44 protein-coding genes (1 of these 44 running past the window's edge) are annotated in these 57,671 nt (G+C 49.7%); 32 read left to right on the forward strand and 12 right to left on the reverse strand.

What is annotated here, in order from left to right:
- Positions 1–87 precede the first annotated feature (87 nt).
- Together NGM62_RS01160 and NGM62_RS01165 are read left to right on the forward strand one after the other, a co-directional pair.
- The gene (locus NGM62_RS01160) at positions 88–1,860 is read left to right on the forward strand and encodes an aminopeptidase P family protein (RefSeq protein ID WP_262245334.1); all 1,773 of its coding nucleotides are present in this window, start codon (positions 88–90) and stop codon (positions 1,858–1,860) included.
- 19 nt (positions 1,861–1,879) lie between these two features.
- Positions 1,880–2,047 carry a hypothetical protein gene (locus tag NGM62_RS01165; protein WP_262245336.1) on the forward strand — a complete coding sequence of 56 codons (168 nt, stop codon included), beginning with the start codon at positions 1,880–1,882 and terminating at the stop codon, positions 2,045–2,047.
- A gap of 163 nt (positions 2,048–2,210) precedes the next feature.
- Here the strand turns inward: NGM62_RS01165 and NGM62_RS01170 are convergent, their stop codons facing one another.
- The 4 genes from NGM62_RS01170 to NGM62_RS01185 form a co-directional block, all read right to left on the reverse strand.
- Positions 2,211–3,794: a M81 family metallopeptidase gene (locus tag NGM62_RS01170; RefSeq protein ID WP_262245338.1), complete on the reverse strand. Its 1,584-nt coding sequence runs from the start codon at positions 3,792–3,794 to the stop codon at positions 2,211–2,213.
- Between the two features lie 93 nt (positions 3,795–3,887).
- Positions 3,888–5,456: a SusD/RagB family nutrient-binding outer membrane lipoprotein gene (locus tag NGM62_RS01175; RefSeq protein WP_262245340.1), complete on the reverse strand. Its 1,569-nt coding sequence runs from the start codon at positions 5,454–5,456 to the stop codon at positions 3,888–3,890.
- Between the two features lie 75 nt (positions 5,457–5,531).
- Positions 5,532–8,831 (reverse strand): SusC/RagA family TonB-linked outer membrane protein, encoded by a 3,300-nt coding sequence (locus NGM62_RS01180; RefSeq protein ID WP_262245341.1) that lies wholly within the window; start codon positions 8,829–8,831, stop codon positions 5,532–5,534.
- A gap of 102 nt (positions 8,832–8,933) precedes the next feature.
- A complete protein-coding gene (locus NGM62_RS01185) occupies positions 8,934–10,079 on the reverse strand; it encodes an ROK family protein (protein WP_262245342.1) in 1,146 nt (381 codons plus the stop codon).
- A gap of 341 nt (positions 10,080–10,420) precedes the next feature.
- Here NGM62_RS01185 and NGM62_RS01190 point away from each other — a divergent pair, with 341 nt between their 5' ends.
- Complete coding sequence (locus NGM62_RS01190; protein WP_262245344.1) at positions 10,421–11,182, forward strand: class I SAM-dependent methyltransferase; 762 nt, start codon at positions 10,421–10,423, stop codon at positions 11,180–11,182.
- Positions 11,183–11,207: 25 nt separating this feature from the next.
- Positions 11,208–12,419, forward strand: coding sequence for an acyltransferase family protein (locus NGM62_RS01195; protein ID WP_262245346.1), 1,212 nt, complete (start codon positions 11,208–11,210; stop codon positions 12,417–12,419).
- An 892-nt stretch (positions 12,420–13,311) separates the two neighbouring features.
- Here NGM62_RS01195 and NGM62_RS01200 read toward each other — a convergent pair.
- The 3 genes from NGM62_RS01200 to NGM62_RS01210 all read right to left on the reverse strand — a co-directional run bounded on the left by NGM62_RS01200 (position 13,312) and on the right by NGM62_RS01210 (position 17,432).
- Positions 13,312–13,542 carry a hypothetical protein gene (locus tag NGM62_RS01200; protein WP_262245348.1) on the reverse strand — a complete coding sequence of 77 codons (231 nt, stop codon included), beginning with the start codon at positions 13,540–13,542 and terminating at the stop codon, positions 13,312–13,314.
- A 1,967-nt stretch (positions 13,543–15,509) separates the two neighbouring features.
- A complete protein-coding gene (locus NGM62_RS01205) occupies positions 15,510–16,604 on the reverse strand; it encodes a hypothetical protein (protein ID WP_262245350.1) in 1,095 nt (364 codons plus the stop codon).
- 3 nt (positions 16,605–16,607) lie between these two features.
- Complete coding sequence (locus tag NGM62_RS01210) at positions 16,608–17,432, reverse strand: sigma factor-like helix-turn-helix DNA-binding protein (RefSeq protein WP_262245352.1); 825 nt, start codon at positions 17,430–17,432, stop codon at positions 16,608–16,610.
- Positions 17,433–17,744: 312 nt separating this feature from the next.
- Here NGM62_RS01210 and NGM62_RS01215 point away from each other — a divergent pair, with 312 nt between their 5' ends.
- The 3 genes from NGM62_RS01215 to pnp all read left to right on the forward strand — a co-directional run bounded on the left by NGM62_RS01215 (position 17,745) and on the right by pnp (position 20,876).
- Positions 17,745–17,969: a helix-turn-helix domain-containing protein gene (locus NGM62_RS01215; RefSeq protein ID WP_262245354.1), complete on the forward strand. Its 225-nt coding sequence runs from the start codon at positions 17,745–17,747 to the stop codon at positions 17,967–17,969.
- A gap of 236 nt (positions 17,970–18,205) precedes the next feature.
- Positions 18,206–18,484 (forward strand): 30S ribosomal protein S15, encoded by a 279-nt coding sequence (gene rpsO, locus NGM62_RS01220; RefSeq protein ID WP_262245356.1) that lies wholly within the window; start codon positions 18,206–18,208, stop codon positions 18,482–18,484.
- A gap of 253 nt (positions 18,485–18,737) precedes the next feature.
- Positions 18,738–20,876, forward strand: a complete 2,139-nt coding sequence (gene pnp / locus NGM62_RS01225) for a polyribonucleotide nucleotidyltransferase (RefSeq protein ID WP_262245359.1) — start codon at positions 18,738–18,740, stop codon at positions 20,874–20,876.
- A gap of 139 nt (positions 20,877–21,015) precedes the next feature.
- Here pnp and NGM62_RS01230 read toward each other — a convergent pair whose 3' ends face one another.
- Positions 21,016–23,253 carry a GH92 family glycosyl hydrolase gene (locus tag NGM62_RS01230; RefSeq protein ID WP_262245361.1) on the reverse strand — a complete coding sequence of 746 codons (2,238 nt, stop codon included), beginning with the start codon at positions 23,251–23,253 and terminating at the stop codon, positions 21,016–21,018.
- Between the two features lie 147 nt (positions 23,254–23,400).
- On the opposite strand from NGM62_RS01230, the gene NGM62_RS01235 reads away from it, so the two are divergent.
- Positions 23,401–24,408 carry a LacI family DNA-binding transcriptional regulator gene (locus NGM62_RS01235; protein WP_262245362.1) on the forward strand — a complete coding sequence of 336 codons (1,008 nt, stop codon included), beginning with the start codon at positions 23,401–23,403 and terminating at the stop codon, positions 24,406–24,408.
- 114 nt (positions 24,409–24,522) lie between these two features.
- On the opposite strand, the gene NGM62_RS01240 is transcribed toward NGM62_RS01235, so the two are convergent.
- The 3 genes from NGM62_RS01240 to NGM62_RS01255 all read right to left on the reverse strand — a co-directional run bounded on the left by NGM62_RS01240 (position 24,523) and on the right by NGM62_RS01255 (position 29,358).
- A complete protein-coding gene (locus NGM62_RS01240) occupies positions 24,523–26,631 on the reverse strand; it encodes a T9SS type B sorting domain-containing protein (RefSeq protein WP_262245364.1) in 2,109 nt (702 codons plus the stop codon).
- Positions 26,632–26,649: 18 nt separating this feature from the next.
- Positions 26,650–28,563, reverse strand: coding sequence for an exosporium glycoprotein BclB-related protein (locus tag NGM62_RS22105; protein WP_315975843.1), 1,914 nt, complete (start codon positions 28,561–28,563; stop codon positions 26,650–26,652).
- Positions 28,564–28,860: 297 nt separating this feature from the next.
- Positions 28,861–29,358, reverse strand: a complete 498-nt coding sequence (locus NGM62_RS01255; protein ID WP_262245366.1) for a methionine-R-sulfoxide reductase — start codon at positions 29,356–29,358, stop codon at positions 28,861–28,863.
- 413 nt (positions 29,359–29,771) lie between these two features.
- Between NGM62_RS01255 and NGM62_RS01260 the strand changes: the two genes are divergently transcribed.
- The 16 genes from NGM62_RS01260 (at position 29,772) to NGM62_RS01335 (ending at position 47,016) form a co-directional block, all read left to right on the forward strand.
- A complete protein-coding gene (locus NGM62_RS01260; protein WP_262245368.1) occupies positions 29,772–31,067 on the forward strand; it encodes a cytochrome c3 family protein in 1,296 nt (431 codons plus the stop codon).
- A gap of 49 nt (positions 31,068–31,116) precedes the next feature.
- Positions 31,117–34,131: a TAT-variant-translocated molybdopterin oxidoreductase gene (locus NGM62_RS01265; protein ID WP_262245370.1), complete on the forward strand. Its 3,015-nt coding sequence runs from the start codon at positions 31,117–31,119 to the stop codon at positions 34,129–34,131.
- A 21-nt stretch (positions 34,132–34,152) separates the two neighbouring features.
- Positions 34,153–35,634, forward strand: a complete 1,482-nt coding sequence (gene nrfD / locus NGM62_RS01270; RefSeq protein ID WP_262245372.1) for an NrfD/PsrC family molybdoenzyme membrane anchor subunit — start codon at positions 34,153–34,155, stop codon at positions 35,632–35,634.
- A gap of 4 nt (positions 35,635–35,638) precedes the next feature.
- Entirely contained in the window at positions 35,639–36,175 is a 537-nt protein-coding gene (locus NGM62_RS01275) for a DUF3341 domain-containing protein (RefSeq protein ID WP_262245373.1), read from the forward strand.
- Complete coding sequence (locus NGM62_RS01280; RefSeq protein ID WP_315975844.1) at positions 36,168–36,791, forward strand: c-type cytochrome; 624 nt, start codon at positions 36,168–36,170, stop codon at positions 36,789–36,791. The genes NGM62_RS01275 and NGM62_RS01280 overlap by 8 nt, the downstream gene beginning before the upstream one ends.
- Positions 36,792–36,811: 20 nt before the next feature.
- The gene (locus tag NGM62_RS01285) at positions 36,812–38,047 is read left to right on the forward strand and encodes a quinol:cytochrome C oxidoreductase (protein ID WP_262245375.1); all 1,236 of its coding nucleotides are present in this window, start codon (positions 36,812–36,814) and stop codon (positions 38,045–38,047) included.
- A 70-nt stretch (positions 38,048–38,117) separates the two neighbouring features.
- Positions 38,118–39,467 carry a cytochrome c oxidase subunit II gene (locus NGM62_RS01290; protein WP_262245377.1) on the forward strand — a complete coding sequence of 450 codons (1,350 nt, stop codon included), beginning with the start codon at positions 38,118–38,120 and terminating at the stop codon, positions 39,465–39,467.
- Between the two features lie 33 nt (positions 39,468–39,500).
- Positions 39,501–41,393 carry a cytochrome c oxidase subunit I gene (locus NGM62_RS01295; protein ID WP_262245378.1) on the forward strand — a complete coding sequence of 631 codons (1,893 nt, stop codon included), beginning with the start codon at positions 39,501–39,503 and terminating at the stop codon, positions 41,391–41,393.
- A 6-nt stretch (positions 41,394–41,399) separates the two neighbouring features.
- Positions 41,400–42,458: a COX15/CtaA family protein gene (locus tag NGM62_RS01300; RefSeq protein ID WP_262245380.1), complete on the forward strand. Its 1,059-nt coding sequence runs from the start codon at positions 41,400–41,402 to the stop codon at positions 42,456–42,458.
- Positions 42,459–42,479: 21 nt separating this feature from the next.
- Complete coding sequence (cyoE, locus tag NGM62_RS01305) at positions 42,480–43,469, forward strand: heme o synthase (RefSeq protein WP_262245382.1); 990 nt, start codon at positions 42,480–42,482, stop codon at positions 43,467–43,469.
- 5 nt (positions 43,470–43,474) lie between these two features.
- A complete protein-coding gene (locus NGM62_RS01310; protein ID WP_262245383.1) occupies positions 43,475–44,056 on the forward strand; it encodes a cytochrome c oxidase subunit 3 in 582 nt (193 codons plus the stop codon).
- Between the two features lie 9 nt (positions 44,057–44,065).
- Positions 44,066–44,794, forward strand: coding sequence for a cytochrome c oxidase subunit 3 (locus NGM62_RS01315; protein WP_262245384.1), 729 nt, complete (start codon positions 44,066–44,068; stop codon positions 44,792–44,794).
- Between the two features lie 24 nt (positions 44,795–44,818).
- Positions 44,819–45,202 carry a cytochrome C oxidase subunit IV family protein gene (locus NGM62_RS01320; RefSeq protein ID WP_262245385.1) on the forward strand — a complete coding sequence of 128 codons (384 nt, stop codon included), beginning with the start codon at positions 44,819–44,821 and terminating at the stop codon, positions 45,200–45,202.
- Between the two features lie 35 nt (positions 45,203–45,237).
- Positions 45,238–45,909, forward strand: coding sequence for an SCO family protein (locus tag NGM62_RS01325; RefSeq protein ID WP_262245386.1), 672 nt, complete (start codon positions 45,238–45,240; stop codon positions 45,907–45,909).
- 102 nt (positions 45,910–46,011) lie between these two features.
- A complete protein-coding gene (locus NGM62_RS01330; RefSeq protein ID WP_262245387.1) occupies positions 46,012–46,542 on the forward strand; it encodes a DUF420 domain-containing protein in 531 nt (176 codons plus the stop codon).
- 18 nt (positions 46,543–46,560) lie between these two features.
- On the forward strand, positions 46,561–47,016 hold the full coding sequence (locus NGM62_RS01335) for an ABC transporter ATPase (protein WP_262245388.1): 456 nt from the start codon (positions 46,561–46,563) through the stop codon (positions 47,014–47,016).
- 3 nt (positions 47,017–47,019) lie between these two features.
- Here the strand turns inward: NGM62_RS01335 and mtgA are convergent, their stop codons facing one another.
- Positions 47,020–47,721 carry a monofunctional biosynthetic peptidoglycan transglycosylase gene (gene mtgA / locus NGM62_RS01340; RefSeq protein ID WP_262245389.1) on the reverse strand — a complete coding sequence of 234 codons (702 nt, stop codon included), beginning with the start codon at positions 47,719–47,721 and terminating at the stop codon, positions 47,020–47,022.
- A 188-nt stretch (positions 47,722–47,909) separates the two neighbouring features.
- Here mtgA and mutS point away from each other — a divergent pair, with 188 nt between their 5' ends.
- The 8 genes from mutS to NGM62_RS01380 form a co-directional block, all read left to right on the forward strand.
- Entirely contained in the window at positions 47,910–50,519 is a 2,610-nt protein-coding gene (gene mutS / locus NGM62_RS01345) for a DNA mismatch repair protein MutS (protein ID WP_262245390.1), read from the forward strand.
- Positions 50,516–50,722 carry a hypothetical protein gene (locus NGM62_RS01350; RefSeq protein WP_262245391.1) on the forward strand — a complete coding sequence of 69 codons (207 nt, stop codon included), beginning with the start codon at positions 50,516–50,518 and terminating at the stop codon, positions 50,720–50,722. Before mutS ends, NGM62_RS01350 begins: the two co-directional genes overlap by 4 nt.
- A 61-nt stretch (positions 50,723–50,783) precedes the next feature.
- Positions 50,784–52,130: a dihydroorotase gene (locus NGM62_RS01355; RefSeq protein ID WP_262245392.1), complete on the forward strand. Its 1,347-nt coding sequence runs from the start codon at positions 50,784–50,786 to the stop codon at positions 52,128–52,130.
- A gap of 16 nt (positions 52,131–52,146) precedes the next feature.
- Positions 52,147–53,163, forward strand: coding sequence for a S66 peptidase family protein (locus tag NGM62_RS01360; protein ID WP_262245393.1), 1,017 nt, complete (start codon positions 52,147–52,149; stop codon positions 53,161–53,163).
- A gap of 12 nt (positions 53,164–53,175) precedes the next feature.
- Positions 53,176–54,651 carry a M14 family zinc carboxypeptidase gene (locus NGM62_RS01365; RefSeq protein ID WP_262245394.1) on the forward strand — a complete coding sequence of 492 codons (1,476 nt, stop codon included), beginning with the start codon at positions 53,176–53,178 and terminating at the stop codon, positions 54,649–54,651.
- 166 nt (positions 54,652–54,817) lie between these two features.
- Complete coding sequence (locus tag NGM62_RS01370; protein ID WP_262245395.1) at positions 54,818–55,789, forward strand: DUF6807 domain-containing protein; 972 nt, start codon at positions 54,818–54,820, stop codon at positions 55,787–55,789.
- Between the two features lie 42 nt (positions 55,790–55,831).
- The gene (locus tag NGM62_RS01375; protein WP_262245396.1) at positions 55,832–56,677 is read left to right on the forward strand and encodes a ThuA domain-containing protein; all 846 of its coding nucleotides are present in this window, start codon (positions 55,832–55,834) and stop codon (positions 56,675–56,677) included.
- A 31-nt stretch (positions 56,678–56,708) separates the two neighbouring features.
- Positions 56,709–57,671: the 5' portion of a Gfo/Idh/MocA family protein gene (locus tag NGM62_RS01380; RefSeq protein WP_262245397.1), read on the forward strand. It continues 456 nt past the right edge of the window; only the first 963 of its 1,419 coding nucleotides appear in the window; its start codon is at positions 56,709–56,711; the stop codon falls past the right edge of the window.

A 57,671-nucleotide genomic window follows, 5' to 3' on the forward strand; every position in this document is an offset into this window, starting at 1 on the left:
TGGTTGATCAGCTAATTTAGCCATACAAATCGTCATAGAACCGTATTTTTTGATATTTTGTAACTTGCCACCATCAAAGTAAAGTAAATGACCTACGGAGAAAAGCTGGCTGCAATCCGCGGCCTGATGAAAGAAAAGCACATCGACGCCTACTTGATCCCCTCATCTGACCCGCATGTCAGTGAATATCTGCCAGATCGTTATAAATGCATCGCTTGGGCATCGGGTTTCACGGGTTCGGCCGGTACTTTAGCCATAACCCAATCGTTTGCCGGTCTTTGGACCGATTCCCGGTATTTCGTTCAAGCTCGCGAGCAGCTGGCGGGGAGTGGCTATGAGTTGGTAGAGTTAACTGTTCAACATGCGGCAGAGTATGCCGACTGGTTAGCGGAAAACTTACCCCGGGGTACTATTGTGGCTTTCGATGGGTGGTTAATGTCTGCTGCATTGGCTGCCGCAGTTCAGCAACGATTGCTTGTTGCTGGGATAGAAGTAATAAACGATATAGACCTGCTAACTCCGATCTGGCATAGTCGCCCCGCGTTACCCCAAAATCCGGTATATTTACTTGAAGAAACCATCACCGGTGAAACGACTGCTTCTAAGCTTGCGAGGGTGCGTGTGGAAATAACGAAGAGCCATGTCGATGCCCACCTCATCTCGTCGCTGGACGATATCGCTTGGTTACTGAATATGAGGGGTAGCGATGTTGTTTGTAACCCCGTGGCATTGGCATTCCTGCTGGTTACGCCGGCTGATGCGATATTATTTGTCGATCAGGTAAAGCTATCGCCAAGGGAACGTGCTGAGCTTCTTGCAGGGGGAGTTGAAATAGCCGATTATGCAGCGGTAGAAGGTTACCTGCGGCGTTTATCCGGTAAGACATTTCTGCTCGACCCCAGGCGCACCTGCAGCCATGTGTATGACATATTGCTGCCCAATGTGCGGGAGTCGAGTAACCCCACCACACGCTTCAAGGCGGTGAAGAATGATGTGGAGATAGCCCATATTCGCGAAACAATGGTGAAAGACGGGGTGGCACTCACACGCTTTTTCAAATGGTTGGAAGAGACCATGGGTAAGGAAGAAACTGTTACGGAACTATCTATTGCTGAACGGTTGAGGCAATTCCGATCCGAGCAGAGTGGTTTCGTAGGCGAAAGCTTCGATACCATTGCCGGATACCGCGCCCATGGTGCACTGCCGCATTATAAAGCCACCACTGCCAGCGACAGCGAATTGCAACCTAATGGTTTGTTGTTGATTGATTCAGGAGGACAGTACCGAACCGGTACGACCGATATTACCCGCGTGGTATCGTTGGGTAATTGCACTGCTGAGGAACGGGTAGACTACACGCTTGTGCTCAAAGCGATGATTGAGGGGTGCACTGCGGTTTTCCCCCGTGGAACCCGGGGCTATCAGATTGATGCTATCACGCGGAAACCTCTTTGGGATGAGTTGCGCAATTACGGCCACGGCACGGGCCATGGCGTGGGCTTTTTCCTCAATGTGCATGAAGGGCCGCATACATTCAACGGGGCGGCTGTGGATGTGCCGGTGGAGCTAGGGATGGTGACGTCCATTGAGCCAGGTTTATACCGTGAGGGTGTTTATGGTATCCGTATCGAGAACCTGGTACTGAGTGTCGGCCATGCCGACACGTCGTTCGGATCCTTTGTGGCGTTTGAAACACTGACTATCTGCTATATCGATACGCAGTTGGTGGATAGATCCCTGCTCGATACGAAGCATGTAACATGGTTGAATGCATACCATGAAATGGTTTATCGCCGCTTGGAACCTTATCTTACGGCGGAGGAGCAATTGTGGTTAGCGAAAAAAACAAAGGCTATTTAGTTTCAGGTTAGCCCAAAAAATGGAAGAGCCGGTTACCGGGCGGCAACCAGCTTCTTCCTACCTATTAAAACAAACCAAAATCTTTGGTGGCCTGATGGCCGATATGTATCTTTACTTTATAAAAACAGTAGCTTTTGCAGATGCTAAATCATTCCATCTACGGCCTGCCACTGCTGCAAACATATAATTAAAATTCAATTTCTCATAGTTAAAAAATGTTAAAATGTTTATTTTTTCATTTTATGACTTGTCATTTGAACCAACTGGTTTGAAGCATCATCGGCATATTTCAGTCTTTTTGTTTTGCTAATTCTATTTAGCATGCTGAGGTAGACAGTTTATCCAGTAATTTATTTTTCCGGCCTATATTTATGCGATAGGGGGATAAATCGTGCAGATAAATCAGGATCTGCCATGTCTTTGTCAAACGGATACATGGGACGGTTTATGCGTTTATAGGGCAGTCCTATCAAATTCTGGTCTACACCGCCGACAGTAAGTGCCATGACCCAGTCGCCGCGCATGTCGTAAAGTTCAGGTACGAGGTAGCCGATTTTCACCATTAGGATATCGGCTTCCCGAGGGGTGAGGTCGAGGTCCGTAAAATCTTTTTCATAGTGATAAGGCTTACGTTTTTTGGTGACGATAATATAGTTGTTATCGATTTTTACGACGACTTCCACTTCGGCATCGCGATCGCCCGATTTGATAGCATGTACGATGCCTTTCAGCCGCAACGGGGGTGCAAATCGGTTATCTACGAGAGCGCCCACCATCCCGTCCACGGGGTTTCCTACGCCGGCCTGCAAAGCTTTTTCTATCAGGTCGGGCCCCGGAAGTGACGCATAGATAAAGGTGGGCCCATCTGCTGCTTTAAACGCCTTGTGCGCAAGTACGTCCATCAGTGTTTTGGTTACGTCCCCCGCACCGCCCGCCGTAGGGTTGTCGCCCATGTCGCTGATGATAAAGGGTTTTTTGTCGCTATTTGTGGCCATATCCAAAGCGTTTTCCAAGGTCGTCGTAGGTGCCACGAAGTCGAAGTCGTGGCGTGACTGCCAGAATTTTTCAGCCAGTTCTTCGGCCGTTTCTTTGACTTTGATACTATCATCGCCGACAGCCATGACATATCCGTGGTTGCGCGGTTCATCGGCCCACGGATATCCCATCCAAATGGCGGCATCTACCACACCTTCCTGCGCAGCAGCCGGTTCTACGGCAGCATAGAGGCTTTTCCCGGGTTCAATACGCGTGCTGGTCTGTTCGCCGGGCAGAAGGATAGGGATGGGGACCCATGCCTTGTAGGCAGGTTTTCCGGTACCCGCTATCAACCTATCCACCAGGTTTTGCGCGGCCCGTTGTTTGGTCTCCATGGCATCTTCATGAGGTGCCAGGCGGTAGCAGGTAATCAGGTCCGAGTATGCAGCAAGTGGTTCCGTGACATGACCGTGTAAATCCATACTGGTCGAAATAACCGTTTGGGGTCCCACCACTTCGCGTATCCGTGTGATGAGATTGCCCTCGGCATCGTCGAGGCCGACGACGCTCATGGCGCCATGAATATCAAGAAACAGGCCGTCATACGGTGTATGCCTCTTTAGCGAGTCCAGCATCTCGCTTACCAATGCCTCGTATGCTTCAGGGGTAACAGCGCCACCGGGGATTGCTTTTCCGGTAAGTGTGGGCACCCATTCGGCGGCATCGCGGAGTGCGGAGCCTTCGTGGAAAAACGGATAATAGTCAAATATTTCAGCGCCCCTCCTGGGGTGGAAGGCCGCCGCATCGGTAGTGGCTGGTGAGAAGGTGCTCGATTCGATGGCGAGCCCGGCAATGGCAATCTTGGGTTTTTTAGATTTATTGCCTGTATTTTGGCAGCCTACCCATGCCGAGGCCATGATGGCTGCAAAAATCAATCGGATGGCGGTGTTCGTTTTCATCTATGATATAATTGAGTTTGTTGACTCCGTGCTGTAAAAAGAAAAGCCACCCACTGGCGGAGTGGCTTTTCTAATCGCATGTTTGGGCAAGTATCAATTAACGTCCCAGAAGAGTTTCGTGTTTACGTTATCATTTGCTTGGACAGCTTGGTAATTCGCACCGTTATAGGTAGGTTCAGACGTAGGCAGATTCCATTTTACAGGTACTGTTTTCTGCATGTCAGAAGCGTCTACCCGGAATTCAAAAGTTGGAAAGTCCAAACGTCTATTCTCCGCCCATGATTCGAGGGGCTGTATGATGTTAAAATGCAACCATTTTTGAGTGGCAATGAGTTGGATGATGTCTGTGCCCCACCCAATGTTGGAGATATAGGCGTTTATCGCAGCTGTGGTAGGCGCATCGGCAGCAGCAGTTGTGTTGTCGTTACTAACCGCTCTGATGTCTTGGACAAGTTGGATGGACTCTTTGATGCCTGTTTCAAACGTGTTCTTTGCGTTCGTGGTATTCCCATTCCTAGCATAGTATTCCGATAGGAGGAAATTGACCTCTGAAGCCGTGATGATAATGCCCGGGAAGTATTGATTCCTAGAATACGTAGACCGGTTATAGATGGAAATTACACCATCATTAATCAACGCGGACTGCACCGTATTTGTTAGTGATTGATCGAGCCCTTCAAATTCACCTTCAGCTTCAGCTCCCGGCTCGAAAATAAACGGAAGCCTAGGGTCCTCATTGGTTAACATGTGGTCAATCATCACTTTACCTGCGATGTTGGCATTCCAGCTTTCTATACCGTCGCGCAGTCCGTTGGAGTTAATACCTGTTTCATGGCTGAATATATCGATTTGGATATTGTCTTCATTCGTTAAAACCAACGGATTCGCAGACGGGTTGTTGACGATATCTGCTAGTTCCTGTTGCGCACGAGCAGAAAAGGAGGAAGCGTCAGATACCCGGGTCAGCATGCGTAACCTTAATGAGTTACAATATTTTTTCCACGAATCCAAGTCTCCATTGTTGATAAGGTCTTGGGTTGAGAAGCTGTTTTGGATAGTGGAAGGGATGGTTAACGAATTCAGCTCCGTGCTGATTGCTTTCAGGTCATCCAACATCGTGTTATAGATGTCTTCTGCACTGTCGTATGCAGGGTAGGAAACCGTGTAGTCTCCACCGTTTGCATTCAATGTGCCCGCCTCCGTCCAGGGGATATCACCGTGGAGGTCGATAATCTGCTGGGTTTGGTCGTAGAAGAAAATCTTGGCAGCTAAGTAAAAAATACGTTTTTCTTGCTGTTCTTCCACGGGGGCATTATTATACACGTTCTCGAGTTCCCTGAATTGCGCTAGACCACTATAATAGGTTCCCCATCGGTCGGAAATTGCCGCAGCACCTGGCGAGAGTTGGTTCGCTTCATTTACCCAGCCAGTAGCCTGGACGTAACGAATAGCGGTTGTGCGCAGGATGACGAAATAATTCCAATAACTGGGGACAACAAGTTCGCGATAGGAATAGAGCATTCCGGCAAATTGTTTGTCTATGGTAACTTCCGTTACTTTCGAGGGGTCGCGATAAAACTCATCAAAGGAGGATTTTTTACACGACGTAATGATAATAGAAGAGACTGTGAATAGTCCTAATATGATAAGATACTTTTTCATTTTATTGTTTTTTCTATGTGAGCTATGAGACTTGCATGAATGAGTCCAATCATGTAGGTCTCTTTTTGCTATTTCTTAGAAACTTGCGCGTAACATGGCACCAAATGTTCGGGTAGCGGGGCTCGTGCCTGCATTGGAAACCTGGTTAATCCAATTTGATCCGCCGGTCATCTGTTCTGGGTCGAGATCCTTTATAGAGCGATAAAGGAAAAAGAGGTTCCGTCCGAATATAGACAATTGCAGATTTTCGGCTCCTAATTTTGCAGCTATCGACCTAGGCAAACGATACCCTAACGACAGTTCACGCATTTTGATGTAGTTATTTTTTTGTACATATAGTTCGTAGCGAGAATACGAATACTGTGGTCCCCCCCAGTTATAGGTGTTCGCATAATACGACACTTGTGATATGATATTTGTATTGGTAGTGCCGTCGGATAGTACACCATCCATCAACATGCCGTCGTGAAAGACTTTTTCGCCATTCGGACCGGAGGTGCCCGTGAAAGCGACACCTTTACCGTTAGCATCGACATAATAACTGATGCCGCCGTGGGCCTCATCCATATAATTAAGGCTTTCTTCGGTTAAACCGCGGCTGGTCATCCAGTTTATGCCGGTCGGCATCACATGGCCACCCCATCGGAAGTCGATTAACGCGTCCAATGTGAGGTTCTTGTATGTGAATGTGTTGATAAAACCACCAACTACTTTCGGCATCGCATTCCCGGCTTTAATCCAAGAATCCGCATCTAATTGATAGAGCCCGTTGTCCATCACAATTTTCCTGCCCTGTTCGTCGGTTGCAACGGGGTGAACCATGATATCCCCCATAGGCTCACCCACTTTTGATATCAATTGTGCTGCGGCGCCGTCATAGTCCCGATGGAGTAACTCGCTTGCCCCGCCGGGTAATTCTTCAACGATATTGCGGTTCATGGCGAAGTTCAAGATCGAGTTCCATTGGAAGTCGCTGGTGCTTACGGGTGTGCCATTAATCACGAACTCCCAGCCTTTGTTACGTAGCGTGCCCACATTGGCCAGGATAGACGAAGCTCCGGTAGAGATGGGCAGGGTATAGTTGAGGATTTGATCCTTGATTTGCCCGTTGTAATAGTTGATTTCAAGGCCCAAGCGATAATTAAGCAAACGTGCCTCTAACCCAAATTCGACTTCTCGTTTGGTTTCCGGTTTTATGGTCTCATTGCCAAAGGAAGAGGTAGGCACATTGGTATAAAGCACGGCAGTGCCGGTGCCCTGGTTACCGAGTGTACTTTGTGAATAGCTCAAAGCACTTTGATAAATCGTTGGGTAATTACCCACAATACCCCAGGATCCCCGTACCTTGACTTGGTCGAAGGCCGAAGGGAGCGTAAATGCATCAGACAGGATTAAGCTGGAGTTGACGGAAGGGTATACCACTACGTTGTTATCCGGGTGCATCGTCGAGATGCGCTCGCGCCGCACGGTACCTTCCACAAACCAGAAATCCTTCACATTGGCGCGGAGCATGCCGAAGACGGCGTCGCGGAGCATATTGCGGCGATAGTTATAACGAGAGTTGAACGATGTTAAGTTTACTGAAGCGTTCAAGTCGAACCAATCGCGTACACTAAGGCCGCCGTTGGTTTCCCGTTGGGAGTAGGCTTCCTCGTTTTTCGTAGCTGTATAGCCCGCCATGGCACCCATTTTCAGATCTGGAGTAATCTGTTTTTCGTATGTGGCGAGCAGGTCCGCATAGTACACGCTGCCGTTCATCTGGCCTAGGCCGAAATAGCCACTATTGCCATACGCCAACGGGATTCTGTTCGGTTCCTTGTCATCCGTTTTCATTGCGGTAAGGTCTGCCGAGAAACGGCCACGTACCGATAAGTCGGATGTGATTTGCCATGTATTGGTGAATGAGCCTATAAGACGATTGGAAAATTCGTTGTATTGTTTAGCCTTCACATGCCACATATAATCAAGTACATCACCCCGGTAACCATTATAAATGATATTTTCTTCGGGGGTTAAACTCTGGTCAGTTCCGGTAACGAACCGGTAGCCGAGGCTTGTTTGATACTTGTTGATATACCATTCGGGATTGTCAAATGTAGAAATCATCCCCGTAAAGTTGTTGATAAGCCTGTCTGTCAAAAACGGGCGATTGTACGTGTGCTGATTCACGAAGTTAACCATCACGTCTGTCGTGAACTTTTCTCCCAACTGGAATGTGCTGTTGAAATTGGCAATATTCCGTTTATTGTATGAGTCAAGCGACGTCATCTGGTTATCTTGGCGTGTCACAGAAAAACGCGTATTGGAATTATCGGATGCGTGGCTCAGCGCAACATTCAGGATCGTATTGTTGGGGTTGTTGAAAAACTTGCTATATGCATTTTGTGCTTCATATGGCCTTATTTGACCATCCCAAGAGAGAATGGGCTCGCCATCGAATTTAGGGCCGAAATTCAGGCTGGTATTGGCCGGAGCCCTCGTTTCAGTGATGCCGTCACCATCTAAGTCGTAATAGAAAAACATATCGTCCGATTGTCCGATGTCGGCGTATGAAGGGTCGTATCCGGCACCTCTTACATCTTGGAAACGAGGCAGGTAAGCAATTTTATCATTGGTGTATGTTGCGTTGAAGTCAATGGAGAACTGCTTGCCACCCTTGCCGGACTTGGTCGTTACCAGCACAACGCCGTTCATTGCTTCTGATCCATAAAGCGCTGCGGCAGAGGCTCCTTTTAATACACTGATGGATTCGATATCTTCAGGGTTTAAGTCTTCAAGACCGTTGCCGCGTGCACGCTGGTCGCCCCAATAATCGGAATTGTTGAACGATGACTGCCGGATGGGCACGCCGTCAATGATAACCAAAGGCTGTGAATTGCCCGTGATGGAATTTGTGCCGCGAATGTTGATGTTGACAGCTGATGTAGCCCCACCTGGAGCCGCAGATATTCGTACGCCCGGTGCTTTGCCGTATAATGCACCGGCAAAATTCGGGCTACCCGTCTTGGTAAGCTCTTCGGCTTCAACAATACTCATGGCATATCCAAGTTCTTTGGGTGCGCGCTGTACGCCCAATGCTGTAACAACAACTTCATCCAGTTGGCTGGCATCTTCTTGAAGTGTCACGTTGATGGTGGAAGAGCCTCCAACCGTGATGGTTTGGCGTACATACCCGATAATGGAGAAAACGATGATTTCCCCTTGAGTAGCTTGGATGGAATAACGTCCATCCGTGTCAGTTTGTGTTCCCCGGGTGGTGCCCTGTATGGCGACGGTTACCCCGGGTACGGGACCATTTACATCCGTTACCACTCCAGTAACGGTTTGCTGTGCATGGGCGGCAATCAGCATACTTGATAGGACGATGATTGCCATGCATAACTTTTTGTACAAAATTCTCATGTTCTGTGTCATTTAGTTGGTTAAAAAAAGGGTTATTGTATCATTCTTAAGGTTTACTCTGTTAGCAATATCGTTTTAACTTGTTACGGCCTTCGGCTCCTTCTGCAAGCTTGTTTTCATTAATTGATGCGGTTTGCTATTTTCGATAATTAGGCTTGCAGCCCCTAGTAACTCAGCTTCATACCCTAGGTCAGAGACCACCACGGTTGTGTGTTCTACCAGCTTTGGGATACAGAATTCGTTAATCGCGCGCTGCACCGGGGGAAGGAGTAACTTGCCGATGGCTGCGCCTCTGCCACTTAAAACAATGCGCTCGGGATTCATGATATGGATGAGGGTAGCGATACCTTTGCCCATCATGAAGGCCGCATCGGAGATCGCTGAGATGGCCAGCTGGTCGCCTTTGCGTGCCGCATCAATCAGATGGTCGCCTTCCGATTTGGTAGGTGTGGCAAAAAGCCGTTGAAGGCTTGAAGTGGTGCCTTCGGCTATCGCTCGCTTAGCGTTTTCGACGGCAACGAGCAATGATGCGTCTACTTCCATGCAGCCGCGCTTGCCGCAGGAACAAAGTTTATTGCTATGCGAGAGGGGGATGTGGCTAAATTCGCCCGCATAACCATTATGACCCCTGAACAGGCTTCCGTTTACGATCATGCCCAATCCTATTCCCCAGCCCATATTAACAACCATGACATCCCGCATACCTTTTGCGGCCCCGAAGTGTAGCTCCGCCATGGCGATTGCACTGGAATCATTTTCTATATATACCGGTAAGCCCAGCCGCTGTGTCAAGCGGTCGCGCAGGCCGAGGTGGTGCTCATCATTTAGAAATGAAGCGTTTATTCCTTTCTCCACATCAATGAATCCGGGCATCGCAACGCCTACGCCCACAATGTGCTCGCGCTTTATGTTTGCCGAAGAGGCATACCGGTCAATCGCCACACATAATTGTTGGAAAGCCGCTGCATTATCCTGTAACGGTAAAGAAAAAGCCGTTTCCGGGTGTACCGCTTCGTTCGCCAAGTTATAAACAACGATCCGTGTGATGAATTGGTCCATCGCTACAGCAATAAAATAGGCTTTGACTTTTTTATTGAGCCGATACGTGACCGCACGCCGCCCCCCGGTAGATGGGGCAAGGCCATGTTCCACTGCATACCCATCTTTGAGCAATCCGCTGATGATGCTGGTAATATTGGGTACACTTTTATTGGTGTACATGCTCAACTCAGCTACGGAAAGTGCCCCGTGATAGTAAAGCAGTTTGAAAACGGCTTTTTTTAATTGATCTTGGCGAAGTTTCACTGTGCTTGTAACTGCTTATAATGTAATTGTTAATGCAAACTTAATAAAAAGCAAACCTTCTTTTTTAAAACTTATTAAAAAAAAACATTAAGATGTTGTATAGTGCTTATAATCAGTACAATTAATTTTTATATTGATTGTGTGATTGTAACCACGGGTGTTTGCCGGTCATTTTCTCGTACGATTTACCTATTTTTACTCCCCTTAATATAATTTATAACCAAATCAAGGCTATTCAATTCGGAATCGGATTGCTTATGAGGTATCAGGACAGTATACAGCGGTTTTCACAACGGGCTGGAAACTATGATAGGTTTCGGCCGGATTACCCGCAGGCACTCCTCTCATTCCTCCATGAAACCGTACCCATTACCCCCGGTTTGGTTATCGCCGACATTGCGGCGGGCACGGGCATATTCACAGAGCAGATCGCTTCGTGGGGTAGCCGGGTGTATGTGATAGAGCCCAATCCCTATATGCGCAGCATGGCACGTAGGCGGTTGAGCGCCTGCGGACGGTGTGTATTCTTGGATGGAACTGCCGAGGCCACGGGGTTGCCAGACCGCTCGGTCGACCTTTTTGTCTCCGCCCAAGCTTTCCATTGGTTCGATTTGGCTAAGACAAAAGCAGAATTCGAACGGACATCGCGTAGTTCGGCCCATGTAGCTGTCGTTTGGAACCTGCGGAATACACGCAGTGCTTTTGAGTCTGGTTATGAGTTGTTTATCCGAAGTTACGCGACGGACTACCTCCAAGTGAGCCAACGCAAGATGGATACGGCGGATGTCCGTTCCTTTTTCGCACCATCGGTACCGAAATATCGTGTTTTCGGCCACGTGGATTCGCTGACTTATGAGCAACTGCTTGGCCGTACGCTATCTTATTCGTTCCTTCCGGATGAGCTGTCGCCTGTGTTGCCTGAGATGACAGCAGCGTTGGAAGCGTTGTTTAAGGCGCACCAACGGGAGGGGAGGGTGCGGTTATCGTACAAGGCACGGTTGTTCGTGGGGCAGATTTGAACGCTGAAATTATGCATTGTCAACTATGAAAAAACGTTATTATTCGCTTGATGTGTTCCGTGGGGCTACGGTAGCGCTGATGATTTTAGTAAACAATCCGGGGAGCTGGGCGCATCTTTTTTCACCACTGGGCCACGCGGAGTGGCATGGGCTTACGCCCACGGACCTGGTGTTCCCGTTTTTTCTGTTTGCTGTGGGCAACGCGATGGCATTTGTGATCCCGCGCCTAAGGGAAGCTGGCGACTCCGCATTTTGGCGGAAAGTGCTGAAACGTACGGCATTGATTTTCGGTATCGGACTGTTGCTCAATTGGTGGCCTTTCGTGCGTTGGGAAGGGGATGCCCTGGTGTTTAAACATTGGGTTGATCCTGATGATCCGGAGCGGGGTATCCGAATTTTCGGAGTGCTGCAGCGTATCGCGCTGGCTTACTGCTTCGCATCCATCATCGTTTATTACCTTAAGGAAAGGTGGGTTATCACCATTTCGGCGGTATTGCTATTAGGCTATTGGGTGCTTTGCGCGGTATTTGGCGGTACTGATCCGTATAGTTTGGAAGGTTGGTTTGGAACCGCCGTAGATAAGGCGGTGCTGGGAACGGCGCACCTGTATCGCGGAGAGGGTGTCCCGTTTGATCCGGAAGGGCTGATGAGTACCTTGCCCGCTATTGTGCAGGTAGTGGTTGGCTACCTCACGGGGCAGTATATCCGGGCGCAGGGTCAGGTAAGCTGGCTGTGGCCGCGGCTGCAGGCACCGGCCGAACCGCTCTATAAAATGATGTCGGGCTTGTTCGTGGTGGCAGCGCTCCTGTCGTTGCTGGGTCTGTTCTGGGGGTTGGAGTTCCCCATCAATAAGAAAATATGGACGAGTTCTTACGTGCTTTATACCAGTGGCCTCGCGTTGTTTACCATCGGCGTTGTTATCTGGTTTTTAGAGGTGCTGGGTGTACGGAACGGCCTCACACGCTTCTTTGATGTTTTTGGTAAGAATCCGCTGTTCATTTTTGTACTTAGCGGTGCACTGCCACGCTTGCTGGGGTTAATCCGTATCCCAATGGGAGTTGATGAATCAGGCGGAGCGCAGTATACCACGCCGCTTCGTTGGTTTTATACCGAGGTGTGCGCGCATGTGCCGGGGCCACCGGAAGTTGGGTCGTTTTGTTATGCGTTGGCATTTCTTGCGCTTTGTTGGTGTATTTGCTACGTATTGGATAGGAAGGGGATTTATATTAAGGTATAAGCACTTTGGTCTTCGACCGATTCTCGGTCGTGTACCGGTGGTTTTCTTATCCTTACCAAATCTGCCCAGTACCCAAGGCGTACCACGATGCTATGTCGCCTGTACACTCCTCGCTCCACTTTCTTGCGGGATTGGCTTCTGGATGGCTTCGGTATGGCTTCGGAGCTTGGCTTGGACTTCAACTGGACTTGTATTGGACTTCTACTGGATTTGGTTTGGACTCCTATTGGTTCCGCCTGTCGAAGCGTAGTGCAAGGCAGCATAGAGAGCAAACTTACCTCCGAAGCCGACCCCTAGCTGACTCAAACGCTACCCCGCCCTGACCCATTCCCTATCTGTTGTCCGTCCAAATATGCCTTTCTCCCATTATATGGCCGCTTAACCTTCGTTGAAATGCCTCTGGCGAGGCCGTTTACCAAGGCATATGCGGGACACCAGGGGGTAGGGCCCGAAGGAAGGTTAATGGAAGGTAGGATTTGAGGTAAGAGAAACTCCTTATTTCAATAGTGGTGTGCCGGGGTTCTCCAACATGCGAAGAGGGGTAATGGGTTACGTCCTGGCCGAGGCGCTTGACGTGTCGATTGCTGATTTTTTTGAGTTTACGTAATACATAGGAGCAAGGACGCAAGGAGCAAAGACAAAGGAATTGCGAACACCTTTCAAATGGGGTATGTAAGCACTTAATTTGATTTCGCGAACGAGGCTCGGTTATATAGTATCGGTTGTAAAATAAAAGTATTTAGTGAGTGTCAACCCGACCTCACCCTACGGCTGTACAAGCAGCCTCTAAAGTAATAAGAAGTCAGACGCGTTTAAGATTGGGATTTGTCGAAACGGATTCATAACTAGCAAATCCTTGTCGATCAGCGTATTGGTGTCAAACACAAAAAACTTATTCATCCGATTTTAGGAGTTCCTGTAATTCGGTTTCGTTGAAGCCCTTAGCTTTCGCTTCGGCAGTTGCCTTGTTTATGATCTCAAATAGCCGTTCATTGGCCGGCTGGCCTAAGAAATCGACAAGCCAAGCGTTGATATAAAGCTCAGCGGTCCTCTTCCGCTCGATATCAGCTTTTTCAAATGCATCGGCCAAATTTGGTGGTACATTAATAGCTATCGTTTTCATTACAACTTCCTTAGTAATAATCAAATGTTTTTGATGATACCGCTAGTTTAACAATCATCCACCGATCGGTTTCTAGAAGATTTTATGTTCGCATACCTTCAAAAAGTGGTTAGTAACACACATCACGGACATCCCTAAAAAAACATTCTTGTTGCATATACCTTTCAATTTGATTCCCTCTTGCCCCGATTGATGATGAAAGGAACAAAGATTAAGGATTACGACCACCGTTCAAATGGGCCGACAATAGCGAAACGTGATGGTTAATAGACACCCAGCCATTGGATATACTTTTCAAATTGATTCCCTCCATACCTCGATTAATGATGAAAGGAACAAAGAATAAAGACTACGCATTTAGAAAGGCGTAAGTCAACCCTTCGCGCAAGCACATCGCATAAGACCTGTGCCAGTTCGAGGTCTGTAACACCTTTTGGTATCTCGGAATACAGTAAACTTCTGTTGCACATACCTTTCAAAATGGGGTTACCCACACCTTGTCCCAACTGGCCATCATGATAATGACTGTTGCACATACCTTTCAAAATGGGGTTACCCACACCGTTCGGTGATGAAGCCAGCTATTGGTGATAGTTGCACATACCTTTCAAAATGGGGTTACCCACACCACCTACGTTCATCAGGTGAAAACAATGCTGTTGCACATACCTTTCAAAATGGGGTTACCCACACCGTCGTTGGGTTTTATGAGCGATGTTCTGACGTTGCATATATCTTTCAGATTTTGTCGCTGGCTCGCCCTAAGTAATGATGAAAGGAACAAAGATTAAGGATTTGCACGATACATTTCAAAATGACTTCCTCTTGCCCTGAGCAATGATGAAAAGAGCAAAGAACAAGGACAGTACCGCAAATAGACCTGAATCCCGCTGTATACACTTTCCAAAATGGGGTTAGCGACATCTGAAGCGGGGCTTTTTTATTAGCCTATGCTGTTGTATATACCTTTCAAAATTGATGCCCGCTTGCCCTGAACAATGATGAAAAGAGCAAAGATTAAGGATTTGCATGTTGCCATTTAAATCGGATTATCCTCATTGAGCTTTTTCTGATGTCTAGTGTCTAGCGTCTGATGTATCAAAATAATATACCTTTCAAAATGGGGTTAGTGACACCAATATTGCAAAGAACCCGAAAGATTAAGGAGTTGCATATACCTTTCAAACTATCCCCCTCTGCCCCGAATAATGATGAAAGGAGCAAAGATTAAGGATTTGCATGTCGCCATTTAAATCGGATTATCCGCATTGAGCTTTTTCTGATGTCTAGTGTCTAGCGTCTGATGTCTCAAAATAATATATCTTTCAAAATGGGGTTAGTAACACTAAAAATTACTGCAAAGACAAAGTTCAATCGTTGTATATGCCTTTCAAAATGGAGTAGGTAATACCTATTCGGGTTCGAGAAAACATCGTTCATCAGTTATATATACCTTCCAAAATTGATGCCCGCTTGCCCTGAACAATGATGAAAGGAGCAAGGACAAAGGGTTGCCGCCACTTTTCAAAAGGGGTTACCCACACCGAGCTTTTTCTGATGTCTAGTGTCTGGCGTCTGTTGTCTCAAAATAATATACCTTTCAAGATCGATCCCTGCTTGCCCTGAGTAATGATGAAAGGAGCAAGGAATAAGAACACTACCTGGGCCAGTTTCTGTATGCTCCGATTTACGATAGAACCGTTGCCTATACCAAATTCAATCATTGTCCCCGAAAAGACTGACGATTGTATATGCTTTTTTGCTCGTGGCTCCGCATTGTACACATTAATCACAACCGCAAGTTGACCATCGTATATACCCATTTTCAAACTCTCAGACTCTTGTGGCAAATAAAAAAGTATTCAGTGAGTGCCAATCCGGCCTCACCCTACGGCTGTACAAGCAGCCTCAAAATTTTCAAAGAACTATCTTAGTCGTAAGCCACCAGTCATCAGTCAACTCGCCACTTACTCCTCAATCACGTTAATCCCGGCCTTCTTCGCCTTGTAGGCAATCTTTTCCTTCAACCCATAATAACTCCAGTTGCGGAGCAGGAACTCCTCCTCCTTGGCTACTTCCTCCTTTTGCTGCTGGTTAACCAATAGCAGGGTCCCCGCTTCGGACTTTATACACAGGTCGATCAGCCGGCGGCTGTACAGGTGCAGCCGGCTGTCCACATATTGCCTTTCTTTCGCATCCCAGTCGTCCAAGCTTTTCAGCTTACGCTGGCGGCCCTTACCGGATCGGTTGTACGTAGACCCGCGTTGCAGGCGGTGCCGCGCAGCCTGTATGGCCAGCCGCCGGTGCAGGAATTCCTCCTTGTTGCCGATCTGGAACTGCGCCTTCCCCACGTTCACCACAATGGGGTGCTCGATGGAGAGCGATGCCTCGGCAATGACCGAGTCCTTCAGCTGATGCGCGTCGCGCTCCATCTCAAAGGCCGCCAGCAGGTACAGCTTGCCCTTGTCGATTTTCAGCGAACTGGCGCAGAGTTTCAACTTACCCGCGATGTTGCGCTGTATCAGTACCCGCTTATCCGTTTTGTCTTTGCCGAGGTAGGTCTTGAACGGGATTTTGAATAACGTAAACCGGAATTCGCGGTGTTTCTCGTCGGCCACGAATTTCAGCGACTTGCCCGAAAAGGGCAGCGGAATATTGCGCTTGTAGTTGCGTAGCGATTTCTCCCCCTTCCAGTACGCGGTCCGCTCGGCATTGTATACACTGGTGAGTGAATTGTTCAGGTTGGAAAAGATGTCGGACGGCATCTTACCCAGCAGCTTGCTCGACAGCACGCGGTAGGTGGTATTCATCCGTGAGGTATTGAGGATGCCGTCTTCATCCTTGGCACGGTCGGCCAGCTTCACCTTCACCTCGTCGGTAAAATAAATCAGGTCTTTTACCCGATCCTGCACATACAGGTTGGTGAAAATGAGGTTGGCGGCCTGAAAGGCCAGAAACTGCCATTCATACAGCTGCTTGTAGTGGGCGTCTTTCTGCGCTTTGTCTTCGCAGTCCACATATACCTGTATTTTCCGTGTGAGGATGATGGTTTCCTTTTCCATGGTTTAGGCCGATTGTTTCGCTTTGTTTTTATTAATGACGGCATAAGCTTGCACAAACAGCGACTTCACCCGTGTGTCGTCGAGTTGCAGCGCCGCGGCGATTTCCTCAAAGGAATACTGCAGGTCGTAGCGCATAGCCAGTACCTGCGCCTGCTCTTCAGTGAGCATGCCTTCGGCGATGAGCGGTTTGGTGCGTGTGGCGCTATCCAGCTTGGTCGTATCGGCGAGGGCAGCCCTCAGGTGGGCAATGCATTGCTCCACGCGCTGGGCAACCTCGTAATCCGAGATGCCGCCGAGGTGGTAGGCTATCCGGTCGTAGTTAAAGCTGTATCGCAGGCATAGCCGGAGAAATAGCTGCTGCTGGTCGGTCAGGTTGGGCAATAGCCGGTTGACCTGCTCCAGTTGCCGTTGTTTTTCCGCCTCCAGCTGTTCGAGGTATACGGCATCCTCCTCGGCTTCGTCCTCCAGTTCGTAACCCAGCATAAACTCTTGGAAATCCTCGATGCCATCCAGCCGCAGCATGCTGCGGTGGAAACGGTTGAGACTCTTGCGGTAGTAGGCCATGCCCGCTTCGTGGAGTTGCTGGCTGAGGAACTCATGCAGATTGTCCGTGTCTCGGATAACTTCCCGCATGAGCCAAAGCCGGAGGAATGCTTCCTGGGCGATGATATTGGCCACCAGATCGTCTTTTACAAAACGTTCGGCGCGATAGACATAGTGAGGGTAATATATGCGGTAAAAGTAGGCCAGTCCGGCCTCATCGCCGGCTTTGAAGCGGTGGAATGCTTCGGTGGTGTCTTTTCGGGTTTGGTAATTGGTTTTCGCCATAAAACAACGGGTTTGAGTCTGAAAATTTTAAAAAATATCTCTCCCCTTAGCAATGTCGAATCGCTACTACGGGTCTAAGCTCCCGGTATTGCCGGGTGATTTGTCTTGGTAACGGGGTTGCCCTATTCAGGCGAACACTTTACATTGGCTAACAGGCTCCAGAAGTGCCGATGTGTTTTTGATGGATAGTCCGATTGTTTACTCATGTTGTGCTATAATCTGGTTCTCTTTGGTAAAACAAAGATAGGAGTTTTATTTTTATTAAACAAATATGTTTAGCATGAATTTCAGACATTTCCCGTGTTTGGCTGAATGGCAATAGATATTCAGGCATTCAAAATAAAGTTGGGCCAGCGTATCCGCGTGCTTCGGGAGCGTGGCGGGCTTACGCAGATGGAATTGGGGGCGCTGGTCGGCAAAGATTTCCAAGCTATCAGCCGCATGGAAAAGGGCCGGGTGAACCCATCGGCATACCAGCTATATGTGTTGGCCGGAGCACTCAACGTGCCGATAGCTGAGTTTTTTGAGTTTACGTAATACATAGGAGCAAGGGCGTAAGGAGCAAGGAACAGGGACGCAAGGGCGTAAGGAACAAGGGCGTAAGGAACAAGGACGTAAGGAGCAAGGACGTAAGGAGCAAGGACGTAAGGAGCAAGGACGTAAGGACGTAAGGAGCAAGGAACAAAAAAGGTACACCAATTTGCACTGTAATTAAAATTGGTGTACCTTTGCGGCCGTTAATTTATTATTTACGCTTTAATATTATTCAAGTAATGTATTTAAGTAAAGAGTACAAGGCGGATATTTTCGCCGAATTTGCAGGAAATGCAACCAATACCGGTTCTGCCGAAGGACAGGTGGCTTTATTTACCAAGCGGATTGCCCACCTGACGGGGCATCTGAAATCAAACCGTAAAGATTTCGCGACCCAACGGTCTTTGCAGAAGCTGGTAGGTAAACGCCGTGCGTTGTTGAAATACCTTTTCCATAAAGATATCGAGCGCTACCGTGCCATCATCAAAGCCTTGGGACTGCGCGACATCATCAAATAGTTCAGGTGAAATTTTCAAAAAGGCCATCCGCCGACTGGCGGATGGCCTTTTTGCGTTTTATTGGTGGCCATGCTATGCCGGGTCAGACCAATTTTTATTCCGATGGCAGGCGCTTGTGGATAAGCAGCGGTGTGTAAGGTGATTAATACTTGCATATACACGGCTGTTTGTCTACTTTTGCACGCAAAGTAAAAGTCTATACAATCATGGTGTGCCGCCTAAAGACGAATAGCACACCGAATCGAAACAACAAATGAGTTACAACGAAATCAAAACAACAATCGATATCGGCGCGGGTCGCGAAATCGAGATTTCCACCGGGAAAATGGCCAAGCAGGCAGATGGCTCGGTGGTGGTCAAGCAAGGGAAAACCATGCTGTTGGCCACGGTGGTTTCCGCACAGGAACCTAAACCGGGAGCAGACTTCCTGCCCCTTTCGGTAGATTATCAAGAAAAATATGCTTCCACGGGCCGTATCCCTGGCGGTTTTTTGCGCCGGGAAGCGCGGCTGTCCGACTACGAGATCCTTATCTCCCGGTTGGTCGACCGGGCGTTGCGGCCGTTGTTCCCCGAGGACTACCACGCTGATACGCAGGTAATGATTACCCTGATATCCGCAGACAAAGACATCATGCCCGATGCGCTGGCTGGATTGGCGGCCTCGGCAGCCATAGCCGTATCCGATATCCCTTTCAACGGACCCATATCGGAAGTCCGTGTTGCTAAAATCGACGGCCAGCTGGTGATCAATCCGTTACTGAGCGAGCTCGAGAATGCGACACTGGAGTTTATCGTGGCAGGGTCTGCCAACGATATCGTGATGGTGGAAGGCGAAGCCAAGGAAATTTCCGAATCGGAGATGGTGGAAGCCATCGAGTTTGCCCATCAGACCATCAAAAAACAAGTGCAGGCACAGGTGGAACTTGCCCAATTAGTCGGAAAGACGACCAAACGGGAGTATAGCCACGAGCCGACCAATCCGGAGCTGCGTGACCAGATTTTTGCAGCTACCTACGACAAGGTGTATGCCGTTGCGAAATCTGCATCGGCTAAACACGAGCGTACCGAGCAGTTCAAGCAAATCGGCGATGCGTTCATAGAAGCGACGTTTGGCGAAGAAGAGCTTGATGACGATACCGCATTCCTGGTTAAGAAATATTACCATGATGTTCAGTATGAAGCTGTCCGCAACTTGATACTCAACGAAGGTATACGGCTTGACGGCCGCGATGTGCGCACGGTTCGCCCGATATGGAGCGAGGTGGATTACCTTCCTGCAGCCCATGGGTCGGCGGTCTTCACCCGTGGTGAAACCCAGTCGCTCACCTCGGTGACACTCGGGGCGAAAGACGACGAGCAGATGATTGACGGCGCATTCATCCACGGTTATAATAAGTTCCTGCTCCATTATAATTTCCCTGCATTCTCAACCGGTGAAGTACGACCGAATCGTGGACCGGGCCGCCGGGAAGTTGGCCACGGTAACCTCGCCATGCGCTCGTTGAAGCAGGTGCTGCCTACCGGCGATGACAATCCTTATACCATCCGTGTAGTCTCGGATATCCTGGAGTCGAACGGCTCGTCGTCCATGGCCACGGTCTGCGCGGGCGCATTGGCACTCATGGATGCGGGTGTGAAGATCAAAGCACCTGTGTCAGGTATCGCTATGGGGTTGATTACCGACGAGAAAAGTGGCAAATATGCGATATTGAGTGATATCCTGGGTGATGAAGATCATTTGGGCGATATGGATTTTAAGGTGACCGGTACCGAAAAGGGAATAGTGGGTTGCCAGATGGACTTAAAAATCAATGGACTGAAATGGGAAGTACTTACCCAGGCATTGGAGCAGGCAAAAGAAGCGCGGCTACATATCCTCAACGAGATGAAGAAGACGCTTGCCGAACCACGTGCTGATTACAAGCCACATGCCCCACGTATTATTAGCTTCTCTATCGACAAGGAATTTATCGGTGCCGTGATCGGGCCGGGTGGCAAGATAATCCAGGAGATGCAACGCGAAACCGGAGCCACCATCGCTATCGATGAGGTGGACAACAAAGGCGTGGTACAGGTGTTTGCAGATGACAAAGCGTCTATCGACGAAGCTGTACGCCGCATCAAGGCTATCGCTGCCAAACCCGAAGTGGGTGAAGTGTACGAAGGTAAAGTAAAATCTATCATGCCATTCGGTGCTTTCATCGAAATCATCCCTGGTAAGGACGGGTTGCTCCATATCTCCGAAATCGACTGGAAACGGTTCGAGAACATGGACGGTATCTTCAACGTCGGCGATATCGTGAAGGTGAAGTTGTTGGATATCGATAAACAAGGCAAGTTGAAGCTATCCCGCAAGGCCCTGATCCCAAGGCCGGAGCGGAATGAAGCGTAATTTCTGGGCGTAAGTAGATACGTTCTTACGTATCTGATGGAAAAGCCGGACATCAGTCAACTGATGTCCGGCTTTTTATATGCTTGTCGAGAGAGGCTGCGTGCTTAATGCTGGGCCATAAGACGTTAGTTGAGGCGAGTTAGTTACCGGGCCACGTTTCCGGTTTCCGGCCGTATCTTTTGCTGGGTTTAGGCCCCATTTTGAAAACGAGTTCGCCACCCTTAAGTAACTCGTCATGGCGGATATAGGTTTTGTCGTACGGCTCTCCATTGAGTGTCGCTGACTGGATATAGGGGTTCTCTGCACCTTTGCCCAATGCACGGATAATAAACGATTTGCCGTTTGGCAGGGAGAATGTTGTTTCTTCAGCAGTGGGGCTGCCGAAGACATATTCGCCACTGGCAGGATTTACCGGGTAAAGCCCGGCGATGCTCCACACCGCCCAAGCGCTCATCTGGCCGGCATCTTCGTTGCCCGCATAGCCATCGGGTCCATCGTGATACATGGAGTCTACGATTTGGCGTACGCGCGCCTGTGTTTTCGGCGCTTCCCCGATGTAGCTATACATGTAGGCTATATGGTGGCTCGGCTCGTTCCCATGCGCGTATTGCCCTATAAAGCCACTGGCATCGGGAGAAATATTATCGCCGTGCATTACCGAGGGGGCTGCGAATAGTTCATCCAGTTTCGCACTCAGTGCATTATTACCTCCGTATAACGCGGCTAGTCCGCTTATATCGTGGGGCACGAAGAAGGAATGCTGCCATGCATTGCCTTCTATGTATTGGCTTTTGTCGAAGTCGTGTTCCGACCAAAACGGGTCGAACGGCTCCACGAATTGCCCATCCGACAATTTCGCACGCATAAAACCCGTTTGCGGGTCGAATAGGTGGGTGTATGATTTTGCACGGTTCATAAAAGTGGCATAGTCTGCCGTTTTGCCGAGCTTTTTAGCCACTTGGGCAATGCACCAATCGTCGAAAGCATATTCCAATGTAATGGTTACACTCCCGCCCGCTTTGTCTTGCGGAAGGTAGCCGTGTTCGATGTAATCAGGCACTCCGCGTATGTCTTGATGTGCGCTTTTCAGCATTGCCTGGTATGCCCGTTCGGCATCCAGTCCGGGCCAGTTCTTCAGAATGGCGTCTGCCAAAACGGGAATGGCATGGTATCCGGTCATCGTGTTGGTTTCCCATGTGCTGAGGTCCCATACCGGGAGCAGGCCATTTTCGTCATGGAAGGCAAGCATGCTGTTGAGCATGTCGGTATAGCGGTCGGGCTGTGTGAGTGTGAAAAGCGGGTTCAACGCACGGAAGGTATCCCACAGTGAAAACAGGGTGTATCGATTAGCGCGGCCTGGCAGGGTATGCGTATCGCCGTGGGCATTCTGGTATTCGCCATCCGCGTCCGAGTAAAGCGTGGGGGCTATTGCGGTATGGTAAAGCGCGGTATAGAAAATTCGCTTCAGAGACGTATCGGGCGACGTTATCCGGATTTTTTGCAGTTCGTGTTCCCATTGGTTCCGGGCCGACGTATGAATACGGTCAAAATCCCAGCCTTGGATTTCGCTGAGTGCGGCCAATGCCTTCTGATAGCTGGTGGTGGACAACGCCACTTTCAGCATTATCGGAGCGCCGGTAATGTCTTCGAAGAGGAGCTGTGTGGCAACGCCGGTACCCCTGTCGTAAGTTTCAGCCATATCGGTCATATCCGACGCCGACTGGCCGTCGTAGAGGATTGCTCGCGTAATAGGGACAGACGTTCTGGCAGCGAAATAAATTCGTTGCACGCCGGCCCAACCGGAAGAAAAGCGATATCCAACCAATGTACTGTCATTGAGGATGCTGGTATGGGTCTCTGTAGGTGTGTCCCAATTTTGATGGAATGCGAGGTCGAGGCGTATAGTAGGTATACTGCCTTGGGGGAAGGTATAGCGATGCAGGCCGCACCGTGCCGTAGCCGTGAGGTCGACGTGGATCCCGTTGTCTAGCGTCACCCCGTAGTATCCGGGGGAAGCCACCTCATTAGCGTGTTTAAACGGGGTTTTGGGTGTATCCACAGTGTCTACGAGCGGTGCGGTCAGCGGCATAACCGAAATATCCAGCCAGTCGCCGATGCCCGTCCCGCTGAGGTGTGTGTGGCTGAACCCCGCAATAAGGCTGTCGCTGTAGTGATAGCCGCTGCACCAGTCCCAACCGTTCCGGCCATTATCGGGACTGAGTTGCACCATTCCGAAGGGTACCGTGGCGCCGGGGAAAGTATGCCCGTGGCCACCCGTGCCGATGAAGGGGTCAACATATGAAACCAGTGAATCTTGCGACCAACAAAATGTATAAGATAGCGTGAGTGCTACAGAGATGCTTAAACGCGTTAGCATAGTTGTTTCAATAATGTCGCTATTATTTATACGGTAAAGCTAATTGATTATTTCAGAAACACGAATTTTTAGTGCATTATTTTAGCCTATTTCATGAAAAAATACATAGGTTTGCACCTTTGCTAAACATTAAGCTTTTTTGCTAAAATGAAGAAAAAAATACTCATAAGTGACATCGCTAGGGATTTAGGGGTGTCGGTTACCACGATATCGTTTATTCTGAATGGCAAAGCGAAAGAAAAACGCATCAGTGAGGGGCTGACAAAAAGGGTGCTTGAGCATGTGCAGAAAGTGGGTTATAAGCCCAATGAATTGGCAAAGAGCCTCCGTACCGGTAAAACGAAGATTATCGGTTTGGTCATCGAAGATATTTCCAATCCGTTCTTTGCTAATATCGCCCGTCTCATTGAAGCCAAAGCCTACAGCAGGGGCTACCGGATTATCTATTGCAGCACCGATAACCAACCTGATAAGGCTGTTGAACTAATACAGCTTTTCCGCGACCGGCATGTTGACGGCTACATCATCACGCCCTCTGAAGGGGTGCGGGATACGATTGCGTCACTCTTGAACAGCCAGTTGCCGGTGGTATTGTTTGACCGGTACATCCCCGGCTTGGATGCCAGCCATGTGATCACAGACAATGTAAGGGGGGCGTATGATGCAACGGCACACCTTGCGCAGCAAGGGTACCGCCGCATTGCAATGGTGACACTCTATTCGTCGCAGACACAGATGCGCGATCGGATGGACGGCTACATGCGCGCCATTGACAGCTACCAGCTGCAACCTTACGTAAAAAAGGTGAATTTGGGTGATAATGAACAAACCGCCATTGCTGATTTCCATTCTTTTCTGGTTGACCAGCAACCCGATGCCATTTTTTTCGCGACTAACTATCTGGCGATCGCGGGCCTGAAAGCATTGAAGCAATATAAACTACCGTTCCCCGCCGTTGTTTCTTATGATGACCACACGTTGTTTAAGCTGTTTACACCCACTATCACGGCGGTATCCCAGCCCATAGAAGCGATTGCAGGAGAGGTGATCAATATCTTGCTAAACCAGCTTGATGGTAAGGAGAAAGGATCAAAACAGGTGGTGTTGCCATCGGAGCTGGTCATTAGGGAATCGTCGCTCGCGGTTTCCGGTTAGGCGAGTCCGGCGTATGAGTCCGGCCGATCGCAGAAATTCCCCTATCCCCCTAGACCAAGCTACGTGGTTCAGCATGCTGCGCATTTCCTGGCCAGCAACGCCTTTTCCTTCGGTTTATTTCAGCACAAAATAGCCTTTTTTGTGCTTCCACTGACCGTTGTCGTTGATTTCGACAAGGTAGAAGTAGGTACCCATTGGCACGGTCAGTCCACCTGTGCTGATGCCGCGGAACGCTTTAGTGGTGCCGTTGTCATAACCGGTGGCTTCGTAGATGAGGGTGCCGTTTCTGTTGAAGATGGTTACTTTGTTCTCTGGATAGTCGCGTATCCCTTCGATCATCAGGAAGTCGTTGATGCCGTCGGCATTGGGCGATACGGCCGGGTGTACCCGTATGGAGAACTCTTCGGTAGGGTCAACCACGGTGACGGTGATGGTCACTGGCGCTGCGGCGAGGTGGTTGGCGTCGCCGGCCTGCCTGGCGGTGATGCGCACGGTACCGAGCCTAAGCACGTTGAGCGTGGTGCTGCTGACGGTAGCTACCTGCTCATCGTCTACGCTGAGCGAGACGGGGAGTCCGCTGCTGCTGCCCACTTGCAGGGATATGCTGCCCGCGTCGCGGCGGAGCTCGCCCGGAGGGATAAATGTGATGATCTGGGTCGCCTGTGCTACCACAACACGCACGGTGGCTTTAACCGCCTGCGTATTGGTGGTGTGTTCGGCGGGTATGATGGTTCCGGAGAGCACGTAGGTGCCAACGCCGTCCCCGAACGTGGAGCGATCCCAGGTAATGGCTGCATTGGCTGAGGTACCATCGGTATACACCACCCCGACTTGTTCGGGGAGCGGCAGCTGTGCGGCAGGGATACCATAGGTTGTGGCCACGTCGGCAAGGTCTGCTGCCGCCGCCACGTCGCGGCCCACGTCTACGGTGGCCGTCGTTGCGGCGGTGTTGCCTACGGCGTCGGTCACGGTGAGCGTGACGGTCCGGCGGCCCGTTTCGTTGCGGTTGAACACTGTCTTGTCGAGCGACAGCGTGACGGCTCCACCGGCATCGGCGCTGCCATCATCTACCTGCTGCGGCGTAATGGTGACCGTGCCGCTGGTACCGAGGGTTACCCGGATATCCTTGGCCTTGGCCACAGGGGGTACACGGTCGATGACGTAGGCTTCACCCGAGGCGAAGGTCCGCACGGCATGTGGACGGATGCCTGCAGTATCGACGAAATCGAGGCGTAATGCTCCCTGACCGGCTACGGCCGACACCGGTACGGTCCATACCGACCCAATGCCGGTGGGTACTCCGATGGTGGCGGTGGCACTGCCCGAGGTTGTCAGGGCGAAATCCGCGGCATCCACACCCGCAACCGGCGAGGCGAAGGTAACCGTATAGGTCAGTTGTTCCGCGTTGGTCGGTGACCCGGCGCTGCGGGTGATGGATGCAACCGCCGTGAGCGTTTGCGCACTGCCTCCGGGCGATTGGAGGGTCGCTCCGCCGGCGTCGACCAACCGGATCCGGAAGTGGTAGTCCGTTCCGGGGCTGAGACCCGTCGCCACGGCAGCGGTGTTCGCCACGGTTCGGCTTTCGTAGCCGTCCATAAATGTGGAAAAATCCACTGATTGGGAGACGTCGAGTTGGTAGGATTCCGCGCCGATGACCTCAGGCCAAGCCAGCGCGAAGCCGCCATCGGTAATCTCGGATGCGGTGGGTCGCTGAGGCGTGAGGGCGTACCCCAACGCCGTGGGGTCAGCGATGGTCAGTGCAACGAAGGAACGGTCTTCCAAATCGGCCTCCACGTACCTATCGCTACCGGTGTGGCTGGTGCTGCCCATGATGGGCTTGAACGGCTCGTCATCGGTGGCCTGGGCAAAAAGCAATAGGGTTGCTTCATCGTGCTGGCCCAATTCGGCGGTGTGGTAGCGCACACGCACACGGCCGGTGAAGGCCACGGGGCCAGAGAGCCGGTACACCCGGGGCAACGAGTTACCCGTGCCGATCGATACGGGCGAAGGGCGGAAGGCAAGCGTTTTGCCCCGCATCACCAGCGGTGCGCCGCTGGCGGGCAGCAGTGCCAGGCGTTCGTAGGAAAACCACAACCCCGGGAGCGCCTTTATACCGTCGTCCTGCACGGTGAGTTGGCCATGTGCGGCGGCAGCCCACAGGATGGCCCCCGCCAGCATGCCCAACCGGCGCGCGGAGAAAGGAAGCCTGTTTTTCAGTTTCATGCCTACGGTAGTTGGGGGTTATCGGATTGCTAAACCTGCGCTGACGTAACCATTGACCGCGGTAGCTATCGGTGAGCCGATAGTTGAAACATATACGACGAGCAATATCCGCGTGCCGGCGGTTACCGGAATGGATAAGCCGCTTGCCTGGCCGTTACGCGTATCGCCAATATTGACGAATCCATCAAGCTTGGGAAGCGTCACCTCGGCGTTTTCGATGGGTGTAAAGATGTTATTTGGGGTGGTAGACTGGTACAATTGGGCATGGATAGTTAACGGCTCAAAGAGGGTGATCCCGGTCGTGGCACTGAAGAATGCCGAAAGATCTGTAATCGTACCGTCTCGAGGCATGGTGAAAGCCATGTTAGGACTAGTTGTTAAGTCAATGGTCGAACCTAGTATGCTTAACAATTGTGCATTGTTGCCAAAGCCAACCACCGAGGGTGTGCCCGTTAATCCGCCGATTAATGTCGTCATGGAAACCGGTGCGCCAGACGAAAAAGGGATGATTGCTCCACCGCCGTCGGATCCCGCTGGACCGTAGGGACCAGCGGGTCCCGGATCGCCTTGGTCTCCTTTTACGGCAACCAATGCATAATCTCCGCTGACGTCTGGAGTGATGGGAAGGGTCGGAGTGGTAATAACGACATAAGTAGAACCGTCGTAATGGACGACTTGGCCGGGCAGGTAGCTAGAGGAGCTGGGGGCGTCGAAAGTAACCATAGACGTGAACGTTGCGTTTGCTCCGGTGTCGCCTTTCGGTCCTTGCGGCCCCTCAGGCCCCGCTGGCCCGGTATCACCCTGCGGTCCTTGCGGCCCGGTATCACCCTGCGGTCCTTGCGGCCCGGTGTCGCCCTGCGGTCCTTGCGGTCCGGTGTCGCCCTGCGGTCCTTGCGGTCCGGTATCACCCTGCGGTCCTTGCGGCCCGGTATCACCCTGCGGTCCTTGCGGCCCGGTATCACCCTGCGGTCCTTGCGGCCCGGTGTCGCCCTGTGGTCCTTGCGGTCCGGTATCACCTTGCGGTCCTTGCGGTCCGGTATTACCCTGCGGTCCTTTCGGTCCTTGCGGCCCCTCAGGCCCCGCTGGCCCGGTATCACCCTGCGGTCCTTGCGGCCCGGGATCACCCTGCGGTCCTTGCGGCCCGGTGTCGCCCTGTGGTCCTTGCGGTCCGGTATCACCTTGCGGTCCTTGCGGTCCGGTATTACCCTGCGGTCCTGAGCCACGAGTTAGTACTAGGGCGCCACGAGTTAGGGTATCACCCTGTATCCCTTGCGGTCCGGTGTCGCCCTGTGGTCCTTGTGGGCCGGTTGCTCCGGTATCGCCTTTGATGCCCTGTACCCCTTGCGGTCCGGTGTCGCCCTGTGGTCCTTGCAATCCCGTCGCACCGGTATCACCTTTGGGTCCTTGTGGCCCCTCTGGCCCCGCAGCTCCCGTATCGCCTTGTGGCCCCAGCGGTCCGGGCAAACCTTGTGGCCCCGTAATTCCGGCGTTGCCGTCGGCTCCGCGTGCCACCAGCAGGAGGTAGTCCCCGACGTCGGGTGTTCCGGCCGGACCATTTTTATCGGCCCGGTACACACTGCCGTTGTAGGTAACCAACTGGCCGGCCTCATAGTTTGTAGCGTCTCCTGCATCGTATGCCACTGCTGCTGCAAATGGATTTTCGCCCGTATATTGGATACGCAACCAGGCTGAACCGCTGTAGTAGTAGAAACCGGGCGTATTGTCGGTTTGGTAGATTAACAGACCCGTTGCCGGATTGGTGGGCCGTTCAGCGGCACCCATGCGGGGAATCAATAATCCCTTGCCGTTTGCTGTGATTTCCAACTGTGCCGATGGATCGGGCTGTTCCACGCCAATACCGACCTGGGCGAGCGCTATGCAAGGAGCGATTGCCAAAAACAAGATGATGAGGTTTACGTACGTTTTTTTCATGTTATAAAGGTTATAATATGGTATCCGGTTAGGATGGTATATTGGAAGGCAGTATCAATTCATATCGCCGGGTTTCGGTTACTAGTCATGATATGTTGTCTTTCCTTATGAATTGAAAATATTTAATCTCGGATAGAATATACCCAAAGTAACGTAATTTTTTTGAAATATAAGCCCCATGGGTAGCTATGTATTATTTTAACATCCCATTTTTAGGTGCCATATAACCAGGCATCATGCCAGATTACTAAGCGCCATATCGATAGCTTTACGGGCTGGCGGAAAGCCGCTGTAAGGTTAGGGGGTAGTTGCCACAAACTTCATTGACAGGGAATTGACGCAGTGACGCGTGTTCTTAGGTGTGAACCGCTCTCCAATGAAGACATGGCCTAAGTGGCCGCCGCAGTTGGCACATAAGATTTCCGTACGACGCCCATCAGCATCGGGAACATGTTTTACGGCCCCGTCTATTTCGTCATCGAAACTAGGCCACCCGCAATGCGATTCGAATTTGTCTTCCGACCGGTAAAGGGGCGCGTCACAGCGCTTGCAGACGTATGTGCCGTGTGCTTTATTGTTGAGTAGCGCGCCGGTGAACGGCCTTTCGGTTCCCTTATGTAGAATGATATACTCTTCCTCTGCAGTCAGTTTGTTGTATTTTGATGTATCCATTTTACTTGTCGTTGTGTAATGTCTGATGTACTCCGTGTCTCGATGGCTATCCTGCTGTCGAGCACTTTGCCCGCATGCAGTCTGTAGCGATAAGCATGCGAGTATGAATCCGATGTAACGCATAATTATTTATTTCGTCGGGGTGTGGCCATAACCCGTCTTCCTCCGTTACGCGAATATACGCCATTTGCAGTGAAAATGTTTTCATCCGTATGTAAAATTAAATCCGGATGAGTACTGCGGTATATTTTGTAATAGGTCCTATCAAATAAGAGAAATAATTTCAAACTACCAAATTTATGGATATAACGACAGCGGATGGGCAGTTGTGATTTTTTGATCAAAACGCGTCGTATAAACTCTAATCGCTTATTTTGATCAATTTAGAACGATTATAAATTATTAAATTCAGTCATCGTTTTGTCATCCATACGGCAATAAATCATACTTTTGTGGCAATATTAAAAGGGTGTAGTTCCATTGATTCAGATAGCCCAAATTTTAACATTTATCATAATCAGTATAACGTGCTCAATATGAGACATATCTCGTTAATTTTTGAAAGAGTTGCCAAGCCGATATCCGTTGCGTTGGTGTTGTTGTTTGCGGTTTCTTCATTGCAAGCTCAAGATGCGAAAGAGGGCGAGACGCTCTTCAAAGCCAATTGCTCCACTTGTCACAAGGTATTCGGTAAGTTTTTGGGGCCTGAGTTAGCCGGCGTAAACGAGCGGCGCGAAGAAGATTGGTTGTTGAAGTGGATCCACAATGCTCCTTCGATGGTTGCGGCAGGTGATCCGATTGCGTTGGAATTGGATGCCCAATTCCCGACCAGTATGATGACGGCTTTCCCGCAGCTCTCGGAAACCCAGATAAAGAGCATACTCTTATACGTCAAGTCGGAAGAAGATAAGAAGGCTGCTGCGGATGCCGGTGGTGGTGCTGCCGGTGGTGGTTCAGGTGCTGTGGCAGCCGCAAGCGGTGACGCAAGTAATTTTATGATTCTTGGCCTTGTGGCAGTAATTATCCTGGCTTTCGCGGTCATCTTGGTGCTTAATAAGGTAATCCGTACGCTGGAGCGGGTAATCGATAACAACAAGGAGCTGATACCTGCCGAAGGTGAGGATGAAGAGGGGCCGCGCAAAGACTACTTGGGTAAGCTTAAAAAGCTGGCCAAAAATAAGAAACTGGTGTTTTTTGCAGTATTGATGGTTGCCATCTTCCTTGGTTCTGCTGGCTGGAAAACGATGTGGAATGTAGGTGTTCATCAGGGGTATAAGCCTGTCCAGCCTATCAAGTTTTCCCATCAGCTGCATGCTGGGGTCAACCAAATCGAATGCCAGTATTGCCATGGGGGAGCTTACAAATCAAAAAACGCTTCTATCCCATCGGCCAATGTGTGTATGAATTGCCATAAAGCCATTACCGCAAGTGATAAATACGGTGGTGAGCTGTCGCCGGAGATTGCTAAGATTTACCGGGCATTGGATTACGATCCCGAAACAATGGAATACGGCCCGGACCAGCGGCCCATCGAGTGGATCCGTATCCATAATTTGCCTGATTTTGCTTACTTCAATCACTCGCAGCACGTGGTGGTGGCGGGCGTGGAATGCCAGACGTGCCACGGTCCGATTGAAACCATGGCCGAAGTATACCAATACTCGCCGCTTACTATGAAATGGTGTATAGACTGCCATAAGGAAACCGAGGTGAACCATGAAGGCAACGCCTACTATGACCAACTGATTGCTGCACATGAGCAATTGAAAAAAGGAGAGAAGGTAACAGCAGCCGTGTTGGGTGGATTGGAATGTGGTAAGTGCCACTATTAATAACATACGACGTAATTACTAGACTACGCAATCTTTATATATAGCTTAAATGGAGAGCAACAAGCAATATTGGAAAGGTTTGGAAGAGTTGCAACAAACACCAGCTTTCGTGAAGGAAAGCAAAGGTGAGTTTGCCGAGCCGATTCCTGTTGAAGATGTTTTGAATGAGGCCGGTTTAAGCACCAGAACACCGCGCCGGGATTTCCTGAAAGCCCTGGGCTTCGGGGTTGGTGCCGTTACGCTAGCTGCTTGTAACCGTACGCCTGTACATAAAGCGGTGCCTTATCTGATTAAGCCGGAGGAAATTACTCCTGGTATCCCCAATTTTTACGCATCCAGTTACAAAGGACAGAGCGTATTGGTTAGGACGCGCGAAGGACGGCCCATCCTGTTGGAAGCTAACCCGTCGGCCGTGGGGTTGAACTGTGGTACCGATGCGGGCACGCAAGCTGCAGTGCTCGATCTGTATGACCAATCCAAGCTGAAAGGCCCTAAGCTCAATGGTGCCGATGTTTCGTGGGATGAGCTGGATACCCATGTGGCAGCAGCCCTGAATGCTGCCCAAGCGGCCGGCAAACAGATACGTATCGTGTCGTCTACTATTAACAGCCCATCGACGATTGCGGCAATAGCACGGTTCACTGAAAAGTACCCAACCACGAAATTGGTTGAGGTGGACGCCGTTTCCTATAGCGGTATTATCAAAGCTAACGGCCGTAGTTTCGGTAAAGCGGTGGTACCGCACTACCGGTTTGACAATGCCGATGTCATCGTGAGTATAGCAGCGGATTTCCTGGGTACGTGGCTTAATGGCGAGGAACATACCCAGCAATACATCGGCAACCGCGATTACAAGAGCTTGGAGAAAGGCAAAATGTCACGCCACATCCAGTTTGAAAGTGGCCTGAGCATGACCGGCACAAACGCCGACGTTCGCGTTGCCATCAAGCCATCGGAAGAAGGACCGCTATTGATTGCATTGTATAATGCGATTACCGGCGAAAGCCTTCCCGGAGCAATCAGTACCAACCAGAAAGCACAAACCGCACTGAAACTGGTAGCCCAGGAGCTTCAGCAGGCCCGTGGCCGTGCTGTAGTGGTGTCGGGGTCTAACGACGTAGCGATACAAACCTTGACCAATGCAATCAATGCGGCACTCCAAAGCTATGGCACGACCATCGACTTAGACAACCCATCTTACCAGTACAAAGGGGATGACGAGGCATTCGAGACATTTTTAGCGGAGGTAGGCCGTGGTGAAGTGGATGTGGTGTTTTTCTTGAATACCAACCCGCTCTACGAGTATACTAACGCCGGGGCATTAGCCGAGGCACTCGGTAAAATCAAGTTCAAACTGTCGTTTGCCGACCGTGAGGATGAGACCGCTTCAGAGTTGGATGCTATTGCACCCAACCATAATTTCTTGGAATCATGGGGCGACGCACAGCCGCGGGGCGGATATTACACTATTGTGCAGCCTACGATCAATCCCGTATACAATACCCGCCAGGCAGAACAAAGCTTGCTGTTGTGGGCGGGTGACAAAACCGATTACTACACGTTCGTAAAAGATTATTGGGAGCAGCAAATCCTGGCAGGAAGCAGTAAGACATGGAAAGATGTATTGCAAACCGGATTTGAATTCAAAGGTGATCAGCCTGCATCGCCGTATAGTTTCGATACGTCAGGTTTGGGAACCGTTGCCCAAACAATAGCCGCCCAAAGTAAAACATTGGCCAAAGACGTTGAAGTGCAGCTTTATCAGAGCGTAGCGATTAAAGACGGTAAGCAAGCCAACAACGCCTATTTGCAAGAATTGCCCGACCCGGTATCAAAGGTAACCTGGGATAATTATGCTGCGCTGAACCCAAAGTTTGCGGAATCATTGGGCTTAGGCGAGAACAGCCTCGTAGAAGTAGCGGGGGAAAACGGATATACAATAACGTTACCCGTGCTCATGCAGCCCGGACAGGCAATGGGTACGGTGTCTATAGCTGTAGGTTATGGCCGTACGAAAGCCGGTAAAGCAGGGAACGGCGTGGGTAAAAACGCTTATCCATTTGCGAAGCTACAAAACGGCACCATGCAGTACAATACATCGGCCACGCTATCAAAAGCGCGCGGCTCGTACGAATTGGCGCAAACGCAAACCCACCATACCATTGAGGGGCGTAATATTATCCGCGAAACGAGTTTTGCGAAATACAAGGAAAATCCTGGGCACAATGCTGACCGGTTTGCCGACAAGCACAAGACCTACGATCTGTGGAATAAATACGAGCAGCCCGGACATAAATGGGTGATGGCAATCGACCTCAACGCCTGTACCGGCTGCGGAGCCTGTATTGTAGCTTGTAACCTTGAAAACAATATTCCGGTGGTGGGTCGCGATGAGGTGCGCCGGCGCCGTGAGATGCACTGGATACGTATCGACCGGTATTATTCCATTGAACAAGGCGGTCAAGCATATACTGAAGAGGACGAGATCCGTCACTTGGATGATATGGAAAATGTATCCGTGGTGCACCAGCCGATGATGTGCCAGCACTGCGAACACGCCCCTTGTGAAACGGTATGCCCCGTATTGGCTACCGTGCACTCCTCCGAAGGGTTAAACCACATGGCTTACAACCGGTGCTTCGGGACACGTTATTGTGCCAATAACTGCCCGTATAAAGTTCGTCGTTTCAACTGGTTCAACTATTGGAATGATTCGCGTTTTGATAACTACCTGAATAACGAGTTCACCCATTTGGTGCTGAATCCTGATGTTGTTTCGCGCTCACGCGGTGTGATGGAAAAATGCTCGATGTGTATCCAGCGTATCCAGGCCGGAAAGTTGCAGGCGAAGATAGAGAAACGGACATTGAAAGACGGCGATATCAAGTTGGCGTGCGCATCTGCATGTTCGGCGAATGCAATCATCTTCGGTGATGCAAATGACCCTGAATCGGAGGTGTCGAAAGCACTGAAAAACGAGCGTGTTTACTATGTGCTCGAGGAGATCAACGTACAGCCAGGTATCGGGTACATGACAAAGGTGAGGAATACGTACGAGGCTTAATCAAATTGAAATACCATATTTATGTCATCGCATAACGAATCAATAATAAGGGAACCTTTAGTAACGGGCAAAGACATCACCTATGCCAAGGTGACTGACGACATTCTGTTGCCGGTGGAGAATAAACCTAACAAGGCGTGGTGGATTGGTTTTACCATGGCTGCATTAGGCGCTTTGCTGTGGGTGTTCAGTGTAGGTTACACGTTCTGGACCGGTATCGGTGCCTGGGGGCTAAACAAGACCGTAGGCTGGGCGTGGGATATTACCGACTTTGTATGGTGGGTAGGTATCGGTCACGCCGGTACGCTGATTTCTGCGGTACTATTGATATTCCGCCAAAACTGGCGTAACTCCATCAACCGCTCTGCGGAGGCAATGACTATCTTCGCGGTGATTTGTGCTGCCACCTATGTCGTTGCCCACATGGGCCGCCCCTGGTTGGCTTACTGGATTTTCCCGCTACCCAACCAATTCGGTTCGCTATGGGTGAACTTCAACTCGCCGCTGGTATGGGACGCATTCGCCATCTCGACTTATTTTACCGTATCGCTGGTATTCTGGTATTGCGGTTTGCTTCCGGATATTGCTTCGGTGCGTGACCGTGCTGCGGGATTGAAACGGCGGATTTATTCCATCCTGTCTTTCGGATGGAACGGGTCGGTGAAGACGTGGCAGCGGTTTGAGATTGTCTCATTAATTCTTGCCGGTATTTCCACGCCGCTGGTACTTTCCGTACACACTATCGTATCCATGGACTTTGCCACATCGGTGATTCCGGGTTGGCACACTACCATATTCCCGCCTTACTTTGTGGCTGGAGCCATCTTCTCGGGCTTTGCCATGGTACAAACGCTGTTGCTGGTGATGCGTAAGGTGCTCAACTTCGAGAACTATATCACGATGTTCCACATCGAGTCGATGAACAAGATCATCTTAGCGACGGGTTCGATTGTTGGTATTGCCTATTTGACCGAGCTGTTCATCGCTTGGTATTCCGGGTCTGAGTATGAAATGTACGCGTTTTCCAACCGGATCGCCGGACCTTATTGGTGGGCTTATTGGACGATGATGACGTGCAACGTTATCTCTCCCCAGCTGTTCTGGTTTAAGCGTATCCGTACCAGTATTCCGATTTCATGGGTGCTTTCCATTGTGGTCAATATCGGGATGTGGTTTGAGCGTTTCGTCATTATTGTCACTTCCCTGCATCGCGATTACCTGCCATCAAGCTGGGCGATGTTTTACCCGTCGTGGGTGGATGTCGGCGTGTTCGTTGGATCGGTAGGGCTGTTCTTCACGCTGTTTCTGTTATTTTTGCGCTTCCTGCCCGGCATCGCTATTGCCGAAGTGAAACTGCTGCTGAAGAGCGCGAGCCTGCAACAGAAATCCAAGTTGATCAAGGAAGGCCATCTGGACAGCGAACAGGTTGAGTTTTTCAGGAATACGCTGACGAAATATGACTCGGTAACCGACGAAGAAATTAAAGAACTAGAAACGAAATAGCGCAATGAGCAATATTAAGTATATCCTTGGCAGTTTTGCCGATCCGGACGAGATGATGGACGGAATCGATAAACTTCAAGCCAACAACATCAGCATCTACGATTGCTTCACCCCAATGCCAATCCATGGTATTGAAGCGAAGTTGGGCGTCAAGCCTTCGCGCTTGCCGATTGCAGCGTTTTGCTTTGGGATTACGGGTACATTCCTTGGTTTTAGTCTGCTGTATTATACAATGACCTACGATTGGCCGATCAATATCGGTGGCAAGCCATCGCTACCTTTACCGGCTTTTGTACCGGTTACGTTTGAGGTAACGATCCTGCTGTGCGCATTGGGTATGGTGGCGACCTTTTTCTACCGTAACCATTTGTTCCCGGGCCGTGCTCCACGTGTGATGGACCTGCGGGCTACCGACGACCGGTTTATCATTGCTATCGATGCGAAAGATAATGGGGACCATGAGAAGATTGAAAGCCTGTTAAAGTCAGCAGGAGCGGTTGAAGTGAAGTATAACGAACGAAAATATGTTAGCTATGAATAAAATGAAACTTCTAAGCGCTGTAGGTGCTGCCGTCGCTATTGCGGCCGTGGTGACTTCCTGCGGAGACGGCACAACGCGTAGCCGGGGCTGGGAGTTTTCGCGGAATATGTATGATCCATTGGGTTACAATCCCGACCAGCCTAATCCGAATTTTGCAGATGGGAAAACAGCCCAGACACCACCGGCAGGTACGGTGCCGGTCGGGTTTGAGCGGTTCGATTATGCTAACACGACAGACGACTACATTCGCGCGGGTGAGGAGTTGGTGAACCCGCTAGAACGCAATGAGGCTAACCTCGCAAAGGGTGAAGCGCTTTACCATGTCTATTGCGCAGTGTGCCACGGACCGGAAGGACGTGGTGACGGCTCGATTACAAAAGATAGGACATTGGAAGCCGAATCGCGGCAACTGGAGAACTTCCCCCCGCCACCGTCCTACGCGCAGTCAGATGGCATCAACTCTTCACGTGGCGGGACGATGGCCGAGCTTAGCGACGGGAAAATATACCATACCATTGTCTATGGGCTAAACATGATGGGATCCCACGCGTCGCAGCTCTCACCTGAAGAACGTTGGCAAGTGGTTATGTACGTTAGAGAATTACAAAAGAAATAATATTATATCAGCTATATTAAATGGGAACTCACAATCATCATAACGATTATAACTTCAGCGAACAGTTTACTTTCACTGGAAGGGCGAAAGTGGTGAGTTTGGTCGCACTTGCTATAGGCATCGTGACCATCGCCATTGGCTTACTCTCCAATGACCACGTCACCGTGGAGCGTACGTATGCCAACCTATTGCTGATGGGATATTATTTCACCGGCGTATGTGCTGCCGGCGGGTGTTTTTTAGCCATCCAATACGTTACCCAGGCAGGGTGGCCCTCGGGGTTGATACGGATTCCGCAAGCGATGGCATATATATTGCCCGTTGCATCGTTGATTTTACTTCTTATCATCGTTGGGGGGCTATTTTCACACAACCTCTATCACCATTGGTTCGGCGAAGGGCTTACCGATCCGGATAGTCCTAGTTACGATGCGATCATTGCCGGCAAATCTTCTTTTCTGAATGCCCCTGGCTTTTTGCTGAGGCAAGTGGCTTTTATGGGAACATATAGTATCTGTGCATGGATGTTAGCACGTTATTCCTACAGCGAAGACCTTCATGGCGGCCTCAATTCTTATAAGAAGAGCTTTAAGCTGTCGGCTATATTCCTGGTGATTTTCGGGTTTACGTCGCCGATTTGGATGTTCGATACTATCATGTCGTTAGAAGCCCATTGGTTTTCCACCATGTTCGGCTGGTATAACTTTGCCGCGATATTTGTAAGTGGCCTATGTGTGATTACGTTGATTGTTATCCTCTTGAAGAAGTCAGGGTACTTGGCTTGGGTCAACGAAAACCATCTCCATGATCTAGGGAAATTGATTTTCGGCTTCTCTATTTTTTGGACATATGTTTGGTTTGCCCAATTTATGTTGATCTGGTATGCGAATATCCCCGAGGAAACGGTTTATTTTTACAAACGTTGGGAACCGGAATACAAACCTTGGTTTTGGATCAATGTATTTATTAATTTTGTAATCCCGGTATTGGTGCTGGTAAACCGTGACTTCGTGCGCAACAGCAAGATCCTAGCAGCGGTCTGTATTGTATTGCTATTAGGCCACTGGCTCGACTTCTATATCATGGTGATGCCGGGTACCGTGGAAACACACCGGGCTTTTGGCTGGGTAGAGATTGGTTCGGCACTTGGTTTCACGGGGCTGTTTGCTTTCTTGGTACTCAACAAACTGAGCAAACATGCACTGGCGCCGGCGAAGCATCCGTTCTTGGAAGAGAGCTTGCACCATCAAATATGAGATAGGTCGGGTTGACGGGCGGAAGTTTGGGAAACGAAACACTAAATAAGGAAAATCGTTATAAAAAGAAATGGGCTTTATAAATAATAGCAAGTTTAGGGCAGTCGTTGTACTGGCATTTATTGTGGGAATGGGGCTGGCTAACCAAGCGTTTTCGCAAGAGGTTGTAGATACAGCTGGACAGGCAGTCGACACGGCGGTTGTTACAGCTGCTGATACGGCAACGGTTAGTGATACAACAGCCGCGGCTGGCGGTGCGACCGCGGCCGACAGTGGCACTACAACTGCTGCTGCACCGGCAGCTGCGACTACGGGTACTGCCGTAGCAGCTGCTGAAGAGAGTGGGTCTACCATAGATCCGCAGGTGTATATGAACTTCTTTTACGGCGTGTTGCTGGTATTCCTGATCTGCGTGCTCGTAGGTGTTATCGGGAAAATCATCCAGATATATGAATTGACCCGCCGGATGAACGGTAAGGATACTACACTTTACGCCCGTAATTTCAACGCACAGCTATTTGTACTTGCACTCGTTTTGGGATTGTACGGGGTATATTGGTCGTATGTGCACCACGGTGGGCAGGCTTTCCGGGCAGCGGTTACCGAACATGGGAAGAGTATCGATAACATGTTTATCATTACAACGGTGATTTGTACGGTGGTATTGGTGCTGACACACATTGCCCTGTTTATGTTCGCTTATATCTATCGCGCGCAACCCAAACGGAAAGCATACTTTTACCCACACAATAATACGCTGGAGAAAATTTGGACAATCGTCCCGGCAACAACGTTGACCATACTCGTGCTCTTCGGCTTCTTTACCTGGCGTTCTATCACCAATGTATCTGAAGAAGCCAAACAGGAAGCTATTTTGATTGAAGTAGTGGGTGAGCAGTTTGCGTGGACAGTGAGGTATCCCGGCCGGGATGGTAAAATTGGTGAACGGAATTATCGGCTCACGACACCACTCAACGGGCTCGGTATCGATTTTAACGATAAGAACAGTTGGGACGATCAGTTGGGAAGCGAAATCGTGATCCCCGTGAATAAGCCGGTCCGTTTCCAAATCGGCTCGAAAGATATTTTGCATAGTTTCTACATCCCTGATTTCAGGGTACAGATGAACGCTGTACCAGGTATGAAAACGTATTTCCAGTTTACCGCCACCATGACTACCGAAGAAATGCGCGAGAAGATGGATGATTATAATTACGATTTTGTAATGCTGTGTAACAAGATATGTGGTGGGGGCCACTATAATATGCAGAAAAAAGTACGTGTGGTTACTGAAGAGGAGTACACCGCTTGGCTTAATGAACAGCCGTACTTCTTTACCGAGGATTTGCGGAAAGAATTCCAGCTATCACAAGCTACCGACGAACAAGAGGATGCCAAGTTATTGGCCCAAGCGAACTAAATATTGAGGAAATAACGTATTTAATACAGAGACATGTCAAGTATAGCAAGCGCAGGCACACATGGTTTAGAGCACCACGCTGAACATGGGCATCACCATGAATCATTTTGGACTAAATATGTATTTAGTCAGGACCACAAAATGATTGCGAAGCAATTTTTGATTACCGGTATTATCATGGCAGTTTTTGCCTTGATACTATCCATATTATTCAGGCTCCAATTGGCTTGGCCAGATAAGGAATTTCCTATTTTGGAAGTGCTTTTGGGTAGTAAATGGGCCGAAGGGGGTCGCATTAATCCCGAGTTTTTCTTAGCATTGGTAACCATACACGGCACCATAATGGTGTTTTTCGTACTTACTGCGGGACTTAGCGGTACCTTTAGTAACTTATTGATCCCCTATCAGTTGGGTGCACGTGATATGGCTTCACCTTTCATGAACATGCTGTCGTATTGGTTTTTCCTTGGAGCATGTGTGGTCATGGTTTCTTCTTTCTTTGTGGAAAGTGGGCCTGCAAGTGCGGGTTGGACGGTTTATCCACCATTGTCCGCAGTGCCGAAAGCGATTAGCGGTTCCGGCTTGGGGATGACTTTGTGGTTGGTCAGTATGGTGATGTTTATCATATCGCAGGTACTCGGCGGCACCAATTACATCAGTACGATATTGAACCTGCGGACCAAAGGGATGGATCTTTGGAAAATGCCGCTGACCATTTGGGCTTTTTTCCTCACCGCAATCGTGGGATTGCTCTCTTTCCCGGTGTTGGTTTCAGCCGTAGTATTGCTTTTCTTTGACCGTAGTGTAGGTACGAGTTTCTACCTGTCTGATTTGGTTATCCAAGGGCAGATTTTACCCAACGAAGGGGGTAGCCCCATTTTGTTCCAACACCTGTTTTGGTTCTTGGGACACCCCGAAGTTTATATCGTTTTGATGCCTGCGTTGGGACTTACTTCTGAGATTATTTCAACCAATTCGCGTAAGCCCATCTTCGGTTACCATGCAATGGTATACTCGCTGGTAGGTATTACGGTACTATCGTTTATCGTTTGGGGGCACCACATGTTCGTAACCGGGATGAACCCGTTTTTGGGTGGGGTGTTCATGATTACCACATTGATTATCGCGGTGCCATCGGCGGTTAAATCGTTTAATTACCTAGCGACGCTTTGGCGGGGGAATATCAGATTCACTCCAGCCATGATGTTTGCCATCGGGATGGTTTCGTTTTTCATTTCCGGCGGATTGACCGGGTTGTATGTCGGTAACTCTGCGATAGACATCCACGTGCATGATACCTATTTCGTGGTGGCCCACTTCCACTTAGTGATGGGCTCGGCATCCATATTTGGTATGTTGGCGGGGGTTTACCATTGGTATCCGAAGATGTTCGGGCGGATGATGGATGAGAAACTAGGGTACCTCCATTTTTGGTTGACCTTCGTCGCCGCATATTTTGTATTCTTCCCCATGCACTTCATGGGAATAGACGGCGTACCCCGTAGGTACTATGCCTTTACTGAATTCCCGTTCATGGAAAAGTGGATGTCGGTAAACGTATTTATCACATGGTCGGCAATTGTGGCCGGAGTGGCACAGATTGCATTCCTCTGGAATTTCTTCTCCTCAATCCGGTTTGGCAAGGTCGCTCCCCAAAACCCTTGGGGTGCCAATACATTGGAATGGACCACACCGGTGAAGCACATTCACGGCAACTGGCCGGGTGAGATACCGACCGTATACCGGTGGCCGTATGATTACAGCAAACCCGGGCATCACGAAGATTTCATTCCGCAGAATGTGCCGTTCTCTGAAACGATGAGTTCGAACCTGCCGCACGATTTCGAGGGCAATCCAGAGGCCGAGCGTATCCAACGGGAATGGGAGTTGGCAAATAGCCCACAGGCGGAAAAGGAGACGGAATAAAATAACATGCTGCCCCCCGCTGAACGACGGTTTTTAAGGATTAACAAGGTAGCGATTGTTTCGATATTCATTGTGATCTTGGCAGGGGGGGTGGTGCGTAGTACAGGGTCGGGGATGGGATGCCCTGATTGGCCCAAATGCTTTGACCGGCTGGTGCCGCCTACGGATGTATCCCAATTGCCAGCGGGCTACGAAGAAAAATATATAGCTGGTAGAAAGGCGAAAAACGAGCGGTTCGCCAATATGCTGGATCGGTTCGGAGCCAAAGAGCTGGCAGACCGTATTCGCCACGACGAGAGTATTCTCCAACATGAGGAGTTCAATGCTGCAAAGACGTGGACCGAATACATTAACCGGCTTGCCGGGGCCACGACGGGGATAGTGGTGTTTCTTTGTGCCGTTTTCTCCATTACGTTCTTTAAAACAAAGCGATCCATTTTCGTTTGGAGTGTGATCAACGTATTTGTCCTTGGGTATCAAGCTTGGTTGGGATCAATAGTGGTATCTACCAATCTGATGCCTTGGATTATCACGGTGCACATGTTATTGGCATTGGTTATCTTGGCGATCAGTATCTATACCTATTTTAAGGTGAGATCGGTGCGCGACAAGGACTTGCTGATTAATCATACGTCGCACTGGTTGAAGCCACTGGCTATTTTTTCCCTGCTGCTGATTGTGGCGCAGGTAGCTATCGGCACCGGCGTGCGGGAAGAAATTGATATCATCGCGGCATCCGGGAATTGGCCCGACCGGGGAGAATGGTTGGCACAGGTAAGTGACGTATTTCAGATACACCGTAGTTTGGCTTGGTTATCCATTATCGTGATCGTAGCACTGTTTTTCATTGTGCGCTCGCGGTTTGCTGCTAATACGCATCAAAGCCGGTTCACCAACTTACTGGTAGTGTTGCTCGTGCTACAGTTGGTAAGTGCCTTGATATTGGCGTATCTGGACATGCCGGCATACGCGCAGACGACCCACTTGATGCTCGCCTGCTTGTTGTTCGGTACCCAGTATTACTTAATGTTGTTATTGGGTACTGTGTCGCGGAAGAACGCTTGACAATTTTTGAATAGTGAGTGAATGAATATATCGAATAGTGACATACGAGCCAGGAAACAGGGGGATGCCGTCGTACAAAGGCACCACCGCGGGGCGGTACTGGCGGAAGTAAAGCAGTTTGTTGGCGATTTGAAGAAGTTGGTCAAAATGCGGCTGACGATGACGGTGGTGTTTTCAGCATCCATCGCTTTCTTGATCGGTAGTAAACAGCAGGGCGATATCAATTGGATCAACTGGCTGGTTTTGACTTTGGGTGGTTTCTTGGTGACTGGTTCTGCTAACGGGTTTAATGAGATCATAGAGCGCGATCTGGATAAGTTGATGAAGCGCACAGCCGATCGGCCGATCCCCGCAGGCCGGATGACTACCGGACAAGCATTGGTACTGAGCTTATTGATGGGTATCCTAGGTACGTATACGTTGGTGACGCTTAATTTCGTAGCCGGGTTGCTTTCGGTTTTTTCTATCATATTGTACGCTTTTATTTATACGCCAATAAAGCGCAAGTCACCGATTGCCGTATTCGTAGGTGCATTCCCGGGGGCGTTGCCGCCATTGATTGGATACTATGCGGCTTTTAGCCAGGACGATCTGGCGCTATATAGCCAGTCTAACGCAGCCGCAATCGTCGTTATTCCACTGGTATTGTTTATCATCCAATTTGTGTGGCAGTTTCCCCATTTCTGGGGTATAGCGTGGGTACTTGACGAAGATTATAAGCGAGCAGGTTTCCGTCTGTTGCCCACTACACGCCGTGACAAATTCTCGGCATTCATGGTGCTGTTTTCAACCGTGTTGATGGTGCCTGTGAGCTTGCTCCCGTATTATTTCGGTTTTGGAGGTATTGTGGTTTCATTGGTGTCCGTTGCTGGGGCGTTACTATTCAGCTGGTACGGTTTACAACTGTTTTTGAAGCGCGATATGGCATCTGCTAAGAAAGTGATGTTTACCTCTTTTTTCTACTTACCGCTGATCCAATTGGTATTACTTTTTGATTTTGTAGCGTTATGATAGCCATGGCACAGTACACCCAAAATAAAGAAGAGTTAGCGCAGCAAAAGGCGAAGAAGTTCAATCTTTGGCTGGGAATGATCGGTATGTTCATGATGTTTGCCGCATTATCCAGCGGTTTCATCGTGTACACTGCTGGTGGGGCCGATCGTGGTATCAAAACCATATTGCCTGATGCGTTCATCTATAGCACAATACTGATCGTAGTTAGCAGTATAACCATGCAGCTTGCTTATGTTGCTGCAAAGAAGACCCAGTTTTCACAGCAGAAATTGCTATTGTTGGCAACGGTTCTTCTTGGCATTGGTTTTTTCATTGTGCAAGTATATGCATGGAGCATATTAACGAGTAGGGGCGTGGTGTTTGTCAATACCAATGCTTCCCAATCGTTTATCTATATTTTCACTGGTATGCACCTTGCCCACATTCTGGCAGGGATTATCGTGTTAGTCCGGGCGTTGGTGGGGCGCGTTCAAGGTATCAGCCAGGTCAATAATGTGTTCCGGATGGATTTAGCAACGTTATTCTGGCATTTTCTAGGCTTTTTGTGGATTTATATTTATGTTTTTTTACTTTTGAACCAATAACACTGAACAATGAGTACAACTGTAACGGAATTAGATAAGGTTAAAACCGGACGATGGAACGGTGGTAGATCGCCTTTCAATGTAGAGTACGGTAAAATCATGATGTGGTTTTTCCTTACGTCCGATGCATTCACGTTTTCGGCCTTTTTGATTTATTATGGCTCGCAGCGGTTTGCCCATATGACGTGGCCCGACCCGGATAAATTATTTCAGTCGATCCCCTTTGTGGCCGATTACGGTTATCCGTTGGTATTTGTGGGCATCATGACCTTTATCCTCATCATGAGTTCGGTGACGATGGTACTGGCGGTAGAAGCGGGGCATCGTATGGCGAAAAAGGAAGTCGTGGGTTGGATGATAGCAACGATTATCGGTGGTCTAATGTTCATCGGTTGCCAAGCCTTAGAGTGGACGCACCTTAATCATGCCGGTTTTTGGTGGGGAAGTATTCCATCACAAGAGGGGGTGTCGCCGGAGGTCACACTTGCACCGTATTTCTCAAAAGAGATTTCGGAGGTCTCGGCATTGCAGTTTGCCAACCTCTTCTTTACCATCACCGGATTTCACGGATTCCACGTATCTATCGGTATCCTGCTGAATATTATCGTATTGGGTATGACCCTCGCCAATGTTTTTGAACGCCGGGGCAGCTACCTTATGGTAGAAAAAGTCGGGCTCTATTGGCACTTTGTGGACTTGGTATGGGTATTTGTGTTCACGTTCTTTTATTTGGTATAAACAATTAAAGCAGTTATCGAAATTATGGCTTCTCAACATCTAGATCAGACGGTAGAGCACACGGAAGGGCAACACCAAGAGGGAATGACCAAGGGTAAGATCTGGCGGGTCTTTTTTTACCTCCTAGCGCTCACGGCACTCGAATTTTTCATAGCCTTGGTGCTGGTTCATGGAGGGGTAATCGAAAAGACCATGGCAGTGAACGTAGTTTATATCGTACTTACGCTGCTTAAAGCATACTATATTATTGCATATTTTATGCACTTGAAGTTCGAAACGTTCGGCTTCATCATGTCGGTCGCTATCGCGTTTGTGCTGATTATTTATTTCATCGTACTGATGCTCACTGAAGGCGGATACCTCAATACGCACTACAATCCGTTCCCTCATTGGGACAATCCGCAATGACAGGTATTGTAAATACCAGTGGTATAAAGAAAATTATGATCCTGGCAGCAATTCTAATCCTGCCAGGATTTTTATATTTCCTACTGGAACGAAAAGCGGAGAACCGCTATCAGAACCTACCGATTTATGGAGAGAAGGTGTTGACCGGTACCTCCACCAGCCGGATGGGGAAGCAAGTACCAGATACCTTATTCCACCAGATTACCCCTTTTTCGCTGACCAACCAGATAGGGGTGCCCGTGTCAGTATTGCAGGAAGATACGACCATATCGGTAGTCAATTTCTTTTACACGCGGTGTACTACCTTTTGCAAGCACATGAACGACGAAATGAACCGGGTAGCGGATCGATTTGCCAATAATCAGATGGTAAACTTCTATACCATCACTGTTGATACAGCCTATGACACCCCGGAAGTCTTACAGGCATACGCGAAAGACTACCGGCCCGAAACAAAGAAATGGCATTTCCTTACCGGCGGTAAGGATGATGTGTATAATGTTGCACGGAATGGTTTCTTGGTCGATGCAGTAGAAGATACCACACGAGATGCCCACTTCATCCATAGCTCGTCACTGATATTGGTTGATTCCAAACGGCGTATACGGGGGTATTACGATGTCAACCAGAAAAAGGAGGTGGACCGGCTGATCGACGAACTGAAGCTGTTACTTGTGCAGGAAATCAGGGAACATAGCCCTTATTGAGGATTGAGGAGCAAGGATTTAAGGAGCAAGGATTTGAGGATTGAGGAGCAAGGATTTAAGGAGCAAGGATTTGAGGATTAAGGATTTGAGGATTAAGGAGTAATGCGGAAAACGGATAAATACAATAGGTGGATTATTATACTCTCCGTTGCCATTCCATTGGTCGTGGCAATGCTGTTCGGTGTTAACCTGCGGGACCTGGGATACGACGTCAAGCCGCTTACTTTTTTGCCGCCTATTTACGCTACGATCAACGGGATTACGGCGGTATTATTGGTCGCCGCGGTGATAGCAATCAAAAACGGGAACAGGCAGGTACATGAGAGATTGGTGAAGATATGTATCGGTTGCTCCGCTGCATTCCTCTTGATGTATGTTGCGTATCACATGACGGCCGAGTCGACGCCTTTCGGCGGTGAGGGTACAATCCGCTACATCTATTTCTTTATCCTAATTTCTCATATCTTACTTTCAATCGTTGTTATTCCCTTTGTATTGGTTACGTTCGTCCGGGGCTTATCGGGCGATTTTGCGCGCCATCGGAAATTGGCCAAGTACACATTTCCCCTTTGGTTGTACGTGGCGGTCTCGGGGGTGGTCGTATACCTGATGATTTCGCCATATTACACTTAAAACCGTAACTTTGTCTTCATGCAACGGATTTGGATATATCAAGCTGATCGGCAAATGACCGTGGCTGATAAAGTGAAAGTACTCGACAAATTAGCGCTTTTTACAGCGGAATGGAAGGCCCATGGCAGGCCATTGGCAGCGAATGCGGAGGTACGCTATGATCGCTTTATTATCCTGATGGTGGACGATGCTATTGCACCCCCAACAGGATGTTCTATTGATAAGTCCGTATACCTTTTAAAAGAAATTGAGAAAGAAACCGGGCTCGACCTATTCGACCGCTTGCAAATAGCCTACCGAAAAAAAGAAAGGATCGAAGTTGTGCCGCGCGATGAATTTGAACGTCTTATTGCCGCCGGCGAGATTACCGAGGATACCATCGTATTCAACAATCTTATTACATCCTACCCCGAATTGGAAACCCATTGGGAGGTGCCGTTAAAAGAAAGCTGGCACGCACAGGTTTTTTTATAATCATCAAGGTATTTTACTGTGCCCCATATACCGTACAATTGTATTGGCTTTACGGTTGATAAAGGCCGTCGGTTTGGCGGGCGACCAGCGACGCGGATTGGGCAGTACGGCGATAATCAATGCTGCTTGCCGCTTGGTAAGGCTCCGTGCCGACTTACCAAAGTAATGCTGGGCAGCAGCCTCGGCACCGTATAGTCCATCACCCGTTTCAATCACGTTGAGGTAGACTTCGAGAATCCGTTTTTTGCTCCAGAATAGTTCGATCAGTATGGTGAAATAGGTCTCGAAGCCTTTCCTTACCCAGGATCGGTGGGGCCATAGGAAAACGTTCTTTGCCGTCTGCTGACTGATGGTGCTGCCGCCACGCAACCTGCCCCCGTCTTTGTTACGTTGGTAAGCATCAGCAATGGCTTCACGGTCGAACCCCCAGTGTTCCATGAAGCGGGCGTCTTCGCCGGCTATGGCGGCGCGCTTCAGGTTATCCGAAAGATCCCCGTAACGTATCCACTTCTTCGTGATTTCCCGTCCCTTGCCATCGGTTTTCCGTTCGATGCCACGTTGCACCATGAGCCACGTAATCGGCGGATTGATAAAACGGAGTAAAATAACCCAAGAAATCGTGATAGCAAAAAAATAACAGAGTATCCGTAATGTCCACTTAAGATACACGTTTCTCTTCTTTCTGCGTTTTCGTTTGGTTGCCATGTCGTCCGATATGCGAATATACAAATAGAAACTTGCCAAAACGCCCCATTAATCCTATTTTTCCCCGGTACAACTTTTTTCTCAATGGCCGGGGAGAGACCAATAAATTCCCCGTTATATGCAACGCGAATAAATTGCATATAAAGGGGAATTTATCTAAGTTTACGACCATTTAAAAAAATCGGACGGTGGCAAAGACAGCGAAGAAAGAAACCCCATTGATGCAGCAATACAACAGTATCAAGGTGAAATACCCGGGTGCGTTATTGCTTTTCCGTGTAGGTGATTTTTACGAAACATTTGGTGAAGATGCAGTAAAGGCCGCCGGTATCCTGGGTATTGTGCTAACCAAGCGGGGCAATGGCAGTGAATCCGAGACGGCATTGGCGGGTTTCCCCCACCATTCGCTCGAAACATACCTGCCCAAATTGGTGCGAGCGGGCCAACGTGTGGCAATATGCGACCAATTGGAAGACCCCAAGACCACCAAAACCATTGTAAAGCGGGGCGTCACCGAATTGGTAACGCCCGGTGTCTCCTACAACGATAACATTGTCCAACAGAAATCAAATAATTACCTAGCTTCGATTTATTTCGACAAACAGGCCGTCGGCATTTCGTTCCTCGATATCTCCACCGGCGAATTCTTGGTGGCCCAAGGCAGTGTAGCATACATCGATAAACTGCTCCAAGGTTTCAAGCCAACGGAAGTAATTATGGGCAAGCGCCAATACAAGATGTTTGTTGACCAATTCGGAAACCAGTTCTATACCTATACGCTCGATGAGTGGGCGTATACAGGCGACTATACCACAGAGACACTGCTCAAGCATTTCGAGGTCAAGTCGCTCAAGGGATTCGGCATCGACCGATTGCCATTAGGTATCGTGGCAGCAGGCGTAGCACTGCACTACCTCAATGAGACAGAGCACCGTAACCTACAGCACATTTCCACCATATCGCGTATCGAAGAAGACCGTTACATGTGGCTCGACCGCTTCACCATACGTAACCTGGAACTGGTATCTTCAACCAATGAACAAGCTGCGACGCTTGCCGATGTGATGGACCATACGGCATCGCCGATGGGGGCCCGCCTGCTGAAACGCTGGATGGTAATGCCATTGAAAGATAAAAAGGCGATTACCGAGCGGCTGGAGGTTGTTGACTTCCTATACCGGAATGCTGACCTCCGTGACGAGTTGATACGTGATATCAAACACATCGGCGATCTGGAGCGGCTCATCAGTAAAATTGGCCTGCAAAAGGCCAATCCCCGGGAAGTTGTCCAACTGAAACGGGCGTTACAAGCAGTTGAACATCTGAAGACACTCATCGGTAGTGCACCGGTGCATGCACTTAATATCATTGCCGAGCAACTAAACGTCTGTACACTGATCCGTGGGCGTATCGAAGCGGAGCTGCAGCCGGAGCCACCCGTAGCCATAAATAAAGGGAACGTCATTGCCGATGGGGTAAGCGATGAACTGGACAAGTTGCGCCAGATTGCCTATGGCGGAAAAGATTACCTACTCGCCATCCAAAAGCGCGAGGCGGAAGCTACGGGTATCCCTTCGCTCAAAATTGCTTTCAACAACGTGTTTGGCTATTACCTGGAAGTGACCAATGCCCACAAGGATAAGGTTCCCGCGGAATGGGTGCGTAAGCAAACACTGGTAAATGCCGAGCGATATATAACCGAAGAGCTGAAAACCTATGAAGAACAGATACTTGGTGCCGAAGAGAAGATACAGGCATTGGAGGCCAAGTTATACGGCGAGCTCGTAACAGCTGTTGCCGAATACATCAAACCGATACAGCTCAACGCCCAGCTGGTTGCCCGGCTCGATGTGTTGCTTAATTTTGCCGTGATCGCCCACCGGAACCATTACGTTAAGCCGGTGATCGACCTAGCCAACGCTATCGATATCAAAGGCGGCCGCCACCCGGTCATTGAGCAGCACCTGCCGGTAGATGAAGATTATATCACCAACGATGTTTTCCTCGATAGCGACTCCCAGCAGATCATCATCATCACCGGGCCCAACATGGCGGGTAAGTCCGCTTTGCTCCGGCAAACCGCGCTGATTGTACTCATGGCACAGATGGGTAGCTTCGTGCCGGCCACAGAAGCACGTATTGGCCTGGTTGACAAAATATTCACCCGTGTGGGGGCCTCCGACAACCTATCGTCGGGCGAGTCGACATTCATGGTCGAAATGAACGAGACAGCCAGTATCATGAACAATCTGTCTGAGCGTAGCCTTATCCTGCTCGATGAGATCGGGCGGGGCACCAGCACTTATGATGGCATATCCATCGCCTGGGCTATTGCCGAGTTTCTTCATAACCACCCTACAGCGCGCGCAAAGACACTTTTCGCCACCCACTACCACGAGCTGAACGAGCTCGCCGCTTCTTTTCCGCGGATCAAGAATTTCAATGTTTCGGTAAAGGAAGTCGCAAACAAAGTGATTTTCCTGCGTAAATTGGTGCCGGGAGGTAGTGAACATAGCTTTGGCATCCATGTGGCCAAGCTTGCGGGAATGCCTCCCAAGTTATTGCAACGCGCCAACGAGATACTGAAACGGCTGGAGCAGGAACGTACCGGCGGTGAGCACATCAAAGACAGCATCAAGAAAATCCAGAAACAAGCTTATCAACTGCAGATGTTTTCTATCGACGATCCCATTTTGGTGAAAATCCGGGATATGCTCAACAATCTCGATGTGAATACCCTGACTCCAGTGGAAGCGTTGATGAAACTCGATGAGATACAGCGGTTGTTGAAGAATTGAACCGTTCACCGATTGTCGCTAAGAACGTAGCGGCCGAACTCCTTGCCGAAAAGACATATATTAACCCGAGTGGCCGTGTGGATAGCAGTGAGTTTTACATTGTGGTGCCTAATGCCTGCAACGAACAGGTGAAAACCGACGGACAAGTACACGTTACTTATACTTACCTGCGGCAGATCGAATCTGGTAATGCCGATGTGTAACCTTAACGGTTATCTGTATATTAAAGCAACTTTAGCTAAGTTTGTAAAAAAAGGGTAACGAATGTCTAAAACTATTATTAAAGCAGCGACCGTTGTCAACGAAGGACAAACAAATGTATTCGATGTATTGCTAAGTGGTGGGCGTATCGAAAAAATCGCACCGGAAATCAATACACCAGCCAACGTGGAGATTGATGCCGAAGGGCTGCACCTGTTGCCCGGCCTCATCGATGACCAGGTGCACTTCCGCGAGCCCGGCCTTACCCACAAAGCGGATATCTGGCATGAAAGCCGCGCAGCGGTAGCCGGCGGCATTACATCGTTCATGGAAATGCCTAATACAGTGCCTAATACACTGACCCAAGAACTGCTGCAAGATAAGTACGATATCGCTTCGAGCCGGTCACTGGCAAACTATTCCTTTTATATGGGAGCGGCCAACGATAATCTCGATGAAGTACTCCGCACCGACCCGCATCGGGTATGTGGGGTCAAAGTGTTTATGGGATCATCCACCGGGAATATGCTGGTGGACGACGAGTACACGCTTGAAGGTATATTTGCCAATTCGCCATTGCTTATCGCTACGCATTGCGAGGATGAACGGACCATTAGGCAGAACCTGGCGATGTATACGGGCATGCACGGCGAAGACGGGCTGACCATTGATATGCATCCCCTCATCCGATCGGCAGAAGCGTGCTACATCTCATCGTCACGTGCGGTCGACTTGGCACGGAAGCACGGCACCCGGTTGCATGTGCTGCATATTTCCACGACTGAGGAGACCGGCCTGTTTGAAAATAATACCCCACTCCCACTGGCCGAAAAACGGATTACCGCTGAAGCATGTGTACACCACTTATGGTTCACCGATGCAGACTATGCACAGAAAGGTAATCTCATCAAATGGAACCCGGCGGTGAAGACAGCAGCAGACCGCAAAGGGATATTGGAAGCGGTGCTCGATGGGCGTATAGACATAATCGCCACCGACCATGCGCCCCATACATTGGCAGAGAAGCTTCAGCCTTATGCCAAAGCGCCATCGGGCGGGCCACTGGTGCAACATGCACTGCTGGCGTTACTGGACATGCATCATGATGGCAGGCTTACACTCGAACAGCTGGTAGAAAAAACAGCACACCATGTGGCCACCTGTTTTCAAGTGGAGCAGCGCGGCTTTATACGCGAAGGGTATTGGGCAGACCTGGTACTGGTCGACCTGAATAAACCTTACACCGTGAGCCGGGATAACATTTTGTCGAAATGCGGCTGGTCCCCCTTCGAGGGACACACATTTAAGTCTACCGTCACCCATACATGGGTATCGGGCAATTTGGCATATAAGCAAGGAAAAATCGTGGAACAGGGTAGCGGCCAACGGCTGTCGTTCCAACGGCTGTAATGAGCGTAAAAAGAATATGGATAAACGTACCTTTATCAAGACCTTAAGTTTGGGTATGGCATCGTTGCCTATTGCCACCGGTGGCCCCACAACCGTACGTCACTACCGGCCTTCCATTCACCCGCCGACCATCAAAAAGGGTGATGTCGTAGGCGTAATTACGCCATCATCGGCATTGGTAGATGACGAAGGGTATTCGATTGCCGAAGCGAATTTTGAGACGCTGGGCCTTCGGTTGCGCTGGGGTAAACATGTGGGCAAGCGATACGGCTACCTAGCCGGCAAAGACGACGAGCGGCTTGCCGACCTGCATGATATGTTCGCTGACCCCAGTGTAAAGGCCATCGTGTGCCTGCGGGGAGGGTCGGGCGCCGCGAGGCTGCTCGATAAGCTGGATTATGGACTCATCGCCCGCAATCCGAAGATTTTCTTGGGATACAGCGATATCACCGCGTTCCACCAAGCCATCCATACCCAAACGGGGATGATTACCTTCCACGGTGCCGTGGCAAACAGCAAGTGGACCCCTATGGTATTTAACCAGTTCGAACAGCTGTTTTTCGAGGGTAAGCCACCCGTGTACTCCGATAACCAACGGCCGGTACGTACGTTGGCGCGTGGCACAGCTGACGGGAAACTATTGGGTGGGAACCTCACTGTCTTAACAGGTATAGCGGGCTCCCGTTATTATCCCGATTTTACCGGCAGTATCTTGTTTTTGGAAGATATCGGGGAGGAACCCTATCGGATCGACCGGATGTTCAGCCAGTTGGAACTATCCGGCGCATTGAAGCGCATCAACGGCTTTGTTTTTGGCCGATGCTCGGACTGTGAAGCATCGAGTCCGCGCAACTCATTGACATTGGATCAGATTTTGGATCATTATATCAAGCCACTGGGTATCCCAGCTTATCAGGGAGCATTGATTGGGCACATGGATGAGCAATTTATCCTACCGGTAGGTGCCCGGGTGCGTATGGATGCAAATAAGGGTGCCATCACGGTGTTGGAAAACATTTTTGCTGCCGGTTAGTTAATTGTAACGATGAAGCATATCATCCATTTGTTTACAATTGTCTTGGTTTCGGCTGCCTGCAATGGGGTGGGCCAAAGCCGGATTACTTATGTGCCGGATACGGCCATGCTGGGGAATGCTTTTGAAACCTACCGTGAGCCAACCATTGCCACCCGCCGTTTCAAGCATGCCGATATTGAGCCGCTTATCCTCAAAAGAAAGGGTAGTGGTGTGTTCGATGTTGTGCAATTGGGTATTTCGGTACTTAAGAAGCCGATCTATCAGCTTAAGTATGGCGATGGCCCGAAGCGGGTGATGCTATGGTCGCAGATGCATGGCAATGAGCCCACGGCCACGATGGCACTGATGGATCTGTTCAACTTCCTCGAAGCATCGGGAGACGGCATGGATAGTATCCGCAACCTGTTGAAGGAGCAAACCAGCCTGTATTTCATCCCGATGCTTAACCCCGATGGTGCGGATGTGTATACCCGCCGCAATGCGATGGACATCGACCTCAACCGGGATGCACGGTCGGGGGCCACAGTCGAAGGGCGGATCTTAATCAATGCGGCTAAGACTGTACAGCCCGATTATGGGTTCAATTTGCATGATATGCACGTTTACTATAATGTGCCCGGTACACCTGCACCCGTAACCATCGGCCTGCTGGCGCCGGCTTACAATAAAGAACGCGAAGTTAATGATGTCCGGGGTGATGCGATGAAAATCACCGCAGGTATCAACAAATTGCTGCAAGGGTATGTGCCCGGAGGCGTTGCCAAGTATGACGATACCTATTCTCCGCGGGCGTTTGGTGATAATTTTCAAAGCTGGGGAGTCCGTACCGTACTAATCGAGTCAGGTGGCTACAAAGGAGACCCCGAGAAACAATTCATCCGTAAGCTCAATTTCATCATTATCCTTAACTCGCTCATTGAAATAGCACAAGGCAGTTATGCGCAGTACGATGTCGAAGCGTATGAGGCTATGCCCTTCAGCGATTCAAAACTTTCCGATGTATTGCTGCGGCATGTCAGTGTTGCTCGCGACTCGATGGATTATACCGTGGACTTGTCCATCAACCGCAATGAGTATACCGTAGGCAGCGATTACTATGTGCAGTCGCGCATTACCGATGTTGGCGACCTGGCTGAGAATTTCGGCTACGCCGAACTGGATGCCGTAGGTCTCCACTTCATGGCAGGGAAGATTTATCCCACCGTGTTTGACCATGTTGATGACATATCGTTGGAGCGGGCGTTAGCATTATTGCGGGAAGGCTATTGTGCTGTCCAGTTAGCGCAGATGCCCGACAACAGGCACCACGGGTTACCATTGGTAGCCTTCTACCAGCAAGCCCCCAACACTGCAAGCCCACATTTAGGTAGGGCGGCCAACTTCTTCCTGGCGCGGGATGGCAAGCCGGTATATGCGGTAATCAATGGGTACTTGCTCGACCTCTCCACCATGCCGCAGGAGATATTTAAGAATTATGTCCAGTGATTGGTATCGGGGTAATCAAGAACTAGGGCAATTTTAGTATAACGGTTGAATACCCTCTAAATCGCCGAAAAGGCCATTTTGATAATCAAAAAAACATGGACAATATCCAAACCGGTTGGATTTTTGATAACTTTATGGTTGAATTAGTTGTAAATCTATCGAATCAATGTTCAAGAGAATAGTACCGGTTTTTTGTGTATGTGTTTGGGCACTCTCGGCGTCAGGCCAGCCATTTGATAGCGACCAGCCGTATTCAGCGGTGAAAGGGAAAGATGAGCTGGTGTTAAGTAATCGGCAGGGACAGCCATTGCTCACCTACCGATACACCGTGAAAGCCCCGCCCCAAGGGGTAAGTGCCGCTTATGGCCGTTCGGGATACATACACCCATTACAAACATTGGGCGGGAAAACACTCACCACTATCCAACCGGCGGACCACTACCATCATTATGGTCTGTGGAACCCCTGGACCCGTGTGGAATATGATGGTAAATTGTACGATTTATGGAATATCGGCGATAAACAAGGGACAGTCCGCTTTGTGGATTTTGCCGAAATCTTCCAGGATAACAAACATGCAGGCTTCGAAGCGGTGCACCACCACGTTATCTTTAACGAAGGCGAGGAGACTACCATCATGAAGGAAAATTGGCGCATCGCCATTTCACAGCTGGATGCCAATAAATATGCTGTAGACATCCGCTCTACGTTAGCCCCGATAACTGATATCGATGTCATATTGAAGGAATATCGTTACGCCGGACTGGGCTTTCGTGCAACTCCCGAATGGACCAATACGAATAGCGGTGTGCTGACGTCAACTGGCAAAACCCGCAAGGATGCAGACGGTTCGCTTGAGCGCTGGACAATCATGTTTGGTCAGCTGGGGAATGGTGAAGGAGGTGTGCTTTTTCTTTCCCATCCCCAAAATTACAATTTTCCCGAGCCGGTGCGGATATGGCCCGAAGATGCCAACGGCGGCCGTGGAGACCAATTCTTCAATTTTTCGCCGACCAAAAACAAAGATTGGATTTTGGAAGCGGGAAAAGAATATACCCTCCAATATCGACTCATTGTTTTTGATGGCACATTATCGGCAGGTGAGGCGGAACAGCTTTGGCAGTCTTTTGCCAATTGATAGAACTCTGGGTGGCTGAAGTGATAATTTTTTAAGACAATTATGAAACTCAACTTTCTTTTGCGGCTTAGCCGTGCAACGCTAATTGCACTACCATTTTTTCTGTTTGCAGGAGCAGCAATTGCACAGTCTGTAAACTGGAAAAAGATTAATGTATTGGTATATACCAAAAATGGTGTCGGGTTTGTACACGACAACATCGAGAACTCGGTCATCGCTTTGAAAGCACTGGGCGATCAACATGGCTTCTCTGTCGATGCCACCGACGACCCGTCTGTATTCACCGACGAGAATCTCCAGAAATACGACGCGCTGGTTTTTTCAAACACCAATAATGATGTTTTTGACACCGACGCACAACGTGTGGCTTTGATGCGTTATATACAAGCGGGCGGTGGCTTCGTGGGAATCCATTCGGCTTCGGGCACCGAGCGCAAATGGAAATGGTTCAAACAGCTATTGGGCGCAACCTTTTATTGGCACGACAAATACCAGCCGTTTACTGTCGATATCATTGACGCGAAGCATCCTTCGGTAACCCACTTGCCCCGAAGATGGGTGCGGGTAAAAGGCGACGAGTTTTACTACCTGAAGCAAATGAGTGTCAACCTCCACGTGGTGGCCGTAAACGATGCCAAGACATTGAAAGGAGAAGATGACCGCCGTTTGGACACCTTTGGTGATGTCTTCCCATCCGTATGGTGCCACGAGTTTGATGGCGGCAGGTCGTGGTACACGTCGCTTGGCCACAGTAAAGAGGATTATATGGATGAGGAATTCAGGAGACATATCCTCGGCGGTATAGAATGGGTGGTAACCGGAGCTAAGAAGCGAGATTATAGCAAGGCTTATGCATCTACGCCGCAAGACGAGGTGAGAGAACGCTAATCGATTAATTAAACCTTAAAAATAGTACATCATGGATACTCCACGTAAGCAATTAGATAGACGAACGTTCATTAAACAGTCGGCCGGTGGGGCTGCCCTGTTGGCTGCGGCATCCGCATTTCCAACCATCGTTCCGGCATCGGTATTCGGCAAAAACGCGCCAAGTAACCGCATCCATATCGGGCAGATCGGTTTTGGCCGTATCGCTAAATCACACGACCTACCGGAGGTATTGAAGCACGATTATGTGCGCATCATGGCCGTGGCCGACGTGGACCGTAACCGGGCCGCAGCGGGCAAGGAGTGGTTGGAACAAGAGCAGGCAAAGAAAAACGGAGGGAAATCACCCGTAGACGTAAAAACGTATGGTGACTACCGTGATTTGATTGCCGATAAAAATATCGACGCCGTAGTAATCAGCACGCCGGACCATTGGCACGCACAACCGGCGATGGAAGCCGCGATAGCGGGGAAACACATTTATTTGCAGAAGCCCACCTCGCTAACCATCCAGGAGGGGCGTATGATGGCCGATACCGTAGCGCGAAAAGGCGTTGTGTTCCAATTGGGTAGCCAGCAACGCTCGGTACACCCCTGGCCTCAGTTCAAACGGACATGCGAACTGGTGCGTAATGGCCGGATCGGTACGGTGAAACGGGTTATCGTTGGGCTCCCGGGCGACCCCGCAGGGGGGAACCCTGCCGAAATGCCTATACCGGATAACCTCGATTACGACCGCTGGTTGGGCTCTACGCCGCTGGTGCCTTACACACTCGATAGGGTCCACTCACAAACAGATATTTACGACCGGCCTGGGTGGTTGCGGTGCGAGCAATTTGGTGCGGGCATGATTACGGGATGGGGCTCACATCACCTGGATATCGCACACTGGGGGTTGGATACCGAGTTGAGTGGGCCACTTGAAGCCGAAGGTTGGGCTACGTTCCCGACGGAGGGCTTGTGGAACGTACATGGTGACTTCGAAGTGCAGATG

The sequence above is a fragment of the Parapedobacter soli genome (assembly GCF_025460835.1).
GTDB classification, from domain to species: Bacteria; Bacteroidota; Bacteroidia; order Sphingobacteriales; family Sphingobacteriaceae; genus Parapedobacter; species Parapedobacter soli.

Excerpts from the sequence above, each read along its gene's own strand:
- NGM62_RS01175 (WP_262245340.1), bottom strand. The coding sequence starts at position 5,456 with ATGAAAAAGTATCTTATCATATTAGGACTATTCACAGTCTCTTCTATT.
- mtgA (WP_262245389.1), bottom strand. The coding sequence starts at position 47,721 with ATGGCAACCAAACGAAAACGCAGAAAGAAGAGAAACGTGTATCTTAAG.
- NGM62_RS01185 (WP_262245342.1), bottom strand. The coding sequence starts at position 10,079 with ATGTACACCAATAAAAGTGTACCCAATATTACCAGCATCATCAGCGGA.
- NGM62_RS01280 (WP_315975844.1), top strand. The coding sequence starts at position 36,168 with ATGAATAAAATGAAACTTCTAAGCGCTGTAGGTGCTGCCGTCGCTATT.
- NGM62_RS01205 (WP_262245350.1), bottom strand. The coding sequence starts at position 16,604 with ATGGAAAAGGAAACCATCATCCTCACACGGAAAATACAGGTATATGTG.
- NGM62_RS01300 (WP_262245380.1), top strand. The coding sequence starts at position 41,400 with ATGCTGCCCCCCGCTGAACGACGGTTTTTAAGGATTAACAAGGTAGCG.
- NGM62_RS01290 (WP_262245377.1), top strand. The coding sequence starts at position 38,118 with ATGGGCTTTATAAATAATAGCAAGTTTAGGGCAGTCGTTGTACTGGCA.
- NGM62_RS01190 (WP_262245344.1), top strand. The coding sequence starts at position 10,421 with ATGAGGTATCAGGACAGTATACAGCGGTTTTCACAACGGGCTGGAAAC.
- NGM62_RS01275 (WP_262245373.1), top strand. The coding sequence starts at position 35,639 with ATGAGCAATATTAAGTATATCCTTGGCAGTTTTGCCGATCCGGACGAG.
- pnp (WP_262245359.1), top strand. The coding sequence starts at position 18,738 with ATGAGTTACAACGAAATCAAAACAACAATCGATATCGGCGCGGGTCGC.
- NGM62_RS01315 (WP_262245384.1), top strand. The coding sequence starts at position 44,066 with ATGAGTACAACTGTAACGGAATTAGATAAGGTTAAAACCGGACGATGG.
- NGM62_RS01235 (WP_262245362.1), top strand. The coding sequence starts at position 23,401 with ATGAAGAAAAAAATACTCATAAGTGACATCGCTAGGGATTTAGGGGTG.
- NGM62_RS01375 (WP_262245396.1), top strand. The coding sequence starts at position 55,832 with ATGAAACTCAACTTTCTTTTGCGGCTTAGCCGTGCAACGCTAATTGCA.
- NGM62_RS01180 (WP_262245341.1), bottom strand. The coding sequence starts at position 8,831 with ATGGCAATCATCGTCCTATCAAGTATGCTGATTGCCGCCCATGCACAG.
- NGM62_RS01370 (WP_262245395.1), top strand. The coding sequence starts at position 54,818 with ATGTTCAAGAGAATAGTACCGGTTTTTTGTGTATGTGTTTGGGCACTC.
- NGM62_RS01170 (WP_262245338.1), bottom strand. The coding sequence starts at position 3,794 with ATGAAAACGAACACCGCCATCCGATTGATTTTTGCAGCCATCATGGCC.
- NGM62_RS22105 (WP_315975843.1), bottom strand. The coding sequence starts at position 28,563 with ATGAAAAAAACGTACGTAAACCTCATCATCTTGTTTTTGGCAATCGCT.
- NGM62_RS01325 (WP_262245386.1), top strand. The coding sequence starts at position 45,238 with ATGATCCTGGCAGCAATTCTAATCCTGCCAGGATTTTTATATTTCCTA.
- NGM62_RS01200 (WP_262245348.1), bottom strand. The coding sequence starts at position 13,542 with ATGAAAACGATAGCTATTAATGTACCACCAAATTTGGCCGATGCATTT.
- NGM62_RS01360 (WP_262245393.1), top strand. The coding sequence starts at position 52,147 with ATGGATAAACGTACCTTTATCAAGACCTTAAGTTTGGGTATGGCATCG.
- NGM62_RS01310 (WP_262245383.1), top strand. The coding sequence starts at position 43,475 with ATGGCACAGTACACCCAAAATAAAGAAGAGTTAGCGCAGCAAAAGGCG.
- NGM62_RS01285 (WP_262245375.1), top strand. The coding sequence starts at position 36,812 with ATGGGAACTCACAATCATCATAACGATTATAACTTCAGCGAACAGTTT.
- NGM62_RS01320 (WP_262245385.1), top strand. The coding sequence starts at position 44,819 with ATGGCTTCTCAACATCTAGATCAGACGGTAGAGCACACGGAAGGGCAA.
- NGM62_RS01295 (WP_262245378.1), top strand. The coding sequence starts at position 39,501 with ATGTCAAGTATAGCAAGCGCAGGCACACATGGTTTAGAGCACCACGCT.
- NGM62_RS01255 (WP_262245366.1), bottom strand. The coding sequence starts at position 29,358 with ATGCGTTACATCGGATTCATACTCGCATGCTTATCGCTACAGACTGCA.
- NGM62_RS01160 (WP_262245334.1), top strand. The coding sequence starts at position 88 with ATGACCTACGGAGAAAAGCTGGCTGCAATCCGCGGCCTGATGAAAGAA.
- NGM62_RS01265 (WP_262245370.1), top strand. The coding sequence starts at position 31,117 with ATGGAGAGCAACAAGCAATATTGGAAAGGTTTGGAAGAGTTGCAACAA.
- NGM62_RS01240 (WP_262245364.1), bottom strand. The coding sequence starts at position 26,631 with ATGAAACTGAAAAACAGGCTTCCTTTCTCCGCGCGCCGGTTGGGCATG.
- NGM62_RS01195 (WP_262245346.1), top strand. The coding sequence starts at position 11,208 with ATGAAAAAACGTTATTATTCGCTTGATGTGTTCCGTGGGGCTACGGTA.
- NGM62_RS01355 (WP_262245392.1), top strand. The coding sequence starts at position 50,784 with ATGTCTAAAACTATTATTAAAGCAGCGACCGTTGTCAACGAAGGACAA.
- NGM62_RS01165 (WP_262245336.1), top strand. The coding sequence starts at position 1,880 with ATGGAAGAGCCGGTTACCGGGCGGCAACCAGCTTCTTCCTACCTATTA.
- NGM62_RS01215 (WP_262245354.1), top strand. The coding sequence starts at position 17,745 with ATGGCAATAGATATTCAGGCATTCAAAATAAAGTTGGGCCAGCGTATC.
- NGM62_RS01210 (WP_262245352.1), bottom strand. The coding sequence starts at position 17,432 with ATGGCGAAAACCAATTACCAAACCCGAAAAGACACCACCGAAGCATTC.
- NGM62_RS01230 (WP_262245361.1), bottom strand. The coding sequence starts at position 23,253 with ATGCTAACGCGTTTAAGCATCTCTGTAGCACTCACGCTATCTTATACA.
- cyoE (WP_262245382.1), top strand. The coding sequence starts at position 42,480 with ATGAATATATCGAATAGTGACATACGAGCCAGGAAACAGGGGGATGCC.
- NGM62_RS01330 (WP_262245387.1), top strand. The coding sequence starts at position 46,012 with ATGCGGAAAACGGATAAATACAATAGGTGGATTATTATACTCTCCGTT.
- NGM62_RS01335 (WP_262245388.1), top strand. The coding sequence starts at position 46,561 with ATGCAACGGATTTGGATATATCAAGCTGATCGGCAAATGACCGTGGCT.
- rpsO (WP_262245356.1), top strand. The coding sequence starts at position 18,206 with ATGTATTTAAGTAAAGAGTACAAGGCGGATATTTTCGCCGAATTTGCA.
- NGM62_RS01260 (WP_262245368.1), top strand. The coding sequence starts at position 29,772 with ATGAGACATATCTCGTTAATTTTTGAAAGAGTTGCCAAGCCGATATCC.
- NGM62_RS01365 (WP_262245394.1), top strand. The coding sequence starts at position 53,176 with ATGAAGCATATCATCCATTTGTTTACAATTGTCTTGGTTTCGGCTGCC.
- nrfD (WP_262245372.1), top strand. The coding sequence starts at position 34,153 with ATGTCATCGCATAACGAATCAATAATAAGGGAACCTTTAGTAACGGGC.